The organism is Pseudomonas sp. Root401, from assembly GCF_001425105.1.
Classification (GTDB): Bacteria; Pseudomonadota; Gammaproteobacteria; order Pseudomonadales; family Pseudomonadaceae; genus Aquipseudomonas; species Aquipseudomonas brassicacearum.
The window spans coordinates 1-56567 of sequence record NZ_LMDO01000003.1 but is presented as its reverse complement, the minus strand read 5'-3'; the positions used below and the strand labels follow the sequence as shown (position 1 = coordinate 56567).

Genomic DNA, 56567 nt, shown 5'->3' with positions numbered 1-56567 from the left:
CTTTCTCCTGAGCAAACCGCCGCCAGCCTCAGCGAGGAGGAACTGCTGACCTTCCTGTTCCTGCCCGGTTTCAGTCTGCGCGACAAGGTCACCGAAGTGTCCGGGCGCGGCGTCGGCCTGGACGCGGTCCAGCACATGGTCCGGCAACTGCGCGGTGCGGTGGTGCTGGAGCAGACGGCGGGCGAGGGCAGTCGTTTTCATCTCGAGGTGCCGCTGACGCTGTCGGTGGTGCGCAGCCTGGTGGTGGAAGTCGGCGATGAAGCGTACGCCTTTCCCCTGGCCCACATCGAACGCATGTGCGACCTGGCGCCGGAGGACATCGTCCAGGTCGAAGGCCGCCAGCATTTCTGGCACGAAGGCCGGCATATCGGGCTGGTGGCCGCCAGCCAATTGCTCAATCGCCCGGCGACGCAAGGCAGCGGCCAGACCCTCAAGGTCGTGGTGATCCGCGAGCGCGAGACGATCTACGGCGTGGCGGTGGAGCGCTTCATTGGCGAGCGGACCCTGGTGGTCCTGCCCCTGGACGAACGCCTGGGCAAGGTCCAGGACATTTCCGCCGGGGCCTTGCTCGACGACGGCTCAGTGGTGTTGATTGTCGATGTCGAAGACCTGCTGCGTTCGGTGGACAAGTTGCTCGATACCGGACGCCTGGAGCGCATCGCCCGGCAGAACCAGGCCCAGGCCCCGCGCAAGCGGATCCTGGTGGTGGACGATTCCCTCACCGTGCGCGAGCTGCAACGCAAGTTGTTGCTCAATCGCGGCTACGACGTGGCAGTGGCGGTGGATGGAATGGACGGCTGGAACGCCTTGCGTTCGGAGGATTTCGACCTGCTGATCACCGACATCGACATGCCGCGCATGGACGGCATTGAGCTGGTGTCGCTGTTGCGGCGTGACAACCGCTTGCAATCGCTGCCGGTGATGGTGGTGTCCTACAAGGACCGCGAAGAGGATCGCCGCCGTGGCCTGGACGCTGGTGCCGACTATTATCTGGCCAAGGCGAGTTTCCACGACGACGCCTTGCTCGACGCCGTGGTTGAATTGATCGGAGGGGCACGCGCTTGAAGATCGCCATCGTCAATGACATGCCCCTGGCGGTCGAGGCCCTGCGCCGTGCCCTGGCGTTCGAGCCGGCGCATCAACTGGTCTGGGTGGCCGCCAACGGCGCCGAGGCGGTGCAGCGTTGTGCCGAATACACCCCGGACCTGATCCTCATGGACTTGTTCATGCCCGTCATGGATGGCGTGGAGGCCACCCGGCGGATCATGGCCGACAGCCCCTGCGCTATCGTGATTGTCACGGGTGACAGCCAGCAGAACGTCCACCGGGTGTTCGAGGCCATGGGCCATGGCGCACTGGATGTGGTCGATACCCCGGCCCTGGGCGTCGGTAATCCGGCAGACGCGGCGGCGCCGCTGTTGCGCAAGATCACCAACATCGGCTGGCTGATCGGTGAGCGCAACAAGCGTGAGCGACCCGCGCCGGCGGCGCAGCGTGCGGCAGTGTCGCGCAAGAGCCTGGTGGCTATCGGGTCGTCGGCGGGCGGGCCGGCGGCGCTGGAGGTGCTGCTCAAGGCGCTGCCGCGTAACTTTGCCCCGGCCATCGTGCTGGTCCAGCATGTGGACGAGGTGTTCGCCGCCGGCATGGCCGAGTGGCTGGGCAGTGTCTCGGGCCACACGGTGCGCCTGGCCCGGCAGGGCGAGACGCCACAGAGCGGCACGGTGTTGCTGGCCGGGACCAATCATCATCTGCGTTTGTTGAAGGACGGCACCCTGGCCTACACCGCTGAGCCGGTGAACGAGATCTACCGGCCCTCCATCGATGTGTTTTTTGAAAGTGTCGCCCAGTACTGGAGCGGTGACGCGGTGGGCGTATTGCTCACCGGCATGGGCCGCGACGGTGCGCAAGGGCTTAAACTCATGCGCCAGCAGGGCTATGTAACCATCGCCCAGGACCAGCGCAGCAGTGCGGTGTACGGGATGCCCAAAGCGGCGGCCGCCATCGACGCCGCCGCCCATATTCTCGCCTTGGACGCTATCGCGCCTCGGCTGTTGGAGATTTTTACCCCATGAAGAACCCCGCCAGCGTTGCCCCAGGGCGTACTCAGGTAAGCCACCATGAATGATCTGCAGCTCGACGATTTCAAGCGCGATGAGAACGCCGCCATGGTCTTGCTCATCGACGATCAGGCGATGATCGGCGAGGCGGTGCGGCGCGGGCTAGCGAACGAAGACAACATCGACTTCCATTTCTGCTCCGATCCTCACCAGGCCATCGCCCATGCGGTTCGCATCAAGCCGACGGTGATTCTCCAGGACCTGGTGATGCCCGGCCTGGACGGCCTGAGCCTGGTGCGCGAGTACCGTAACCATCCGGCCACCCGCGATATCCCGATCATTGTCCTGTCCACCAAGGAGGACCCGCTGGTCAAGAGCGCGGCGTTCGCCGCCGGGGCCAACGACTACCTGGTCAAGTTGCCGGACAACATCGAACTGGTGGCGCGCATCCGCTATCACTCGCGTTCCTACATGATGCTGTTGCAACGCGACGCGGCCTATCGGGCACTGCGGGTCAGCCAGCAGCAACTGCTCGACACCAACCTGGTGCTGCAACGCTTGATGAACTCCGACGGCCTGACCGGGTTGTCCAATCGCCGGCACTTCGACGAATACCTGGAGCTGGAATGGCGCAGGGCGATGCGCGACCAGAGCCAGCTGTCGCTGCTGATGATCGATGTGGACTACTTCAAGGCCTACAACGACAACTTCGGCCACTTGGAAGGCGACGAAGCGCTGCGCAAGGTCGCCATGGCGATCCGTGACGCGTGCAGCCGTCCGTCCGACTTGCCGGCTCGCTACGGCGGCGAGGAATTCGCCCTGGTCCTGCCCGGCACCTCGCCGGGCGGCGCGCGGCTGATGGCCGAGAAACTGCGCCAGGGCGTCGCCGCCCTGAAAATCCCCCACACCACGCCCGACGGCGGCGAAAACCTGACTGTCAGCATCGGCGTCTCGACCTTCACCCCCCAGCAGGGTAGCGATTGTCGGCAACTGATCTCGGCGGCGGACAAGGGGCTGTACCTGGCCAAGCACAATGGGCGTAATCGGGTGGGCGTCGAATAAACCAACCTGAACCAGCGGCAAGGTTGCTTTTGTGGCGAGGGATTTTGCTCCCGCTGGGCTTGTAGGAGCGGTATAGGAGCGGTGTAGGAGCTGTCGAGTGCAACGAGGCTGCGATCTTTCCCCAGACAATTGAGTCCCAAGCGAAAGCTCAAGATCAAAAGATCGCAGGCTTCGCCAGCTCCTACCAGGGCCAACGCGAGCTGGCATACAAGGAATTGGTGTTCCTAAAGCCGCCAGGCGGGCTGCCGCTGGCGCTTGATTACGTTATACTCGCCGGCTTTCAAAAGTTCGCCAACGAGTGCTGCCCGCCATGGAAATCAACCCGATCCTGAACACCATCAAGGACCTCTCCGAGCGCTCCGAAACTATTCGGGGGTATCTTTGACTACGATCAAAAGCATGAGCGTCTGACCGAAGTCAATCGCGAGCTTGAAGATCCGAATGTCTGGAACAACCCTTCGTACGCCCAGGAGCTGGGCCGCGAGCGTTCTGCGCTGGCGCAGATCGTCGAGACCCTGGACGAGTTGTCCAGCGGCCTGGCCGATTGCCGCGACCTGCTGGACATGGCTGTCGAAGAGAATGATGAAGGCGCGGTCGGCGATGTCGTCGCCGAGCTGACACGCCTGGACGAGAACCTCGCCAAGCTGGAATTCCGTCGCATGTTCAGCGGCGAGATGGACATGAACAACGCCTACCTGGACATCCAGGCCGGTTCCGGCGGCACCGAGGCCCAGGACTGGGCCAACATCCTGCTGCGCATGTACCTGCGCTGGGCTGACAAACGCGGTTTCGACGCCACCATCATGGAACTGTCGGCCGGTGAAGTCGCCGGGATCAAGGGCGCCACCGTGCACATCAAGGGTGAATACGCCTTTGGCTGGCTGCGGACCGAGATCGGCGTGCACCGCCTGGTGCGCAAGAGCCCGTTCGACTCCGGCAATCGCCGCCACACCTCGTTCTCGGCTGTGTTCGTCTCGCCGGAAATCGATGACAACATCGAGATCGAGATCAACCCGGCGGACTTGCGCATCGACACCTACCGTTCCTCCGGGGCCGGTGGTCAGCACGTTAACACCACCGACTCGGCCGTACGGATTACCCACGTACCGACCAACACCGTGGTCAGTTGCCAGAACGAGCGTTCCCAGCACGCCAACAAAGACACCGCGATGAAGATGCTCCGGGCTCGCCTGTACGAGCAGGAAGTGCAGAAGCGCAACGCGGCGTCCCAGGCGCTGGAAGACACCAAGTCGGACATCGGCTGGGGTCACCAGATCCGTTCGTACGTGCTCGATGCCTCGCGGATCAAGGATCTGCGGACCAGCATCGAACGCAGCGATTGCGACAAGGTGCTCGATGGCGATATCGATGAATACCTGATCGCCAGCCTCAAACAAGGGCTGTAACGCGACACCCATGCGGCGGGCAGGCACGCTTCCATCAAGGAGCATGACTCGCCCGCAAACTCCGGCCCGGGGCCGGGGGCAACGAACCTGTGATGGAATCCTTAAAGACATGAGCGACCTAGAACTCGACCCGCAAGCCCTGCAACAGGAAGAAAACTCCCTGATCGCCCTGCGCAAGGAAAAGCTTGCTGCCGAGCGCGCCAAGGGCCAGGCCTTCCCCAACGACTTCCGCCGCGACGCCTACTGCGACGTCTTGCAGAAGCAGTATGCGGACAAGACCAAGGAAGAGCTGGCCGAGGCGGCGATTCCAGTCAAGGTGGCCGGTCGTATCATGCTCGATCGTGGTTCGTTCATGGTGATCCAGGACATGACCGGGCGTATCCAGGTCTACGTCAACCGCAAGACCCTGCCGGAAGAAACCCTGGCCGCCGTCAAGACCTGGGACCTGGGCGACATCATTGCCGCCGAAGGCACCCTGGCCCGTTCCGGCAAGGGCGACCTGTACGTCGAGATGACCAGCGTGCGCCTGCTGACCAAGTCCCTGCGCCCACTGCCGGACAAGCACCACGGCCTGACCGACACCGAGCAGCGCTATCGCCAGCGCTACGTCGACCTGATCGTCAACGAAGACGTGCGCCAGACGTTCCGCGTGCGCTCGCAAGTCATCGCCCACATCCGCAGCTTCCTGATGAAGCGTGACTTCCTGGAAGTCGAGACGCCGATGCTGCAGACCATCCCTGGCGGTGCGGCGGCCAAGCCGTTCGAAACCCACCACAACGCCCTGGACATGGAAATGTTCCTGCGTATCGCGCCGGAGCTGTACCTCAAGCGTCTGGTTGTGGGTGGCTTCGAAAAGGTCTTCGAGATCAACCGCAACTTCCGTAACGAAGGTGTTTCGACCCGGCACAACCCCGAGTTCACCATGCTCGAGTTCTACCAGGCCTACGCCGACTACGAAGACAACATGGACCTGACCGAGGAACTGTTCCGCGAGCTGGCCCAGCTTGTTCTCGGGACGACCGACGTGCCGTACGGCGACAAGGTGTTCCACTTCGGCGAGCCGTTCGTGCGCCTGTCGGTGTTCGACTCGATCCTCAAGTACAACCCTGAACTGACTGCCGATGACCTGAACGACATCGAAAAGGCCCGCGCCATCGCCAAGAAGGCCGGTGCCAAGGTGCTCGGCTTCGAAGGCCTGGGCAAGCTGCAAGTGATGATTTTCGAAGAGCTGGTCGAGCACAAGCTGGAGCAGCCGCACTTCATCACCCAGTACCCGTTCGAAGTGTCGCCGCTGGCCCGTCGTAACGACGAGAACCCAAGCGTGACCGACCGTTTCGAGCTGTTCATCGGTGGCCGTGAAATCGCCAACGCCTATTCCGAGCTCAACGATGCGGAAGACCAGGCCGAGCGTTTCATGGCCCAGGTGGCTGACAAGGACGCCGGCGACGACGAAGCCATGCACTACGATGCCGACTTCGTGCGTGCCCTGGAGTACGGCATGCCGCCGACCGCTGGCGAAGGCATCGGCATCGATCGCCTGGTGATGTTGTTGACCAACTCACCGTCGATCCGGGACGTGATTCTCTTCCCGCACATGCGGCCACAAGCGTAAGTGTTTCAACTAAAAAGCCGCCTGGAAGGGCGGCTTTTTATTGCCTGTCTGGTACAAACGTATCAATTGGTTACTTTTGAAAAAAAGAGGGAAGACCTGTCGTGAATCGTGCAATGGCTTCAGAGGGTGCAGCGGGCGTCGCCACGGCTGTCGCTGAAAGTGTTCAGTACCAGGGCCGCAAGGCCAGCCGACAGGGCAGTGAGCAGCGTCGCCAGGAGATTCTCGACGCGGCCATGCGCATTGTGGTGCGCGATGGCGTGCGAGCCGTGCGTCACCGCGCCGTGGCCGCCGAAGCCGGCGTGCCGCTGTCGGCCACCACGTATTATTTCAAGGACATCGATGACTTGCTCACCGATACCTTCGCCCAGTATGTGGAACGCAGCGCGGCGTTCATGGGCAAGCTGTGGGCCAACAACGAAGGCCTGCTGCGGGAAATGGTCGCCTATGGTGACGGCAGCGCCCAATCGCGCTCGCAACTGGCGGACGACATTGCCCGGATGACCGCCGACTACGTGCAACATCAATTGGACAGTCGCCGTGAGTACCTGATGGCCGAACAGGCCTTTCGCCAGGAGGCGCTGCTCAACCCGCGCCTGGCGGTGTTGGTGCGTTCCCACCAGCAGATTTTGCTGCACGGCACCTGTCAGTTTTTCCAGGTATTGGGCTCCCGTGAGCCGCAACAGGATGCCAAAGTGTTGACGGCGATTATCGGACGGATGGAATATCAGGGCTTGCTCAATGGCGCCGAGCCGGTAGCCGATGAAGATATGCTCGGCATCCTGACCCGCTACATGCACCTGGTACTGGCGTCGGTGTAACCCCTTATGGGAGTGGGCTATGTGGGAGCAAAGCTTGCTCGCGATGAACGATAACGCGGTCTCTCGATAGACCGAGGTGTCTTCATCGCGAGCAAGCTTTGCTCCCACACACACCTGCTCCCATATGTAAGGACGAGGCGCTGTGCCATAGGGAGTTCAAATGAAAGCCTGGCGTGCCGTTGTACTGGCCGTGTCGTTGCTGCTGCTCAGTGGTTGTCTGGTGTCGTTCAAGGCGCCGTTGCCTGACAGCGAAGCGGCGCCCGCGGGCCTGCTCGGTCACTGGACCAGCACCAATGCCTGGGGCGAACCGTTGAACCTGGAGCTGACGCAGGTCGGCAAGCACCGCTACCAGGCCATCAGCTACTTCAGGGCCAGGCCCCATGAGCGCGAAGCCATCCCGCTGACTGTTTCCCGTCATGGCAGCCGCTGGTACGTGTCGGCCAAGGTGCCGGCCCGGTTTGGCGGCCACTATTTGATCGCCGGTTTCGAGTTGACCGACAAGCAAGAGCTGGTGGTCTACAACCTGGACCTGGATCAGATCAACCAGGCCATCGCCCAGAAACGCCTCAGCGGCCAACCGAACCAGAGCGAGGAAGGTGACGGCGTGCTGGTGGACAGCGACATGAACAAGGTTTTCAGTTACCTCGACGACCCGGCCAATTCCGATGTGTTCTCGGAGGCCGTGCGCTACCAGCGGCTGGTCAAATCCCAATAACAGCAACAAGCGGACGTTTTTTCACAGGAGTTCCGGGTGGACGATTACCAGCAGACGATACGCACCTTGTCCGATCGCATTGTGCTGGCGCAAACGCCGATTCGCATCCTCGACGCGGTGAAGTGGGACGAGAACATCCGCAAGGGCTTTCTCAAGGCCAAGGGCAAGGAAATGCCCGCGGTGGATCGCGACTATTACCTCAACCGGCCACTGTCTTTCGATTCGAGCAAGGTGAAGCTGGAGTTCCAGAACATCGAGCGTGACATCACCCGCCAGCTTGGGCAGTTCAACCCGGTTGGCCAGATCATGCGCCGCATGTGCAAGGAATACCGCATGGTGGTGCGCATGCTCGAGGCGCGTGGCACCGAGGATTTCGGGCTGATCTCCCAGGAGCTCTATGGCGCCGCCTCCGATGCCTTCCACGCCGGCGACCCGACCCTGGCCGACCTGGGCCTGATGCTCTCCGATTACCTGAACAACATCGATGGCCGGGGCGACCTCAAGGACGAGCCGAAAGTCCTCAGCGCCAAGGAAGCCGTCAGCCTGCTGCAACACCGCCTCAACCGGGTGTTCGGCGAAGCCGAGGAAACCATCCGGGTGTTCGAGTCCGATGGCATCGTGGCTGACGCGGCAGCGGGTGCGGACTACATCAAGATCCGCACCGATGCGATGTTCAACGAGCGCGACGTGCGGGCGCTGGAAGTCCACGAAGGATTGGTGCACGTTGGCACCACCCTCAACGGCCTCAACCAGCCGATCTGCACCTTCCTGTCCAAGGGCCCACCCTCGTCCACGGTGACTCAGGAAGGCCTGGCGATCCTGATGGAAATCATCACCTTCGCCTCCTACCCGAGCCGCCTGCGCAAACTGACCAACCGTACCCGGGCCATTCACATGGTGGAGGAGGGCGCCGATTTCCTGCAGGTCTTCGAGTTCTTCCGCGAGCAGGGTTTTGAAATGGCCGAAAGCTACGGCAACGCCAGTCGGGTTTTCCGAGGGTCGGTGCCGACGGGTCTGCCATTCACCAAAGACTTGTCCTACCTCAAGGGCTTCATCATGGTTTACAACTACATTCAGTTGGCCGTGCGCAAAGGCAAGCTGGAACAGGTGCCGCTGCTGTTCTGCGGCAAGACCACCCTCGAGGACATGCGCACGTTGCGGCAACTGGTGGACGAAGGCCTGGTCGTACCGCCCAAGTACCTGCCCGAGCAGTTCCGCGACATGAACGCCCTGTCGGCCTGGATGTGTTTCTCCAACTTCCTGAACCACCTGAGCCTGGACCGGATCGAAGCGGATTATTCCAATATCCTCTGAACACCCACACTGTCCGAAAATGTGGGAGCGAGCCTGCTCGCGAAAGCGATTGAACATTCAACATCAATGTTGACTGCAATGCCGCTTTCGCGAGCAGGCTCGCTCCCACAGGGACGGTGTTCCAACCCTGATTTTTGCGAGGTTTCACCGGATGCGAACCCTCGGCATCATTTGCCTTTTGCTGGCCCTGAGCGGTTGCAGCTCACTGCTGTTCTACCCCGAACGCGGCCTGCCGTTCACCCCGGAGCGGGCCAGGCTCGAGTACCGCGACATCACCCTGACCACCGCCGACGGTCTCAAGCTCAGGGGCTGGTGGCTGCCCGTCAAACCAGGCGTGGAGGTCAAGGGCACGGTCCTGCATTTGCACGGCAACGGCGGCAACCTGGCCTGGCACCTGGGCGGGAGCTGGTGGCTGCCGGAGCAGGGCTACCAGGTGTTGATGGTCGACTACCGGGGTTATGGCCTGTCCGAAGGCGAGCCGAGCCTGCCGGCGATTTACCAGGACATCGACGCGGCGTTCCAATGGCTCGACCAGGCGCCCGAGGTGCAGGGCAAGCCGCTGGTGCTGCTCGGCCAGAGCCTGGGCGGTGCGCTGGCGGTGCATTACCTGGTCGAACACCCGCAGCGTCAACGCCAGCTCAAGGCCCTGGTGCTCGATGGCGTGCCTGCCAGCTATCGTGACGTCGGCCGGTTTGCCCTGAGCACCTCGTGGTTGACCTGGCCGCTCCAGGTGCCATTGTCCTGGCTGGTGCCGGACGGTGACAGCGCGATCAGTTCCGTGGCGCAATTGAATGGCGTGCCGAAATTGATCTACCACAGCCTGGACGACCCCATCGTGCCCCTTTCCAACGGCATCCGCCTGTATCAAGCTGCGCCGCCGCCGCGGGTCCTGCAGTTGACACGCGGCGGCCATGTGCAGACATTCGCCGACCCAACCTGGCGCACCGTGATGCTGCGCTACCTCGACGACCCCCAGCACTTCGACGGCCTGCGCCGCCTGGGCGAGGTCCCGAATTACCCGAAATCACCCGTTGAATCACCAGAGAGTCCGCAATGAGCGAAGAACGTAACGCCATCCCCCTGATCATCACCGGTATCTGCAGCATTCTCGGCACCGTTGCGACGCTGTGGTACTACGGCTACCTGCACTTCGCCAAGCCCGAGGACGCGTTGCTGCTCAACCAGTTCACCATGCTCAAGACCGTACCGGGGGAGGACTACAAGGTTTCCCTGGAACCGGCCCCCCAGGTCGCCCAGTGCATCGATGGTGTGCTGGTGTTGTTCGACACCGAGCAGAAAGGCCTGACCGGCGTGCTGATCAACGAGAAGAAACGCGCGGTGCGCTGCATGGGCCAGGAAACGCCGCAAAAATTGCAGCCATAAGCGAGCCCCCTATGGGAGCGAGCTTGCTCGCGATAGCGGTGGTTCAGCAGCATAAATAGTGCCTGACACTCCGCCATCGCGAGCAAGCTCGCTCCCACAGGGATTGTGTACAGCCAAACCTCTTCGGCCATGAAAAAGCCCCGCCTGATGAAAGTCAGGCGGGGCTTTTTTGTTGCTCTCAGCCGATCAGTTGGCGCTCATGGTCGAGCGCGGGGCCACTGGCTGGTTGTCGTTGGAGATGGTCACTTCCACGCGACGGTTCATGGCACGGCCCGAGACGCTGGTGTTGTCGGCCACCGGGAATTCCTTGCCGTAACCCTGGGTCACGATGCGGGCCGGGTCCACGCCCATTTTCACCAGGGCAGTGCGCACGGAGCTGGCGCGGCGCTCGGACAGCGACTGGTTATAGGAATCCGAACCGGTGCTGTCGGTGTAGCCTTCGATGATCACCTTGCGGTCCGGGTTTTCCTGGAGGAACTGCGCCAGTTTGCTCACATTCGTCATGCCGCTGGCGCGCAGGTCGGACTTGTTGGTGGCGAACAGCACGTCGCCGAAGGTCACCAGCGTACCGCGTTCGGTCTGCTTGGCGTTGAGGCTGTCCTGCAGTTGCTTGATCTGCGCGTTACGCGCATCGAGCAAGGCACGGGCACGTTCGTCACCGGCGTTTTTCAGCTCGGCTTCGGCGTTGCGCAAGGCGATGGTCTGCTTGGCCACTTCGACGCGCTGGTTGGTCAGGTAGGCCAACTGGTCGACCTTGGCTTCGTCTTCCTTGTCCATATAGGCCTTGTCAGCCTTGGCCAGGAAGTCGGCGGCGTCCTTGGTTTCCAATGCTGCCACTTTGGTCGCCGCCGGGTCAGCCTGCAGGCCGTTGTAGTTGGTCCGTGCCTGTTCCAGGTTCGCGTTCGGGTCGTGGGAGCAAGCGGCCAGGGCTACGCAGGCAGCGAGCAGTGCGGGCATCATCAAGTGTTTGTGCATCATAGTCTGTCGTCCTTTTATCAATGAGAAGTACGTCGTGGCGTGAACGGCTTACTGAACCTTGTTCATGCCTTCCTGACGCAGTTCCTGAACCCCTTTCTGAGAATCCTTGAGTGCTTGTTCGGCCTTGGCGGCCTGAGCCTTGCGCTCGGCGACGCGGGCGTCCCACTCGGCCTGTTCGGCCAGACGCTTGGCTTCGTCGTATTTCTTGTCATGCATGGCGATTTCCGCCTGCTTGAGCTTGTCCTGGGCCGATTTCATTTCCACGGCAGCGAATTCGGTACCGCCAGCGCTGACGGCGCTGTTGACCGCCGATTGGGTCACCGCGTACTGCTCCGAAGGTGGATTACCGGCGCAACCGGCGAGAATGAAGCTGCTACCGATCGCCAGGGCAGCCAACTTCAAGCCGCGCAGGCCAGTGGATGAGGGTTTGGCAGTGCAGGTATTCATAGGCTTCAACTCCATTGGAAAACTCCTGAAAAAACGACAAATCCATGCTGGGACCGAAGCCGTGACGTCTGGTTTGGCGCTGGCGCCAAGGCGCGTTTATTTAAACAACCGTTCCAGTATGGTTACTCGGTGTGACCCGAGGCGTTTTTCAAAAGTTCAGCGAAGATGGCCATTCGCCAAAAGAATTACTGACTGATTGGTCAGTCGCAGAAAAGCTGAACTTTCAAGGCGCGCAGCGGTATTCCCGGTGTAGGGAAACCTGCGTTTTTTTGGCGGGCGCGGATGTAGGAGCTGCCGAAGGCTGCGATCTTTTGATCTTTCGCTTGGGACTCAAGCGTCAGGGGAAAGATCGCAGCCTCGCTTCGCTCGTCAGCTCCTACAGGAGTCAGTGCTTGGATTTGTCGTTCTGCGAGGAAAGTTCGTGCAGATGCCGGCGGGACAAGGCGAGGAATCGCGGGGTCGGGCCGACGTCTTCGTACAGCGGGTCGCCTTCTTCATCGGTGGCGACGACTTGCGAGCCCTTGATGTAGGGGAAGCTTGCTTCCAGCTCTTCCAGTGCCGCCCCGATCAACTCGCCGAGCAGCTCCTCGGGCTGGCGCTTGGGGTACATGTCGCAGATCGCCGCCAGCCGTGCGGCGGCTTCCACGTCCAGATGAATCGTGTAGCCAGTCTGGGTCAGGCGGCCCTTGGCGTTTTCTTCCCAATGCTGGGCAAGCTCACGAATTTTCATGATGACCTCAATAAGCCTGCTCGTGGCAGGCGCGGTGAGTGACAAGCCGTTGTGTGGCTTACTCATGAGACTAGCTTTGTCCTGCAAGGTTTAAAGTCCCTTCGTCGCTTGTCAGAAACGGTGGGCATCGGCACTCTCTAATCCAAGAGCTGTCCGGACTTTTTTGCTGGAGAAATGCTGATGACCGATATCGATGCACGCTTGCGCGAAGACGTTCACCTGCTCGGTGAGCTATTGGGCAACACCATCCGTGAACAATACGGGGACACGTTTCTCGACAAGATCGAGCAGATCCGCAAGGGCGCCAAGGCTGATCGACGCGGTTCCGTGGACGCCGAACTCAGCGCCAGCCTCAACCAGTTGAGCGAGGACGAACTGCTGCCGGTGGCGCGGGCGTTCAACCAGTTTCTCAACCTGGCCAACATCGCCGAGCAATACCAACTGATTCATCGCCGCGAAGAGTCGCAACCGGCGCCCTTCGAGGCACGGGTACTGCCCGAGTTGCTCGCCCGGTTGCGGGCCGAGGGCCATGGCGCCGAAGCCCTGGCCAGGCAATTGGGGCGGCTGGAGATCGAACTGGTCCTCACGGCCCACCCCACGGAAGTGGCTCGCCGTACGCTGATCCAGAAATACGACGCCATCGCCGCGCAACTGGCGGCCCAGGATCACCGCGACCTGACCAGCGCCGAGCGCGCGCAGATTCACGAGCGCCTGCAACGCCTGATCGCCGAAGCCTGGCACACCGAAGAAATCCGCCGCACCCGGCCGACCCCGGTGGATGAGGCCAAGTGGGGTTTTGCGGTAATCGAGCACTCGTTGTGGCAGGCCATTCCCAATTACCTGCGCAAGGCCGACCAGGCGCTGCATGCCGCCACCGGCTTGCGCCTGCCGCTGGAGGCCGCGCCGATCCGCTTTGCCTCGTGGATGGGCGGCGACCGTGACGGCAACCCGAATGTCACCGCCGCCGTGACCCGCGAGGTGCTTTTGTTGGCGCGGTGGATGGCAGCGGACCTGTACCTGCGTGATGTCGATCAACTGGCGGCCGAGCTGTCGATGCAACACGCCAGCGAGGCCTTGCGTGCCCAGGCCGGCGACAGCGCCGAACCTTATCGCGCCGTGCTCAAGCAACTGCGTGAACGCCTGCGCGCCACCCGCAACTGGGCCCACGCCTCCTTGAGTGCCGCCACGCCGCCAAGCGCCGAGGTGTTGCAGCACAACCGCGAGCTGCTGGACCCTCTGGAGCTGTGCTACCACTCGTTGCACGAATGCGGCATGGGCGTGATTGCCGACGGGCCGCTGCTCGATTGCCTGCGCCGGGCGGTGACCTTTGGCCTGTTCCTGGTGCGCCTCGACGTGCGCCAGGACTCGACGCGCCATACCGCCGCCATGACGGAAATAACCGACTACCTGGGCCTGGGCCGCTATGAGGATTGGAACGAGGAGCAGCGCATCAGCTTCTTGCTGGCGGAACTGAGCAACCGGCGTCCGCTGCTGCCGGCCCATTTCAAGCCATCGGCCGATACGGCGGAAGTGTTGGCGACGTGCCGGGAAGTGGCTGCGGCGCCAGCGGCGTCCCTGGGTTCCTACGTGATCTCCATGGCCGGTGCGGCTTCCGATGTCCTCGCGGTGCAGCTGTTGCTCAAGGACGCCGGCGTGTTGCGGCCAATGCGCGTGGTGCCGCTGTTCGAGACCCTGGCCGACCTGGACAATGCCGGGCCGGTGATCGAGCGGCTGTTGCTGCTGCCCGGCTATCGCTCGCGGCTGCAAGGCCCCCAGGAAGTGATGATCGGCTATTCCGATTCGGCCAAGGACGCCGGGACCACCGCGGCGGCCTGGGCGCAGTATCGGGCCCAGGAGCGGCTGGTGGACATCTGCCGTGAGCAGCAAGTCGAACTGCTGTTGTTCCATGGTCGCGGCGGCACCGTTGGCCGTGGTGGCGGTCCGGCGCACGCGGCGATCCTGTCCCAGCCCCCGGGTTCGGTGGCCGGGCGTTTCCGCACCACTGAGCAAGGCGAAATGATTCGTTTCAAATTCGGCCTGCCGGACATCGCCGAACAGAACCTCAATCTTTATCTCGCTGCGGTGCTTGAAGCGACGCTGCTGCCACCGCCGCCGCCCACGCCGCAGTGGCGGCACCTGATGGACGAACTGGCGGCAGACGGCGTCAAGGCCTACCGCGCCGTGGTGCGGGAAAACCCGCAATTTGTCGAGTACTTCCGCCAGTCCACCCCCGAGCAGGAACTGGGGCGCCTGCCCCTGGGCAGCCGCCCGGCCAAGCGTCGGGCCGGTGGCATCGAAAGCCTGCGGGCGATCCCGTGGATCTTCGGCTGGACCCAGACCCGCCTGATGCTGCCGGCCTGGCTCGGCTGGGAAACCGCACTGAGCAAGGCCCTGGAGCGCGGCGAAGGTGAGTTGCTGGGGCAGATGCGCGAGCAATGGCCGTTCTTCCGGACCCGCATCGACATGCTGGAGATGGTGCTGGCCAAGGCCGATGCCGATATTGCCCGCTCCTACGATGAGCGTTTGGTGGAACCTGGGCTGCTGCCTTTGGGTGCGCATTTACGCGACCTATTGTCGCAGGCCTGCTCGGTGGTCCTTGGGTTGACCGGTCAGTCGCAGCTACTGGCACATAGCCCTGCCACGCTGGAATTCATTCGCCTGCGCAACACTTACCTCGACCCGCTGCACCTGTTGCAGGCCGAACTGTTGGCGCGCTCGCGGCAGCAGGATGTGGCCCAGGGCAGCCCCGTGGAACAGGCGTTGCTGGTGTCTGTGGCGGGTATTGCCGCCGGTTTGCGTAATACCGGCTAAGGTTAGGCAGCGCACCGAAACGGCTCGCCCGGCGTTCCCGGGCGTTGTCCGCCGGGGGAGGAAACAGGTTGGCCAGGCGACAGTTCATTGCCCGGTTGCGACTCTCGCCACCCCCTCCGAAGGTCGTATCGGGCACGGGTTCCTCCGACTTTCGGCGGCTTGTGTGGGTCGGGCCTGCTGTGTATCTTGATCAGCCTTTGGCCGTTTGGGCGGTCACGATCCTGTTTTTCGAAGATTGGCCCCACGAGGCGAATCCGAGCGTTTTACATAAAAAAATTGAGGAGCACATCGATGCGCGTCATTCTGCTGGGAGCTCCCGGGGCCGGTAAAGGTACTCAGGCAAAGTTCATCACCGAAAAATTCGGTATCCCGCAAATTTCCACTGGCGACATGCTGCGTGCCGCGGTCAAGGCGGGCACCGAGCTGGGCGTCAAGGCCAAGAGCATCATGGATGCCGGCGGCCTGGTGTCGGATGACCTGATCATCGCCCTGGTCAAGGATCGTATCGCTCAAGCCGATTGCGCCAACGGCTTCCTGTTCGACGGCTTCCCGCGCACCATTCCCCAGGCCGAAGCCCTGGTGACTGCCGGTGTTGAGCTCGATCATGTGGTCGAAATCGCGGTCGACGACGAAGAGATCGTCCAGCGCATTGCCGGTCGTCGTGTCCACGAGCCGTCCGGCCGTGTCTACCACACCGTCTACAACCCGCCGAAAGTCGCGGGCAAGGACGATGTCACCGGTGAAGAGCTGGTGCAGCGCAAGGACGACACCGAAGAAACCGTGCGTCATCGCCTGTCGGTCTACCATTCCCAGACCAAGCCGCTGGTGGCGTTCTACCAGAATCTGTCGGCTGCCCAGGGCAAGCCGAAGTACAGCCACATCCCGGGCGTTGGCACGGTCGATGCGATCACCGGCAAGGTGCTCGAAGCGCTGAGCTGAAAAGTCTGATCAGTTGCATCAACTACGGCCCGCTTGCGGGCCGTAGTTGTTTATACTGGCGCACTTTTTTCCACCTGATTTACGGACACATCGATGAGCACCTTGCTGGCCCTGGACACCGCGACTGAAGCTTGCTCCGTTGCCTTGCTGCACGACGGCAAGGTCACGAGCCATTACGAGGTGATCCCGCGCCTGCATGCGCAGAAACTGTTGCCGATGATCCAGAAACTGCTGAGCGATGCCGGGACGACCTTGCAGGCAGTGGACGCGATTGCCTTCGGTCGCGGGCCGGGCGCTTTTACCGGTGTGCGCATTGCCATCGGTGTGGTGCAAGGATTGGCGTTTGCCCTGGAGCGACCGGTGTTGCCGGTGTCGAACCTGGCGGTGCTGGCCCAGCGCGCCTTGCGCGAACAGGGCGCCCGCCAAGTCGCAGCGGCCATCGATGCGCGCATGGACGAGGTGTACTGGGGCTGCTATCGCGAAACCGACGGCGAGATGCGCCTGGTCGGTGCTGAAGCGGTATTGCCACCCGAAGCGGCGGCGTTGCCGAGCGGGGCCGACGGTGAGTGGTTCGGTGCCGGTACCGGCTGGGGCTACGGCGAGCGCATCGCCGTCAGCCTGACCGGCCAGGACGCCACATTGCTGCCTCACGCCGAAGACCTGCTGGCCCTGGCGCGCTTCGCCTGGGCCCGTGGTGAAGCCATCCCGGCCGATGATGCGCAACCCGTTTACTTGCGGGACAAAGTCGCAACCCCCAAGTCCGAGCGATAAAAAAGCTTCACCCCCTTCTCAAGCGAGCACCGTTGTAGGAGCTGCCGAAGGCTGCGATCTTTCCAGCGACACTTGAATCTCAAGTGAACAAGTCAAAGATCAAAAGATCGCAGGCTTCGCCAGCTCCTACATCCAGCGGGGATAAATCCCCTCGCCACAAAATCACAGCACAAAGACATTCCCCCACCCAAAAGTCACACCCAATATTGCCAGTCGTCACTTTTTCAGCCCGTTTTTAAACCTTTTAAGCTTTATGTGTTCTAGTTATCACTTGCGCATTTGCGCGGCTGCGAAAGTGCCGCTAAATTGCCATCATTGATACCGAGCATTCTGTTATGCGTATAGACGGCGTTTCATCCCAGTCCTATCCCATCAAGCGCAAGCCTCATGCAGGCAAAATCGCTGAGCAAGAGTCCTTCGATGATGATATCGATGGCGAACTGGAGTTCCCGTCTGAAGAGCAATTGGCCGCCCGCGCCGCCAAAGCCTCCGCGCAACGCCTGAGCAATCTTCCCGCCCGCCAGCAAGACATGCTCTATCACCGTGCAATGAGTCGCAGTGTCGCCACGGCCCTGGCGAGCTACCTGAGCACCGCCGGTTTCGTCGATTGGGATATGGAAGTGCTGGGACTCGATCTCTACATCTGATGGTCTTGCCTTACTACCTGGGCTGCCCCTCCTGGAGCGAAAACGCCTGGCGCGATTACCTTTATCCCCAGGACGCGAAAAGCACCGACTTCCTGAATCTCTATTCCCAAGTGTTCAACGCCGTGGAAGGCAATACGACCTTCTACGCCAGCCCATCTGCGGCCACGGTCCAGCGCTGGGCCGAAATCATGCCCGAGCACTTTCGCTTCACCGCCAAGTTCCCCGGTGACATCAGCCACAATGGCGACTTGCGCGAGCGCCTGGCGGCCACCGAGACCTTCCTGCAACTGCTCAGCCCCTTGGGTGAGCGCGTCTCGCCGTACTGGCTGCAACTGTCCAAGGCCTTCACCCCGAATCGGTTGCCGGAACTGGCGGGGTTCATCGACGCCTTGCAGCGCCCGTTGGCCGTGGAGGTCCGTCACGATGAGTTCTTTGCCAAGGGCGACGCTGAACGGCGCCTCAATCGCCTGTTGCTCGATCGTGGTGTCGAACGTATCTGTCTCGATCCCCGAGCCTTGTTCAGTTGCACCTCCCTTGATCCTGCGGTGCTTCACGCGCAATCGAAAAAGCCCCGCGTGCCGCCCCGGCCTGCGGCGTTCACCCAATGTCCGCAAGTGCGCTTCATCGGCCATCCGGTGCTGGAAGCCAATGAACCGTTCCTGACGCCCTGGGTCGAGAAAATCGCCGGATGGATCGAAGAGGGGCGCACGCCCTATATCTTCCTGCACACCGCCGACAACCTGCTGGCAGCCAAACTCGCGCAACGCTTCCACACTCGCCTGATGAGTCGTTTGCCTGGCTTGCCGGCCCTGCCTGAGCTATATAGAGAGCCCGCCGCCGAGCAACTGGGTTTGCTCTGAGGCCAACCTTCTCAGCTCAGGAGCGAACTACATGGATGCGCAAACTCGTCGAGCCCAGGCGTTCAAGGCCTTGCACGAACGTGAAGGGGCTTTTGTCATTCCCAATCCGTGGGATGCCGGTTCGGCCAAGATGCTGGCCAGCCTCGGTTTTGAAGCCCTAGCGACCACCAGTGCCGGCCACGCCTTTTCCTTGGGCCGGCCCGATGGCGCCCTGGGCCTGGAGGACACGCTGGCCAATGTGCGGGCGATTGTGGCAGCCACCGACTTGCCGGTGGCCGTGGACCTGGAGAACGGTTTTGCCGATGCCCCCGACGATTGCGCGCGTAACCTGCTCCGTGCGGCGCAGGCCGGTGCGGTGGGTGGTTCGATCGAAGATGCCACGGGGCGCGAAGACAGCCCGATCTATTGCTTCGACCATGCCGTGGCGCGGGTCAAGGCCGCCGCCGAGGCCGTGCGCAGCTTGCCGTATCCCTTCCTGCTGACGGCCCGGGCGGAGAACTTCCTGCACGGCAATCCGGACCTGGACGACACCATTCGCCGCTTGAAGGCCTTCGCAGACGCAGGTGCCGACGTGTTGTACGCCCCGGGGCTGAGCAGCGCCGAGCAAGTGCTTGCAGTGGTGCGGGCCGTGGCGCCGAAACCGGTGAATGTGCTGATGTCCGGGGCGCTGGACCTGACCGTCGCGCAGTTGAGCGAGTTGGGCGTCAAGCGCATCAGCGTCGGATCGGCGTTGGCCCTGGCCGCGCTTGGCGAGTTCTTCCGCGCCGCCGAGGAAATCCAGCAGCAGGGCACGTTCACCTTCACGCGCCGCTCGATGCCGTTCAAGCAGGCCAACCAATTATTCAAGGGTTGAGGCCCGAGGCAACATCGTGCGGTTTTTGAAAGTTCTTGCAGTCGTGGCACTGCTCGTTGGCGTCGCAGTGCTGGGGGTATGGCGCGGCTGGGTGACGCTGCCGCCCCAATGGAATCCCTGGGCACCCCTGGACGTCAACCTTGCGCCGAACCTGCTGACCCGCTTCAAGCTCATGGCCCTGCGCAACGACCCGCAGCTGTGCGACCAGGCCCTCGCCACGTCGGGGCTGCGCACCGCCCGCCAGGCGGACAGTGGCGCCAATTCGACGTGCCCGCTGACCAATGTGCTGAGGGTGCAGGGTGGTGAGGTGGCGCTGAGCAGCAGTTTCCTCGCCAGTTGCCCACTGGCCGTGGCCTTCGCGCTGTTCGAGCGTCATGGGTTGCAGCCGGCGGCAATGGCGGTCTACGGGCAGAAAGTGACGCGGGTCGATCACCTCGGCAGTTTCGCCTGTCGCAACATGTATGGCCGTGAGAGTGGGGCGCGCAGCCAGCACGCCACCGCCAGTGCGTTGGACATCGCCGGGTTTCGCCTGGCCGATGGGCGCACGGTCAGTGTGCTCAAGGACTGGCCCAAGGACGATGCCGATGCGCGCTTTCTACGTCAGGCTCGCGACGGCGCCTGCGATATGTTCAGTGTGGTCTTGAGCCCGGATTACAACGCGGCGCACCGCAACCATTTTCATCTGGACGTGGGGCCATGGTGGATCTGTCGTTGAGGATCAGGCGGCGATGCGCAGGTTCTGCAGCACGATCGGACGTGCCCAGCGGATGTCGAAATCCAGTTGTTTCTGTTGCGCCACCAATTCCTCTTCCGGGAAGGGCGGGAACGGTTTGTCCAACAGGTCGAGTTCGAACTCGGCGATTGGCAGGTGCAGTGGCCGCGGTTGCGGTGCCGGGCCGGGCTCCGGCAGCGGTTGGCCGGCGGTGAGGACGAGTGGGCGAACCCAGTTGCTCTCGAAGGTCTGCTGCTTCTGCTGGGCGGCGATTTCTTCGGCTGGGAAGGGCGGGAAGGGCTTGTCCAGCAGGTCGAGTTCGAATTCGGCGATGGGCAGGAACAGCGGCTCAGGCGGCTTGACCGGTGTTTCAGTCACTTCGCAGGTGCGCTGGCTGACGATGTGTTCCAGCAGTTCGGCGCCGAGGGTCGGTTCAACCGCTTCATCGAGGGCCACTGGCTGGTAGCTGCCAGGTGCCGGTGCGTTATCACCCAGTTGATCGGCCAGGGCCCGGGCAAAAAAATCCTGCCACAGGTGACTGACGCCGCTCAGCGCTTGGGTGTTACGCAGGCTGTAATCGCCGTAAGGGGAGATAACGCCTATCGATGTGGATTGAATGTCTGACATTTTTCTCGGTCGACGCTCAGCTCTGGCAAAATGCCGTTCACCGTTGTTATCGGCCGTTTTTGCCGATCCTTAATTTTTTGAGCATGTTTCCATGAGTGAGCAACCCGCGGCCTGCCGCATCCATGTCGAGGCCCTGGCCCCGGCCTTCCAACCGCAGGCCGAGCACTGGGCCGAGCGGCTTGGCCTGCCTTTGCAAGTGGACGATGGCGAGTTTGCCTTGCAGATCGGCGAGCAGGGATTGCAGTTGCAGCAACTGGGCCCGGACGCGCCAGGGCCGGTGCGGGTGGACTTCGTCGAAGGCGGAGCAGCCCATCGGCGTTTGTACGGTGGCGGCAGCGGCCAGATGATCGCCAAGGCGGTCGGTATCGCCCAAGGTGTGCGTCCGCGGGTGCTGGATGCCACGGCCGGGTTGGGCAAGGATGCGTTTGTGCTGGCCAGCCTGGGCTGCGAAATGAGCCTGATCGAGCGTCAACCGCTGATTGGCGCCCTGCTGGAGGATGGCCTGGCCCGCGCGGCGGAGGACTTCGACGTGGCGCCGATCGTGGCGCGCATGCGTTTGCTCAAGGGCAATTCCATCGAAGTAATGCGCGACTGGGAAGGCGAACCGCCCCAGGTGATCTACCTGGACCCGATGTTTCCCCATCGGGAGAAAACCGCCCTGGTGAAGAAGGAAATGCGCCTGTTCCGCCCTCTGGTGGGCGACGACCCGGACGCCCCGGCGCTGCTCGCTGCCGCGCTGGCCCTGGCGACCCACCGGGTGGTGGTCAAGCGCCCGCGCAAGGCCCCGTGCATCGACGGGCCGAAGCCGAGTCATGGGCTCGATGGCAAATCCAGTCGCTACGACATCTACCCCAAGAAAGCGCTCAAGCCCTGATCTGTGGGGGAAGGTGTTCTGTCGGAGAAGAATGATCTGTGGGAGCAAAGCTTGCTCGCGATGAACGATGACGCGGTGTTCTGATAGATCGCAGCGCCGCCATCGCGAGCAAGCTTTGCTCCCACAGGTCAACCTCTGTCAGGGAAAGCTTTGCTCCCACAGGTCAACCTCTGTCAGGGAAAGCTTTGCTCCCACAGGTCAACCTCTGTCAGGGAAAGCTTTGCTCCCACAGGTCCGCCTCAGTCAGGGAAAGCTTTGCTCCCACAGGTCCGCCTCAGTCAGGGAAACCTTTGCTCCCCCAGGTCCACCTCAGTCAGAAAAAACTGTGGCAGGCCTAAGGCCGATAAGCCCGCACAAACAACCCCACCACTTCCTGCACATGAGCCTCGGCGGCTTCCGGTTCCGGGGCCGGGCCGCAGCCAGACAACAACCGAAAATTCGCTGCGCCCTTGATCAGGCAGAAGAAATGCTCGGCGGCATTGCGCGGTTTATCGATGCTCAGGGCGCCGCTCTGATTGACCTTGATCAGCAGCCGCTCCATGCCTGAGAGCATCCGCTGTGGGCCTGCTTCGTAGAAAATCGTCGACAGCTTCGGATCCTGGCTGCCCAAGGCCATGATCAGCCGATGCAGGTTCAACGATTCATCGCTGTTGATCAGTTGGTTGAACCCACGGGCAATGTTCAGCAGCACGTTTTCGATCGGAACGCCGTCAGGCCATTCGTAAAACAGCGACGGTACCTGCTCTTCACATTTGGCCATCACGGCAGCGGAAAACAGCGTCTCCTTGTCGTTGAAATGGCTGTAGACCGTCAGCTTCGAAACCCCCGCCTCGGTGGCGACGGCGTCCATGCTGGTATTGGCATACCCCATGCTCAGGAACAGACGTTTCGCCGCGTCGAGAATGGCCTGGCGCTTGGCCAAGTCCTTGGGACGGCCGGGGCCGGAGGGGATTGGAGGATTGTTCGACATTTCTTCGCTTTAATACTGGACTGGTGAGTTTGCTATTAATAACATACTCGCCAGTATAATTATTCCAAGCACCATTAGCGAAAGGTCACTCGCCATGTTCCGCTATGCCTTGCCCCTCGCCGTGCCAGTCACCCTGGCTTTTTTATTGTCTGCGTGCGGTCATGACGAGCCGGTGCCCGTCGCCGTGCGCCCGGTCATGGTGGTCAATCCAGAGCCTTCGGCCCAGGCGATGGACAGCTATCCCGGCGAAGTACGAGCCCGGTTCGAGCCCGACCTGGCCTTTCGCATTGGCGGCAAGGTGAGCCGACGGCTGGTCGAAGAGGGCCAGCGGGTCAAGGCCAATCAACCGCTGGCTGAACTCGATCCCGAAGATGTGCGCCTGCAGTTGGAAGCAACCCGTGCCCAGGTTGCCGCCGCCGAGGCCAACCTGAACCTGGTCCGCGCCGAGCGTGACCGCTACAAGACCTTGATGGAACGGCAGATGGTCAGCCGCTCCCAGTACGACAATGCCGAAAACCTTTACCGCTCCGGCACCGCGCGGCTCAAGCAGATCAAGGCCGAGTTCGATGTCGCCAACAACCAGGCCAGCTATTCGGTGTTGCGTGCGCCCCAGGATGGTGTGGTTGCGCGGCGTGCGGTGGAGGTCGGGCAGGTGGTATCGGCCGGTCAAACGGTGTTCACCCTGGCGACCGACGGCGAGCGTGAAGTGCTGATCAGCCTGCCGGAACAGGGTTTTGGCCGGTTCAAGATCGGCCAGCCGGTTTCGGTCGAACTGTGGAGCCAACCTGACCAGCGTTTCAGCGGGCGCATTCGCGAACTATCGCCGGCCGCCGACCCCAAGTCCCGTACCTTCGCCGCCCGTGTGGCCTTCACCGCCGGCAGTGTTCCAGCCGAGCTGGGCCAGAGTGCCCGGGTGTTTATCCAGACCGCTGACAAGGTGCCGCTGTCGGTGCCGTTGTCGGCCCTGACGGCTGAAAACGGCGCGACGTACGTCTGGGTGGTCAACGCCAACAACACCCTGAAGAAAGTCCCGGTGCGGGTCGGCGCCTTCGGCGAAAAGACCGTTCCGGTGCTGGAAGGCCTCAGCCCCGATGACTGGGTGGTGGCGGCCGGCGTGCATGTGCTCCTCGACGGCCAGCAGGTGCGGCCGGTGGATCGCTCCAACCGCGTGGTCAACCTGACGGCCAAGGAGTAATCCCCGATGGGTTTCAATCTTTCCGAATGGGCGTTGCGCAACCGCCAGATCGTACTGTTCCTGATGCTGTTGCTGGCCATCGTTGGCGCGCTTTCCTACACCAAGCTTGGCCAGAGCGAAGACCCGCCGTTCACCTTCAAGGCCATGGTCATCCGCACCACCTGGCCGGGCGCCACGGCCGAGGAAGTCTCGCGGCAGGTCACTGAGCGCATCGAAAAGAAGCTCATGGAAACCGGCGATTACGAACGGATCGTCTCGTTCTCCCGGCCGGGCGAGTCCCAGGTGACCTTCATGGCACGCGACTCCCTGCATTCGGCGCAGATTCCCGAGCTGTGGTACCAGATCCGCAAGAAGATCAGCGACATTCGCCACACCTTGCCGCCGGGTATCCAAGGGCCATTTTTCAACGATGAATTCGGCACCACCTTCGGCAACATCTATGCGCTGACCGGTGACGGCTTCGACTACGCCGTGCTCAAGGACTACGCCGACCGCGTCCAGATCCAGCTGCAACGGGTCAAGGACGTGGGCAAGGTCGAACTGCTCGGTTTGCAGGACGAGAAGATCTGGATCGAGCTGTCGAACGTGAAGCTGGCGACCCTCGGCCTGCCCTTGGCGGCGGTCCAGCAGGCCCTGGAAGAGCAGAACGCCGTATCGACCGCCGGCTTCTTTGAAACCGGCAGCGAGCGATTGCAGCTACGGGTTTCCGGGAATTTCCAGACCGTGGAAGAGATCCGCAACTTCCCGATCCGGGTTGCCGATCGTACGTTCCGCATCAGCGATCTGGCCGATGTGCGCCGGGGGTTCAACGATCCACCGGCGCCACGCATGCGTTTCATGGGTGAAGATGCCATCGGTCTGGCCGTGGCCATGAAGGAAGGTGGTGACATCCTGGTGTTGGGCAAGGCCCTCGAGGTCGATTTTGCCCGGATCCAGAACACGCTCCCGGCCGGCATGCAATTGCGCAAGGTGTCGGACCAGCCGGCAGCGGTGAAGACCGGGGTCGGTGAGTTCGTCCAGGTGTTGGTGGAAGCGCTGACGATTGTGTTGCTGGTGAGCTTCTTCTCCCTGGGACTGCGCACCGGGATGGTGGTGGCCCTGGCGATCCCGCTGGTGCTGGCAATGACTTTCGCCGCGATGTATTACCTGGGCATCGGCCTGCACAAGATTTCCCTCGGCGCGCTGGTATTGGCGCTGGGGCTGCTGGTGGACGACGCGATCATCGCGGTGGAGATGATGGCGATCAAGATGGAGCAGGGCTTCGACCGGATCAAGGCCGCCAGTTTTGCGTGGACCAGCACGGCATTCCCGATGCTCACCGGTACGTTGATCACCGCGGCCGGCTTCCTGCCAATCGCTACCGCGCAATCGGGCACCGGCGAATACACCCGTTCGATTTTCCAGGTCGTGACCCTGGCATTGCTGGCGTCCTGGGTGGCGGCCGTAGTGTTCGTGCCGTACCTGGGGGAAAAGCTCCTGCCGGATCTGGCGAAAATTCACGCGGCCAAACATGGCACGGCTGACGGCCAGACCGACCCTTACGGCACGCCGTTCTATCAGCGTGTCCGGCGGATGGTGGAGTGGTGCGTGCGTCGTCGCAAAACCGTCATCATCCTGACCGTGCTGTTGTTCGTCGGCTCGGTGGTGTTGTTCCGTTTCGTGCCGCAGCAGTTCTTCCCGGCGTCGGGGCGGCTGGAGCTGATGGTCGACCTGAAACTGCAGGAAGGCGCGTCCCTGAGCAACACCGCCGAGCAGGTCAAGCGCCTTGAAGCGCTGCTCAAGGACCACGCGGGCATCGACAATTACGTGGCCTACGTCGGCACCGGTTCGCCGCGTTTCTACCTGCCGCTGGATCAACAACTGCCGGCGTCCAGCTTCGCCCAGTTCGTGGTGCTGGCCAAGACCATCGAAGACCGCGAGCCTTTGCGCAGTTGGTTGATCTCGACCCTGAACGAACAATTCCCGACCCTGCGCTCGCGGGTCACCCGTCTGGAAAACGGCCCTCCAGTCGGCTACCCGGTGCAGTTCCGCGTCACCGGCGAACACATCGAAAAGGTTCGCGCCCTGGCGCGCAAAGTGGCGGCGAAAGTTCGCGAAAACCCTTACGTGACCAATGTGCACCTGGACTGGGAAGAGCCGAGCAAGGTGGTGTACCTGAACGTCGACCAGGACCGGGCCCGAGCCCTGGGCGTGAGCACGGCCAACCTGGCGAGTTTCCTGCGCAGCTCCCTCACTGGCTCCAGCGTCAGCCAGTATCGGGAAGACAACGAACTGATCGAAATCCTGCTGCGTGGCACGGTGCATGAGCGCACCGAACTGTCGTTGCTGCCGAGCCTGGCGGTGCCGACCGACAACGGCAAGAGCGTTGCCCTGTCGCAGATTGCGACCTTGGAATACGGTTTCGAAGAAGGCGTGATCTGGCACCGCAACCGCTTGCCGAGCGTGACCGTACGGGCCGATATCTACGGCAAGGAACAACCGGCGACCCTGGTGCAGCAGATTTTCCCGACCCTGGAGCCGATTCGTGCAGAACTGCCGGACGGATACCTGCTGGAGGTGGGCGGTACGGTAGAGGATTCGGCCCGCGGCCAGAAATCGGTGAACGCCGGGGTACCGCTGTTCATCGTGGTGGTGTTGACCTTGCTGATGCTGCAACTGCGCAGTTTCTCGCGCACGGCCATGGTGTTTCTCACCGCGCCGCTGGGGTTGATCGGTGTCACGCTGTTCCTGTTGATGTTCCGCCAGCCGTTTGGTTTCGTCGCCATGCTCGGCACGATCGCGCTGTCGGGGATGATCATGCGCAACTCGGTGATCCTGGTGGACCAGATCGAACAGGACATCAAGGCGGGGCTGGCGCCCTGGCAGGCGATCATCGAAGCGACAGTGCGTCGCTTCCGCCCGATTGTGCTCACCGCACTGGCGGCGGTGCTGGCGATGATCCCGCTGTCACGCAGCCTGTTCTTCGGACCGATGGCCGTAGCGATCATGGGCGGCCTGATCGTGGCGACGGCGTTGACGCTGTTGTTCCTGCCGGCATTGTATGCGGCGTGGTTCAGGGTCAAGAAAACCTGAGGCGATTCTGATAGCACTGAAGATCAAGTGTGGGAGCGAGCCTGCTCGCGATAGCGGTGCAACAGCCAATAGAGATGTTATGGCTGATACTGCTATCGCGAGCAGGCTCGCTCCCACAGTGTTTTGCGCTTGGCTTAAAGAGTACCGAATACCTTCTTCGCCAAACTGGTCGCCGCAGCCGCCGGGTTCTGGCGAATGGTGGCTTCCTGCTTGCCGATCATCTCGAACAACCCGTCCAGCGCCTGCTCGGTCACGTAGTTTTCGATGTTGGCGCTCTTGGCGTCCAGCACGCCGAAGGTCGCGGCCTGGCCGGCGAAGGCATTGTATTTCTGCGCCAGGCCGACCTTGTCGGTGGCTTGCTTGACGATGGGCAGGAACTTGGCGCGGATCTGCTCGCGGCTGCTCTTGTTCAGGTATTGCGTGGCGGAGTCCTGGCCGCCGCTGAGAATGCCCTTGGCATCGTCCACGCTCATGTTCTTCACGGCATTGACCAGGATCGGCTGGGCCTGGACCACCGCAGCTTCGGCGGCCTGGTTCATGCTGGTTTCCAGTTGATCGACCTGATCACCCATGCCGAAGGCTTTCATCTTGCTGGCGACTTTGCCGAGCTTGCCTGGCAGTTCGATCTTCACATCCGGGTTGTTGCTGAAGCCGCCGGGGGTGCCCAGTTGCTTGACCGCCACCTGCGCACCTTGGGTCAAGGCGTCCTTGAGACCGCCCGTGGCGTCTTTTTGCGACAGGTCGCTCAAGGACAAGGCCATGGCATTGGCGCAAATCAGCAGGCCTGCGCACAGGCCGGTAAAACGGAGGGTTGAGCGAAACATGATGGCGTCCTTGATGAAAGTTTGAAAAAGGAATCAGCGTGCGGCGTTGACGCGGATCTTCAACGGCTGCGGATCCTTGCCATCGAGTTGCACGGCGTGTTGTTCAGTGGTGATGAACATCAACTGGCCGTCCACTTCGATGCGGGCGCTCACGGCATAACGATGGCCGGGCTTGACCTGGGCCGGATCATAACTGAGGTGGAACGGCAGCGGGACCTGGCCTTTGACCGGGCCGCTCTGCTCATCGAGTACCACCGCAGGGGCGTCGGCCAGGGAAACGTCCTGCAGGCTCACGCTCAAGGTCGCGTTGGGCGGCAGGGCAATGCGTTGCAGATAGAACACTTCGCCATCAAGGGAGGCAACGGTCTTGGAGGGGGGCGTTGCCGATTGGCAGGCGGCCAGTAATGCCATGGATGCAAGCAGAGCGAGTTTTTTCATTGGAAGCACCTGGCTCATTGACGCCAGCCACGCGGGCGTCAATGAGCATTTAGCGGATTTGCGTCCAAGCATCCATTCGTAACGTCGCGGTTCAGGAACCGAACGCGGGCGCTTGAACAGTTTCAGCCAGCGATGCTGGCGCCAGGCTCAGCAGGATGTCAACGTGTTGATTGCCGCCATCCCAGGTGAAGGCCTGTTCGGTTTCAAGAAAAAGCGCGGTGTCACCTTCGTACGCTTGTGCCTTGACCGAGAGTTCCTCCCCTACGGGCGTCGTCTTGGGGTCGAGGAGAAAGCGATATTGCCAAGGCTGCTGGGCCACTGGCTCCTTAGGCGCCATGTTGGAACCCTGGCCGCCGCTGGCGCTGATCTGGGCGCCGGCAGCATTTTGCACACTGACTTCGGTGCGAGCGGCTTCCGGGAGTTGAAAGCCTTCGGGCAGTTGCAGGGTTAACGTGATGATGTTCATGCTGAATTCCTTTTCAGTACGTCGACATTGACGTGAGCCCATCCTAAAGGCCTGCTCCAAAGTTCTCTGTAGGTCTTTTCTTGGTTTCACGTCGCCTTAGCCGCTGCGCAGCGTCGGAGTAAGCTGGTTGACTGCCCCATCAACTCACCGCAAGCGTTCCATGCTTCTCGGTGAGTGATCGACAACCTTCAACTGTCGGCGGTGATCGCGACGTCCGCGGCGTCTTCACTGCGATGCAGCGCCACCTGGCGGATCGACAGGCGAATTTCCGCCGGCAGCACCCGCTTGGCCGCGCCTTCGGCCAGTTCGCCCAGCAGTTCGTGGTAGCTGAGTTTACCGGCTTCGTCGCGGCGCAGTACGTCGAGGTCGAGCATGGTCTGGATGAAGTGGCGGAACAGGCTCTTGTCGAAGAACTCCGGCGCATTCAGTCCATGCAGGATCGACAGGCGCTGGGCCATGACGGTGCAGAGGTCTTCCAGTTCTTCGGCGCTGATGGTGTTCTGGCCGCTGTTGAGCAGCAGCGAAACGGTCATATAGAAGCGCTGCAAGGTCTGGGCGATGCTTTTTGACAGCAGGGTCAGCAGCACGAAGTGCCGCGAACTCGGCGCCGGACGCAGGTACAGGTCATTTTCGAAACGCAGCAGGCCCTGTTCGACGAATGCTTCGAGCCACTGGTCGACCACGCCGTCCAATTCTTCCAGCGACCAGCGAATGAACAGCTCCGATTGCAGGTACGGGTACAACGCGTGGGTGTAGCGCAGGATCTGCTCGCGGCTCATGCGCGAGCTGCTCTGGAAGAAGCTCGCCAGCAACGCCGGCAGGGCGAAGATGTGCAGGACGTTGTTGCGGTAGTAGGTCATCAGTACCGCGTTCTGCTCATCCAGGTACAGAATCTTGCCCAGGGCATCGCTCTGTTCCGACAGCAGGTCCATGCCTTTCACATGTTCGATCAGCGCCCGGCCATCGCCTTCGGGCAGGGTGGTGTGGGGCGAGTACGGGACCTTGCGCAGCAACGCCAGGTACAGGTCGAGCACTCGCGCCATGGCGCGGTCGTCCAGGGCCAGGCGGCTGGTGGACAGCAGCGCCAGGGCGACGAGGTTGACCGGGTTGATCGCTGCCGCTTCGTTCAGGTGCCGGGCCACGCGCTCGCCGAGGCGGTTGGTGGTCGCGTTGAGCCAGGCCGGTTTGAATTGCGGGCCCAGTTCCTGTTGGCGCCAATCCGGCTGTTCGCCGTCGAGGAATTCCGCCAGCTTGATCGGTTCGCCGAAGTTCACCGCCACCTGGCCGAAGCGTTGCTTGAGGGCGCCGATGACCTTGAAGATGTCGAAGATAGATTCTTTTTTCTTGCTGGCCCCACGTAGTTCTCCCAGGTAGGTGCGGCCTTCCAGTACGCGCTCATAACCGATGTAGACCGGCACGAACACGATGGGCATGCGCGACGAGCGCAGGAAGCTGCGCAGGGTGATGGCGAGCATGCCGGTCTTGGGTTGCAGCATGCGCCCGGTGCGCGAACGCCCGCCCTCGACGAAGTACTCCACCGGAAAACCTTTGGTGAACAGCGTGTGCAGGTATTCGTTGAACACGGCGGTGTAGAGCGGGTTGCCCTTGAAGGTGCGGCGCATGAAAAACGCCCCGCCACGGCGCAGCAGGCCGCCGATCACCGGCATGTTGAGGTTGATGCCGGCGGCAATGTGCGGTGGCGTCAGGCCGTTGCGAAACAGCAGGTACGACAGCAGCAAGTAGTCGATGTGGCTGCGGTGGCAGGGTACGTAGATGACTTCGTGGCCTTGGGCGACGTTCTGCACGCCTTCGATGTGGTTGACCTTGATGCCGTCATAGATCTTGTTCCAGAACCAGCTCAGCACCACTTCCAGGAAACGGATCGCGGTGTAGGTGTAGTCCGAGGCGATCTCGTTGCCATAGCGCAGGGCCTGGGCCTTGGCTTTTTCGGCGGAGATATTTTCCCGCTCGGCTTGCTCGGCAATCGCCTGCTTGACCAGCGGCTGGTTCAACAGGCCCTTGACCAGGTTGCGTCGGTGGGAAATGTCGGGGCCGATGACCGCTGCTTTCAGATTGCGGAAGTGCACCCGCAGGATCCGCTGGGCCATGCGCACGGTGCGCTCGTGGCCCTTGTCGTGTTCGATCAGCTCGCGCAGGTGGATCGGCGCGGAGAATTGCACGCGGGTCTTGCGCCCCAGAATCATGATGCTCAACAGGCGGCGCAGGCGCCCGGTGACGGCCCAACTGTCGGCGAACAACAGCTTCCAGGGGCTGGATTCGCTGTCGGGCGACTGCCCCCAGAACACGCTGACCGGGATGATCTGGGCGTCTTCGGCGGCATTGTGGGTCAGGGCGTTGACCAGCCGCGTCAGGGTGGGCGGCGCACCGCGCTTGTCCTGGCGACCGATCCAGTCCGGCGCTGGCGTCAGGTAGAAAAACGCCGCCGGTTCCAGCAGGTTGCCCACCGAGACCGGCAGCACCGGACGGGGCAGGCCGGCCTTGGTGCATTCGGTGTCGAGCACCGCCAGGTCGGTGAGTGAAGGATCTTGCAGGACGTAGAACACCGGGCGACTGCGGTCGAGGTTGAGGGTGAAGGACGACTGGTTGATCGTCTCTGAGCGAACCCAGAGGTACAACAGTCGGCGCAGGGTGCCAAACACAAGACGGCGGAACGGGGAACGGGTCATACGGCTTCTGCATGAGTGAATGGGATGGGGCGGGCGCCAGTGTGCCGGATTCGCCGAAAATCGGCAAAAAAGCGCCGAAGTAAAGTCAGTTGAGAGTTTTTGTGTCTGTCATATACTCGGCCAGTGACTGCCATGGCCTCCCTTATGGAGGGCCGGACGGTGGCTAAAGTTCGTACGGCTTTGCCTTTATGCGGTTGGGCGGGAAAAGCCGACTTAAAAATAAGAAGTGGGAGTGAGCATCATGGCAGCACGGGAAACCGGCAGTGTGAAGTGGTTCAACGACGCCAAAGGCTACGGCTTCATCCAGCGTGAAGGCGGGGCGGATGTGTTCGTGCATTACCGCGCCATCCGCGGCGAAGGCCACCGTTCACTGACCGAAGGCCAGCAGGTCGAGTATGCGGTCGTGGAAGGGCAGAAAGGCTTGCAGGCTGAGGATGTGGTGGGGTTGTAACCCCACTCTAGAAGCCGTGGTAGATCCCTGTGGGAGCAAAGCTTGCTCGCGACAGTGGTAGGTCAGCTTGCATCGATGTTGAATGTACCTCCGCCATCGCGAGCAAGCTTTGCTCCCACAGTGCTCCCACATTTGGAGCTAGGCTGCACCTGAGACTGGCGTCACGCCGTCTTCCAGGTAATCTCTTCTTCCCCATCGGCGCTGATGCGAATCCAGCGATCCGCCGATTCCTCGCCTTCTTCCTCGACCCAAGAGCCAGGCGCGCAGCGCACTTCGACGTTCAGTGCGGCGAAGGCAGCGCGGGCGCAGGCGATGTCGTCTTCCCACGGCGTCTGGTCACTTTCCAGGTACAGGCTGTTCCATTTGCCCACGGCCTTGGGCAGCCAGGTCACCGGGATGTTGCCGGCCTTGCACTTGTAGGTCTGGCCTTTCTGGGCCCAGTCGCTGCACGGGCCCAGGGCCTGGCCGAGCCAGGCGGCGATGGCCTTGTGGTCGACGTCGGCGTCTTTGAGGTAAATCTCGATATCGGGTTGGCGCATGGATGTCCTCGCTGCGGTCTTGAAAAATCCATTCGCGGATTTAACGGGGCCCGAGCGGTTGCCCGGGACCGGAATCAAAAGGTTATTGAAGAACGAAATAATCGTAGCGCATCGACACTGTGACCTGGAACGGCTCGGCCTGCTCGATTACGCTGGCACGGCGTTCGGCACTGGCGCGCCAGCCGTGGGGCGTCATGGCGAGCAGGTTGGCGCGGTCCTGGCCACTGTCGAGGGTCAGCTTGAATTCGAGGGTTTCGCTGTGATCCAGCACCATGCCCGGCGGCACCAGGGCCAGGTGCTTGTCATCGGTGTATTCGCGCACTTCGTCGTACAGGCGCTCGCGCAATTCCATCAAGTGGCCGGCGGTGGGACCGACTTTCATCAGGCCGCCGCCGGGGCTGAGCAAGCGCTTGGCCTCCTGCCAGTCCAGCGGGCTGAACACGCTGGCCAGGAACTGGCAGCAGCCGTCCGCCAGCGGCACCCGGGCCATGCTGGCGATCAACCAGGTCAGCTGCGGGTTGCGTTTGCAGGCGCGCTTGACCGCCTCGCGGGAAATATCCAGGGCATAACCATCGGCGTTGGGCAACGCTTCGGCGATCTGCGCGGTGTAGTAGCCTTCGCCACAGCCGATGTCCAGCCAGCGCCCGGGCGCGCGTTCGGCGGCCAGTTCGGCCAGGCGCCGGGCGACCGGGGCATAGTGCCCGGCGTTGAGGAAGTCGCGGCGGGCTTCGACCATCGCCTGGTTGTCGCCGGGGTCGCGGCTGTTCTTGTGCTGCACCGGCAGCAGGTTCAGGTAACCCTGCCGCGCGCGGTCGAAGCGGTGGCCGGCCGGGCACACCACGCCGTTGTCCACCGCGTTCAGCGGTTCACTGCAGATCGGGCAGGCGAGCATCAGGCGAGCAACTTGATCAGCGTCTTGTAGTAGATCTCGGTCAGCACATCGAGATCGGCGGCCAGCACGCGTTCGTTGACCTGGTGGATGGTCGCGTTGACCGGCCCCAGCTCCACCACTTGCGTGCCCATGGTGGCGATGAAGCGACCGTCGGACGTGCCGCCGCTGGTGGACGCTTGGGTCTCGCGGCCGGTGACGTCCTTGATGCTCGACGACACGGCGTCGAGCAGCGCACCGGGTTCGGTGAGGAACGGCAGGCCGGACAGCGCCCAGTCGATGTGCCAGTCCAGCTGATGCTTGTCGAGGATATCGGCAACGCGCTGTTGCAGGCCTTCGACGGTGGATTCGGTGGAAAAGCGGAAGTTGAACACCGCCACCAGATCACCGGGGATCACGTTGGTCGCGCCGGTGCCGGAATTGAGGTTGGAGATCTGGAAACTGGTCGGCGGGAAGAAGTCGTTGCCGTGGTCCCAATGCTCGGCGGCCAGCTCAGCCAAGGCGGGCGCGGCCAGGTGGATCGGGTTCTTCGCCAGGTGTGGATAAGCCACGTGGCCTTGCTTGCCGCGCACGGTCAACTTCGCGCCGAGGGAACCGCGCCGGCCATTCTTGACCACGTCGCCCACCAGCGTGGTGCTCGACGGCTCGCCGACGATGCACCAGTCCAGTCGTTCCTGACGGGCCTTGAGGCGTTCGACCACGGCTTTGGTGCCGTGGTGGGCCGGGCCTTCTTCATCGCTGGTGATCAGGAAGGTCAGCGAGCCCTTGTGGTCCGGGTAGTCGGCGACGAACCGTTCGGCCGCCACCACCATCGCCGCCAGGCTGCCTTTCATGTCCGCCGCGCCACGGCCGCAGAGCATGCCCTGTTCATCGATGACCGCATCGAACGGGTCGAGCTGCCAGGCCTGCACCGGACCGGTCGGCACCACATCGGTGTGCCCGGCGAAGCACAGCACCGGACCGTCATGCTTGCCATGGCTGGCCCAGAAGTTATCCACATCCTCGATACGCATCGGTTCGAGCGTAAAGCCCGAGTTGCCCAGGCGCTGCATCATCAGTTTCTGGCAATCGGCATCCACCGGCGTCACGGACGGACGGCGGATCAGGTCGCAGGCGAGTTGCAGGGTCGGCGAGAGGTCGGCGTAGGCCGTCATGAAAGCTCCGGGAATATAGTGTGAACGCAAGGCTTATGCAGGCGCGGGCTGGCTCGCGCAAAATGGCGGTTATCTTATAGCAAAACGACCACCATGGGCCCCTGGTGCGGGACAGGTGGAGCACAAAACCTGTGGGAGCAAGCTCGCTCCCACAGAGGTTTTGCTTAAATTGCCGAGACAAAGCCCTATAATGCGCGCCGGTTTTTGGGGTAATGGTCATGAGTACAGAAGATCCACGGTTTGCCGGTATCGCCCGTTTGTATGGCATCGAAGGCCTGGAGCGCCTGCGGGCGGCCCATGTGGCGATTGTCGGGGTTGGCGGTGTCGGCTCCTGGGCGGCGGAAGCCATTGCCCGTTGCGGCGTGGGCGAGATCTCGCTGTTTGACCTGGACGATGTCTGCGTCAGCAACGCCAACCGTCAGTTGCACGCCCTGGACAGTACCGTCGGCAAACCCAAGGTGGAGGTGATGGCCGAGCGGCTGCGCGGGATCAACCCCGACTGCACCGTGCACGCGGTGGCCGACTTCGTCACCCGCGACACCATGGCCGAATACATCACGCCGAACATCGATTGCGTGATCGACTGCATCGACAGCGTCAACGCCAAGGCTGCGCTGATCGCCTGGTGCAAGCGCCGCAAGATCCAGATCATCACTACCGGCGGCGCGGGCGGGCAGATCGACCCGACGCTGATCCAGGTCTGCGACTTGAACCGTACGTTCAACGATCCGCTGGCCTCCAAGGTGCGCTCCACCTTGCGCCGCGACTACGGCTTTTCCCGCACCGTGACCCGTCACTACAGCGTGCCTTGCGTGTTCTCCACCGAACAACTGCGCTACCCGAAACCGGACGGCAGCATTTGCTTGCAGAAGAGTTTTGTCGGCGACGGCGTCAAGCTCGACTGCGCCGGCGGGTTCGGCGCGGTGATGATGGTGACGGCGACGTTCGGCATGGTCGCGGCGACCAAGGCTGTGGATAAGATCGTGGCGGGTGTGCGGCGGCCGGCGGACAGAGTTTGACTGAAGATCGTTCCCACGCTCTGCGTGGGAATGCAGCCCGGGACGCTCTGCGTCCCTAATACAGCCGAACGCGGAGCGTCCGTAGAGGCATTCCCACGCGGAGCATGGGAACGATCATTGGCGGGTCAACTCAAACATCCGCTTCAACACCGCATTCAAGCCATTGCTGCGCGACGGCGACAACTGCCGCGACAATCCCAACTGATTGAACCAGTCCGGCAAGTCCACCTGTTGTAGCTCAACGGCGGACAATCCATTGACCCGCGCCAACAGCAACGCCACCAGCCCACGGATCAACCGCGCATCGCTGCTGGCGCAAAACTGCCAATGCCCGTCGTGCAACTGACCCACCAGCCACACCTGGCTTTCACAGCCGTGGACGAGGTTGGCCTCGCACTTGTCTTCGTCGCTCAGGGGCGGCAGGCGCTCACCCCATTGCATCAGCAGCCGGGCGCGTTGTTCCCAACCTGACGCGTCCTGGAAAATCTGCAGCGCGGTGGCGGCCTCGGCGGGCAGGTTCATCGCAGCATCTCCAGGGCCTGGTCCAGGGCCTCGAAGAAACGCTCGAGATCGGCGGAGTCGTTGTACAGCGCCAGCGACACCCGGATCGCCCCGGACAGCTTCAAATGCTTGAACAACGGCATCGCGCAGTGATGCCCGGCGCGCACGGCGATACCTTGCTCGGTCAGCAGGTGGGCCAGGTCGGCGTTGTGGATGCCTTCGACCACGAAGCTGACCAGGGCCAGGCGCGGGTTGCCCACCAGGCGAACGCCGTTGCGGGCCAACAGGCCATGGAGCAGGTAGTCATGCAGCGCCGCCTCATGCTCGATGACCGCCTGCGGGTCGAGGTCGGACAGGTAATCCAGGGTCGCCCCCAGGCCGATCACGCTGGCAATCGGCGGCGTGCCCGCTTCGAAACCCAACGGCGCCGGGCGGAAGCTGGCGCTGTGGTAATCGGCCTGTTGCACCATTTCGCCGCCGAACTGCCAATGACGCAGGTTGCCAAGGGCTTCGGTACGGCCAAACAGCACGCCCAGCCCATCGGGGCCGTAGAGTTTGTGGCTGGAAAACACATAAAAGTCGCAGCCCAATGCCTCGACGTCGTGGCGGCCATGGACCACGCCTTGGGCGCCGTCGATCACCGTCAGCGCGCCCTGGGCCTTGGCCAGCGCCAGCAGCGCCGGCACCGGCTGCCAGGCCCCGAGCACATTGGATAACTGGCTCACCGCCAGCAAGCGCGTACGTGGGCCGATCAGCTCGGCGGCAGCGCCAGGGTCGATCACCCCGTCGGCATCCAGTGGCAACACCACCAGGGTCAACGAACGGCGCTCGGCCAGTTGCTGCCACGGCAGCAGGTTGGCGTGGTGTTCCAGGGCGCTGATGACGATCTCATCGCCCGGGTTGAATAGATGTTCCAGCCCATAGGCCAGTAGGTTCAGGGCCGAAGTGGCGCCGTGGGTGAAGACTACTTGTCCGCAGTTTCCGCCATTGAGCCACTGCGAGACCTTGAGGCGGCTGTCCTCGAACGCCTGGGTGGCATGGGCGCCCGGCAAATGTTGCGCACGGTGCACGTTGGCCGCGCCATTGGCGTAGTAATGCGTCAGGGCATCCAGCAGTGCTTGGGGTTTTTGCGTGGTGGCGGCGCTGTCCAGGTAGGTCTGGCCTTGCCGTTGCAGGGCGGCGATGGCCGGGAAATCGGCACGCCAGGGGGATTGGATCAACATGCTTTCGGGCCCTGCTGGAATGACGCCGGACCCTGTGGGAGCAAAGCTGCTCCCACAGGTGAGGGTGTGAAGCGGCTTAGTTGTGGGCGTGCAGTGCTTCGTTCAGCTCGATGGCCGATTTGTGCGTCTTGCATTCCACCGCACCGGTTTCGGAGTTGCGGCGGAACAACAGGTCAGGCTGGCCGGCCAGGTCGCGGGCCTTGACCACTTTGACCAGTTGGTTGTTTTCGTCCAGCAGTTTCACCTTGGTACCAGCGGTCACGTACAGGCCCGACTCCACGGTGTTGCGGTCGCCCAGCGGGATACCGATGCCGGCGTTGGCGCCGATCAGGCAGCCTTCGCCAACCTTGATCACGATGTTGCCGCCGCCCGACAGGGTGCCCATGGTCGAGCAACCGCCGCCCAGGTCCGAACCCTTGCCGACGAATACGCCCGCCGAAACACGGCCTTCGATCATGCCCGGGCCTTCAGTGCCGGCGTTGAAGTTGACGAAACCTTCGTGCATCACGGTGGTGCCTTCGCCCACGTAGGCGCCCAGGCGGACCCGCGCGGCATCGGCGATACGCACGCCGGCCGGGACCACGTAGTCGGTCATTTTCGGGAACTTGTCCACCGAGAACACTTCCAGCAGCTCGCCACGCAGGCGGGCTTCGAGCTGGTGCTCGGCCAGTTCGCTCAAGTCGATCGCGCCCTGGCTGGTCCAGGCCACGTTCGGCAGCAGCGGGAAGATGCCGGCCAGGTTCAGGCCATGAGGCTTGACCAGGCGATGGGACAGCAGGTGCAGCTTGAGGTAGGCCTCAGGCGTGGAAGACAGTTGGGCATCTTCGGCCAGCAGCGTGGCGACCAGCGGCTTGTGGCTTTCGGCCAGGCGAGTCAGCAGCGCGGCTTGCGCGGCATCGACACCCTTGAGCGCTTCTGCCAGTTGCGAGGCCTGGGTGGTGGTGAAGGTGATGGCCTGGTTGCCTTCGCTGTAGCCGAGAATCGGCGCGATGGCTGCGACGACGTCAGCCGACGGGTTGAGCAGCGGCTGTGCGTAGAACACTTCCAGCCAGGCGCCTTGACGGTTTTGTGTGCCGACACCGAAGGCCAGGCTGAACAGGGTAGTGGACATGAAATTACCTCTACAAAATGGACTGGGCAGGCTTACTTGATCTCTGCCGCATAAATATCTGGCTTGAAGCCAATCAGGGTTCGGTCACCGAGGTCAAGCACCGGGCGCTTGATCATCGAGGGTTGGGCGAGCATCAGTTCGATGGCTTTCGGCTGGTCGAGATCGGCTTTGCGTTCGTCGTCGAGTTTGCGAAAGGTCGTACCGGCACGGTTCAACACCACTTGCCAGCCATGCTCGTTGCACCATTGGGTCAGGTGCTCACGGTCGATGCCGGCAGTTTTGTAGTCGTGAAAGTCGTAGTGCACCGCGTGCTCATCGAGCCAGGTACGCGCTTTTTTCATCGTGTCACAGGCTTTGATGCCGAAAAGGTGCAACGTTTTGCTTGAATCGGTCAAGGAACTGCCCCCTTTGCAGGTGCTGAAAGTAAAAGGTGAAGGATTATGCCATGACCGGACGGTTTCGCGACGGCCAGATCGGTATGCACTCAAACCTCTGGGCGAGCTTTGCTCCCACAGGCTCCTTGCCACAGGGCAGGGCTGCGACATAGGTACAACGGCCAGACCCATGCTAAGCGGCTAATATGGCACTTCAACGGCAAGCTGTTGCCGGATGTGTGTTGCTGTCATTGGAAAACCGTCATGCAAAGCGCCTATACCGTCCTGATCCTGTTAATGCTGGTGGGCGTGTCGCGCCTGATCGGGCGGTTGATCCCCCTGCCGTTGCCCCTGGTGCAGATCGGCGCCGGTGCCTTGTTGGCCTGGCCGTCCCTGGGTCTGCACGTAGCTCTCGATCCCGAACTGTTCCTGTTTCTCTTCTTGCCTCCGCTGCTGTTTTCCGATGGCTGGCGCATGCCCAAGCGCGAGCTGTGGCGCCTGCGAGGGCCGATCCTGACGCTGGCGGTGGGGCTGGTGTTGTTCACGGTGGTGGGTGCCGGTTATTTCATTCATTGGCTGCTGCCGAGCATCCCGCTGCCGGTGGCCTTCGCCCTGGCTGCCGTGCTGTCGCCGACCGACGCGGTGGCGGTGTCGGCGATTGCCCGTGACCGCCTGCCTGCGCCGTTGATGCACATGCTCCAGGGCGAGGCGCTGATGAACGATGCGTCGGGCCTGGTGACCTTCAAGTTCGCCCTGGCGGCCGCCATCACTGGGGTGTTTTCCCTGGCCAACGCGAGTCTGACCTTTGTTTTAGTGGCGGTTGGCGGGCTATTGGTTGGCGTGGCCCTGAGTTGGCTAGTAGGCCGCTTGCGGGCCTGGATGATTGCCCGGGGCTGGGACGATCCGGCCACCCACGTAGTATTCATGTTGTTGCTGCCGTTCGCGGCCTATGTGCTGGCTGAACGCTTAGGGGCCTCGGGGATTCTTTCGGCGGTGGCGGCGGGGATGATGCAGAGCTGGCTTGACCTGCTGCCGCGCCAGACCGGCACGCGGCTGCTCAATCGCAGTGTCTGGTCGCTGTTGGAATTCGCCTTCAACGGCTTGATCTTCCTGCTGCTGGGCTTGCAATTGCCGGACATCATCAAGGCGGTGACCAGCCACGAAACCACGTTGTGGCCGACGTTGCTCTACCGCTGCCTGGACTTGGTGGCGATTTTCCTGGTGTTGCTGGTGCTGCGGTTTGTCTGGGTGCAAAGCATCTGGCGCTTGTCCGGACTGCTGCGGCGCTGGCGCGGCAAAGGCGAGTTGACCTTGGTGCCGGACGCGCGCTCCTGCTGGCTGCTGACCTTTGGCGGCGTGCGTGGGGCGGTGACACTGGCGGGCGTGCTGTCGGTGCCGTTGCTGCTGGGGGCGGGCGAGCCGTTTCCCGAGCGAGATCTGCTGATCTTCATTGCCGCCGGGGTGATTCTGCTGTCGCTCATTGCTGCCTGCATCGCCTTGCCACTGCTGCTGCGTGGCATCGAGAAAAGCCCCGACGACAAGCGCCGTAACGAAGTGCGCGAGGCCTGGCGCAAAACCGCTGAAGCGGCGATTCATGCACTGGAAGTGGAAGAGCCGACCGAAGCGAGCAGTACGCCGGATGCGGCCCAGGCGGCGCTGGCGACCGAGGTCAAGGCGCGGCTGATGTCTGAGTATCGCCATCAGTTGGAGGTGTTCAACGACTCCGCCGAAGCCCAGGCGCTGGCGTTCGAAATGGACCTGCTGGAACGCCGGCTGCGCTTGAAGGCCTATCGGGCGCAGCGGCTGGAGTTGTATCGTCTCAGCCGTCATCACCAGATTGGGGATGATGTGCTGCGTGAGGTGCTGGGGGAGTTGGATTTGGCGGAGGCGAATTTGGGGTTGGGTAAGTAGCAGCCATGGCGCAAAGCTAAGTGTGGCGAGGGAGCTTGCTCCCGCTGGGGCGCGAAGCGGCCCTGAAACTAGACAATCCGGTATATCAGGCAAATTGAGTTGACTGCTTTGGGGCTGCTGCGCAGCCCAGCGGGAGCAAGCTCCCTCGCCACAGGAATGGTGGTCTGTCAGACGCGCCGAAGTTTCCGACAAGTTTTTAAGGTTGTCCGTCGGAAGCGAGGGCTCTAGCCTCTGGGTGTCGCTGCCAATTCAGCGACCGGACGTGAGAATCCGATCCTCCCTAGTAGGCGCGTAGGCGCCGACCATATAAAGTGCAGGCGCTTTTCGTCTGGGCACTATGTTATGGCGGCTGTGCGCGGGCATGCTTCGGCATGGCCGGGCTTCCTAGGGGCTTGGATTCTCACCCCGCGTACGGCTGCCACCCTCCGGTCCGTGAGAAGACTCGGTGGCGGCTCCCAATTTCCCTAGGAGCAATAGCATGACTAAAGAAACGCCTAATCCTCCAAAACCGGCCTCCACTTTCCCCTACGGCGACTACGCCCCCGAAAAGCTGCAAGAAGCCGCTGATCGTGCGCTGGACCATTACCTCAAACCTGACGACAGCGAGCCAGAACCCAAGCCCCCAGTGCAGTTATTCACTGTGGCTGACGGTATCGACACCGAAGTGTTGCTGGCCAATCTCAGCGAAACCCTGGCTTCGGCCAATGCAATGCTCAATGACCTTGCCTTCGATCAGGACGGCTCGCGACGACATGTAGCATTGGGGGTGGCCCAGATGATTGAGTTGGGGATGTTGTTGGCGAACAAGTGCCTGGACCGGGTAGAGCTTCGGACTTGATGCAATAAGTGCCTGCCTCATCGCGAGCAAGCTTTGCTCCCACAGGGGATTTGTGGTGTTTGAACGTTCCCACGCAGAGCGGGGGAACGTTCAAACGGAATACGTCAGGCAGATTGAGTTGACTGCTTCAGGGGCCGCTACGCAGCCCAGCGGGGATAAATCCCCTCGCCACAGCAGCGCTTAGGCGTGGGCCTCTTCCTGCTCGGGCACCAACCGTACTTCCACCCTCTGACCCAACGCACGCGCTGCGCTGGCAAGTGTTGCCAGCGTCATTCCCGCATCGTTCTGATCCAGCGCTCGATCAACAGCAGTGCGACTGGTGTGCATCCGCTGTGCCAAGGCTTTTTTGGTCACTTTCTGAAGCTTCATTGCTTCGGCAATCTGCCAGGCAATAACGCGTTTGAGCGCAGCTGCGGAAACTTCTTCGGCGATACCTTGCTCGGCGAGGAAGTCGTCAAAATCAGATCCGATGTGCTTGTTCATTTGCTGTGCCTCATAGTCTTGCTTTGCGCTGCTTGGCGGTTGCCATGTCGGTGGTTGGCGTTTTTTGACTTTTCTTTATGAAAGCGTGGAGTAGAACCATGTCAGAGCCCACCACAGTGAAGAGAACGCGGGCGATGGTATCTCCAAGGTCAATTCTGACCTCCCATAGCCCAGTGTCCAGCTTGCGAACCACCGGCATACCTATAGGCCAACCAATCTGAACGGTCTTGATGTCAGTTCCGATCATCCGTCTATGCTCGCGAGGCAGGTCAGTCAGCCATTCGCGAACAGGCTCATTCCCGGCGTCTGTGCGGAAGAAACGTACGTTCAGTATGGGGGCGATATCAACCATGAGTGGAGTGTACCGAAATAGGTGCATTGCGCAACCTGGGCGTTACTGAAGATTTGTACAGGGGAGGCGGTGTTATGGATCGTTCCCACGCTCCGCGTGGGAATGCCGCCAGGGACGCTCCGCGTTCCGCTTCGGGGAGGTGACGCAGAGCGTGGGAACGATCGATGGGGTGATTAACCCCGACGTTGGATGAACGCGCGAATCCGCTCGGCCGCTTCCACGCATTCAGCCAATGGCGCAACCAAGGCCATGCGCACGCGTCCGGCGCCTGGGTTGACGCCATCCACATCGCGGGACAGATAGGAACCCGGCACGACCGTCACGTGTTCCTGTTCGAACAGGTCCCGGCAGAACGCCGCGTCGTCGCCCGCCACGTTCGGCCACAGGTAGAAGCTGCCATCGGGGCGTTGCACGTCCAGCACCGGGCTGAGAATCTCCAGCACCGCGTCGAATTTCTCCCGGTAAAGCGCGCGGTTGGCGCGCACGTGCACTTCGTCGTTCCATGCCGCAATGCTCGCCAGTTGGGTCTGAACCGGCATCGCGCAGCCATGGTAGGTACGGTACAGCAGGAAACCCTTGAGGATGTCCGCGTCGCCAGCGACGAAACCGGAACGCAGGCCTGGCAGGTTGGAGCGTTTGGACAGGCTGTGGAACACCACGCAGCGCTTGAAGTCCTTGCGGCCGAGTTCGACGCAGGCGCTGAGCAGCCCCGGCGGCGGGGTTTGTTCGTCGAAGTACAGTTCGCTGTAGCACTCGTCCGCGGCGATGACGAAGTCATATTCGTCAGCCAGGGCGATGAGTTTCTTCAGCACGTCCACCGGAATCAGCGCGCCGGTCGGGTTGCCAGGGGAGCACAGGAACAGGATCTGGCAGCGTTTCCAGATGTCCGGCGAGACCGCATCGAAATCCGGGTTGAAGCCGTTCGCGTCCAGGCACGGCAGGTAGTGCGGCTTGGCCCCGGCCAGGAACGCCGCGCCTTCGTAGATCTGATAGAACGGGTTCGGGCTGACCACCAGGGCGTCGTCGCCACGGTTGACCACGGTCTGGGTGAAAGCGAACAGGGCTTCACGGGTGCCATTGACCGGCAACACATGGCGCGCCGGGTCCAGCCAGCCGTTTGGCACGTTGAAGCGGCGCTCGCACCAACCGGTGATGGCCTCACGCAACTCCGGGATGCCGAGGGTGGTCGGGTACACCGCCATCTTTTCCAGATTGCTGGCCAGGGCCTCAGCCACGAAGCTGGGCGAGCGATGCTTGGGTTCGCCGATGGACAGGGCGATCGGGCGTTTGTCGGGGTTGGGCGTGACGCTGCCAAGCAAGGCGCGGAGCTTTTCGAACGGGTAGGGCTGGAGCTGGTTCAGAGCGTTGTTCATCGAGGGCCTCGTCAATGTGGGCGCGGTCCTTGTGGGAGCGAGCTTGCTCGCGATAGCGGTGAGTCAGGCAGCATCAATGCTGGATGCTCCGTCGCTATCGCGAGCAAGCTCGCTCCCACAGAGGGAGATTGTTCGTTTAGATGCTGATGCGTGTCATGTGAGCATCGGGTTCCTGGTTGACGCTCAAATGCTGCACGATCGCTTCCTGCAGGCGGCTGCACAGCTGCGGATCGGACAGCGGCTGGTTATGCGCGTCGGTGATGAAGAAGACGTCCTCCACCCGTTCGCCGAGGGTGGCGATCTTGGCGTTTTGCAGCGACAGATCGAACTCCAGGAAGATATGGCCGATCCGTGCCAGCAGGCCCGGGCGGTCCGGGGCGCTGAGCTCCAGCACGGTGACCTGGCGCTGGGCGTCGTTGTGGATCGTCACCTGGGGCGCGAAGGCGAAGTGCTTGAGCTGGCGCGGCACCCGGCGCTGGATGATGGTCGGGTAGTCCGCCGGGTTGCGCAGGGCTTCGGTCAGGCCGTCGCGGATCTGCTTGACCCGCGCCGGGTTGTCGCCAATCGAGTCGCCGTCGGTGTCGAGCACGATGTAGGTGTCGAGGGTGAACTGGCTGCTGGAGGTAATGACCCGGGCGTCATGGATGTTGAGGTTGAGCTGGTCCATCGCCGCCACGGTCACGGCGAAGAAGTCGTGCTGGTCCGGGGCGTAGATGAAGATCTGCGTGCCACCTTCGAACTCGCGCTGGGTGGTTTCCTTGATCAGCACCAGCGGCCCGCCATCGGCCGGTTGCTGCAGGATCGCGTCGCTGTGCCAGGCCACGTCGCCGGCGGTATGGCGCAGGAAATAGTCATCGCCCAGTTGCGACCAGAGCTGCTCGACGTCGTCCGGATCGGTGCCGCCGCGCACCAGGATGTCCAGGGCTGCGCTTTGGGTGCGACGGATCTGCTCTTCGCGGTCCACCGGGTTTTCCAGGCCGCGGCGCAAGGCGCGCTTGGTCTCGGTGTAGAGCTGGCGCAACAGGCTGGCGCGCCAGGAATTCCACAGGGTCGGGTTGGTGGCGTTGATGTCGGCCACGGTCAGCACGTAGAGGTAATCCAGACGTGTTTCATCGCCAACGTTCTGGGCGAAGTCGTGGATCACCTGCGGGTCGGACAAATCCTTGCGCTGGGCGGTGGTGGACATCATCAGGTGGTTCTGCACCAGCCAGACGATCAGCCGGCTGTCCCACAAGGGCAGTTGATGGCGCTGGCAGAACGCCTCGGCATCCACCGCACCAATCTCGGAGTGATCGCCTTGGCGACCCTTGCCGATGTCGTGATACAGCCCTGCCATGTAGATCAGCTCGGGCTTGGGCAACTTGGCCATGAGCTTGCTGGCCAGCGGGAATTTCTCCGACACCTGGGTGTACTGCAGCTTACGCAGGTGCTTGATCAGGTTCAGGGTGTGGGCATCGACCGTATAGATGTGGAACAGGTCGTGTTGCATCTGCCCGACGATGAAGCCGAACTCCGGCAGATAACGCCCGAGGATCCCGTAGCGGTTCATCCGGCGCAGGTTGCGGTGCACGCCGATCTTGCACTTGAACAACTCGATGAACAGGCTGGTGTTGCGGATGTCGTGGCGGAAATCTTCATCGATCAGGTGACGGTTTTCCCGCAGCAGGCGAATGGTGTCGGCGCGTACACCCTTGATTTCCGGCTGCTGGGCCATGAGCACGAAAATTTCCAGCATGGCGAACGGCGTGCGGCGGAATACATTGGCGTTGCGCGCCTCGATGTAGCCGTCGTGCAGTTGGAAACGTGAGTTGATCGGCTGCGGCGGTTCTTCGTCTTCGGGGGCGAGGATGACTTCCTCGAAGTGCTGGATGATCAGTTCGCTGAGCTGGGCGATGCTCATCACCACGCGGTAGTACTGCTGCATGAAGTTTTCGATGGATTGCTTGGCATCCTGCCCTTCGAAACCCAACAGGCTGGCGATGGAGCGCTGGTGGTCGAACAGCAGGCGGTCCTCGGAGCGCCCGGCCAGCATGTGCAGGGCGTAGCGGACCTTCCACAGAAATTCCTGGGACGAGGCCAGCAGGGCGTTCTCGCTTTCCACCAGGAACCCTTCACCGGCCAGGGCGCGCAGATTCAGCGTGCCGTACTGGCGCCGGGCGACCCACAGGATCGTCTGGATGTCTCGCAGCCCGCCGGGCGAGCCCTTGACGTTGGGCTCCAGGTTGTATTCGGTGTCGTTGTACTTGTGGTGGCGGGCCTTCTGCTCGGCGCGCTTGGCCAGGAAAAAGTCCTTGCTGGGCCACATGTGCGCCGTGCTGGTGACATCGAGCATGCGCTGGCGCAGGTGCTCGGGGCCGGCAATGGTGCGGCTTTCCATCAGGTTGGTGATCACCGTCAGGTCGGCGCGGGCCTCGTCGGCGCATTCCTGCACCGAACGCACGCTCTGGCCGACTTCCAGGCCGATGTCCCACAGCAGCGTCAGGAACCGCTCGATGGAGTCACGGAAAACTTCATGATCGGCGCTGTCGAGCAGGATCAGCAGATCGATGTCGGAGTAGGGGTGCAGTTCGCCGCGCCCGTAGCCGCCCACCGCCACCAGGGCGATGTCGGCATCTTCGCTCCAGTTGAACTGCTCCCAGGCCTTTTGCAGGATGTTATCGACGAACCAGGCGCGGTCCTCGATCAGCCGCCGAATATCCCGGCCACTGCGAAAGCGCTGGTCGAGCACTTCGTGGGCCTGGCGGATCGCCTTCTTGAATGCCGAGATGGGGCTTGCCTTCAGGGCCAGTTCTGCCTGGAACTGGCCGCGGTCGAAGAGTTCGGGATCCACCTGCGGCATTGAATGACTTTCCTTTCTATCTATATCTATAGGCTGGGTTCGGATCAGGCGGAAACGCGAGGGATGGTGTCATCGCTGCGCAGAGTGAAGATCTCGTATCCGGTCTCGGTGACCAGCAAGGTGTGTTCCCACTGGGCCGACAGCTTGCGATCCTTGGTGATGGCAGTCCAGCCGTCGCCCAGCACCTTGGTGTCGGCGCGACCCTGGTTGATCATCGGCTCGATGGTGAAGGTCATGCCCGCCTGCAGTTCCATGCCCGTGCCGGCACGGCCGTAGTGCAGGATCTGCGGTTCTTCGTGGAACACCTTGCCGATGCCATGGCCGCAGAACTCGCGTACCACCGAGAAGCCGTTCTTTTGCGCGTGCTTCTGGATCACTTCGCCGATGTCCCCCAGGCGGCAGCCCGGTTTCACCAGTTCGATGGCCATGTACATGCATTCCTGGGTGACCTTGGACAGGCGCTCGGCCCACTCCGGTACGTTGCCGACGTGGAACATGCGGCTGGTGTCGCCGTGAAAGCCGTCCTTGATGACGGTGACGTCGATGTTCAGGGTGTCGCCATCCTTCAACGGTTTTTCGTTGGGGATGCCGTGGCAGACCACGTGGTTGATCGAGGTGCAGATCGACTTCGGGAAGCCTTTGTAGTTGAGCGGGGCCGGGATGGCTTTCTGCTCGTTGACGATGTAGTCATGGCAGATGCGGTCCAGCTCTTCGGTGGTCACGCCAGGTTTGACGTAGTCGGCAATCATCTCCAGCACATCGGCGGCGAGTTTGCCGGCGACACGCATTTTGGCGATGTCCTCGGGAGTCTTGAGGGTAACGGTCATACAGGCTCTCTTTGCGCCTGACGGCGCTGTTCAAAACGAAATGGGCGGCGGATGATGATTCACGTGGCCCTGAAAGAGGCGATTCTAACAGACGATCAGTACAAAGAACTCCCCAGCCCGAACTCTGTGGCGAGGGGAGCTCCGCTAGCGCTCGCCCGTAGGAGCTGTCGAGTGCAACGAGGCTGCGATCTTTCCCCAGGCACTTGAGTCCCAAGCGAAAGATCAAAAGATCGCAGGCTTCGCCAGCTCCTACAAAGTCCGACGGGGCGGTGCGACATCTCGCTAAATCCCCTCACCGCAGAGGATTTCAGAATCCATGTTCCGTTTTCGCCCTTGCTGTGGTATAAAATGCGCCGCTTTCCGGGGATGACCCCGTAAGCTTAAATCCACACACGTGTCGACACGATGACCTGGGTGCCTTTGGCTTTTATAGCCGCTGGTTGGTCATTGGGATACGTGGAGGCCAAACCCGACTTATCAAGGAACTATCATGTCCCAAGTCAACATGCGCGATATGCTGAAGGCCGGTGTGCACTTCGGTCACCAGACCCGTTACTGGAACCCGAAAATGGGCAAGTACATTTTCGGCGCGCGTAACAAGATCCACATCATCAACCTTGAAAAAACCCTGCCGATGTTCAACGAAGCACTGACCTTCGTAGAGCGCCTGGCCCAGGGCAAAAACAAGATTCTGTTCGTCGGCACCAAGCGTTCCGCTGGCAAGATCGTTGCTGAAGAAGCAGCACGTTGCGGTTCGCCGTACGTCGATCACCGCTGGTTGGGCGGCATGCTGACCAACTTCAAGACCATTCGCGCTTCCATCAAGCGTCTGCGTGACCTTGAAGTCCAGTCCGAAGACGGTACTTTCGCCAAGCTGACCAAGAAAGAAGCGCTGATGCGCACTCGCGATCTTGAGAAGCTGGACCGCTCCCTGGGCGGTATCAAGGACATGGGCGGTCTGCCTGACGCGCTGTTCGTGATCGACGTTGATCACGAGCGTATCGCGATCACCGAAGCCAACAAGCTGGGTATCCCGGTCATCGGCGTTGTCGACACCAACAGCAGCCCGGAAGGCGTTGACTACATCATCCCAGGCAACGATGACGCCATCCGCGCCATCCAGCTGTACATGGGTTCGATGGCTGACGCTGTTATCCGTGGTCGCAACAACGTGAATGGCGGCACCGAAGTCTTCGCTGAAGAAGCTCCGGCAGCAGCCGCTGAGTAATAGACGCCCTGGCGTTGACTCAGTAAGCAAAAAGGGGGCTTGGCCCCCTTTTTGCCACCTCGAAAACCATTTGCCGCCAGCGCAGTGACCTGTTTGTAACCTGCCGCGGCCTATAAGCAGTGGTTTTCCAGGAAGAATTGATCGCCCGTTCGATCGGGTGGAATGGTTGAAAACCTATCCAAGAGGATTTTGAAATGGCAGAGATTACTGCAGCGTTGGTCAAAGAACTGCGCGAGCGTACCGGCGAAGGCATGATGGACTGCAAGAAAGCCTTGACCAAGGCTGGCGGCGACATCGAAAAAGCCATTGATGACATGCGTGCTTCGGGCGCCATCAAGGCTGCCAAGAAAGCGGGCAACGTTGCCGCTGAAGGCGCCATCGCCATCAAGGACGACGGCAAGGCTGCCGTTCTGCTGGAAGTTAACTCCCAGACCGACTTCCTGGCTCTGCAGGATGACTTCAAGGCATTCGTCGCTGCCAGCGTCGAAAAAGCCTTCGCTGACAAACTGACCGACGCAGCTCCGCTGATCGAAGCTCAGGAAGAAGCGCGCCTGGTCCTGGTTGGCAAGACCGGCGAGAACGTCAACATCCGCCGTCTGGTTCGCGTTGAAGGTGACGTGGTCGGTACCTACCTGCACGGCAACAAGATCGGTGTTGCGGTTGTCCTGAAGGGCGGCGATACCGAGCTGGCGAAAGACATCGCCATGCACGTTGCTGCAACCAACCCTGAGTTCCTGCTGCCTTCGGACGTTTCGGCTGAAGCGATCGAGCGCGAGAAGGGCGTTTTCCTGCAGTTGAACGAAGAAAAGCTGAAAGGCAAGCCTGCTGAAATCGCAGAAAAAATGGTCAGCGGCCGTATCTCCAAGTTCCTGGCTGAAGCCAGCCTGGTTGAGCAGGCTTTCGTCAAGAACCCGGAAGTCAAAGTCGGCGACCTGGCGAAGAAAGCCGGTGCTGAAATCGTTTCCTTCACCTACTTCAAAGTGGGCGACGGCATCGAGAAGCCGGTTGACGACTTCGCTGCTGAAGTTGCTGCCCAGGTAGCTGCTGCCAGCAAGCAATAAGACGGTTTTTATAACTGTCGCCCTGAAGAGGCTGCCCGCTCACGCGCGCAGCCTCTTTTCGGATGGGGATGCCGATTTTTATTGGTTTCCTGTCGGAACTGGCTTACAAAGCCGTGTTCCGATGGCGCTGTGTCAGCGTCAAGCTAGAGTGAACGCAGGCTGAAAACAGCTTGCAAAGAATTTTCGAAAATACGCCGCAGGAGAGATTCGCAATGGCTCAGCAGGGCAGTGGTTATCAGGCTCGCTATAAACGCATTCTACTCAAGCTTAGCGGCGAGGCCCTGATGGGCTCGGAAGAGTTCGGGATCGATCCGAAAGTGCTGGATCGCATGGCCCTGGAAGTCGGCCAGCTGGTCGGGATCGGCGTTCAGGTCGGCCTGGTCATCGGCGGCGGCAACCTGTTCCGCGGCGCGGCGCTGAGCGCGGCCGGCATGGATCGGGTCACGGGCGACCACATGGGCATGCTGGCCACTGTGATGAACGCCCTGGCTATGCGTGACGCGCTGGAGCGTGCCAATATCTCGGCCATCGTGATGTCGGCCATTTCCATGGTTGGCGTGACCGATCACTACGACCGCCGCAAAGCCATGCGCCACCTCAATTCCAAGGAAGTGGTGATTTTTGCCGCCGGCACCGGTAATCCGTTCTTTACCACGGATTCGGCCGCCTGCCTGCGAGCGATCGAGATCGATGCCGATGTCGTGCTCAAGGCAACCAAGGTCGATGGCGTGTATACCGCTGACCCGTTCAAGGACCCGCATGCCGAGAAGTTCGATCATCTGACCTACGATGAAGTGCTGGATCGCAAGCTGGGTGTAATGGATCTGACGGCTATCTGCCTGTGCCGCGACCACAAGATGCCGCTGCGCGTCTTTAACATGAACAAGCCCGGTGCCCTGCTGAATATCGTCCATGGCGGCGCCGAAGGAACACTGATCGAGGAAGTTCAACAATGATCAACGAAATCAAGAAAGACGCTGAACAGCGCATGCAGAAATCCCTGGAGTCCCTGGCGCACAACTTCGGTCGTATCCGCACCGGCCAGGCGCACCCGAGCATTCTTGAAGGCGTGATGGTGCCGTACTACGGCTCCGACACCCCGATCAAGCAAGTGGCCAACATCACCGTCAAGGACGCGCGTACCCTGCAGGTCGTGGCCTTTGAGCGCAACATGCTGGGTGCGGTCGACAAGGCCATCGGCAGTGCCGGTCTGAACCTGAACCCGACCAACCTGGGTGAGCTGCTGCTGATCTCCATGCCGGCCCTGACCGAGGAGACCCGCAAGGGCTTCACCAAGCAGGCCCGTGATGTGGCTGAAGACGCCCGTGTTGCCGTGCGCAACATCCGTCGTGATGCCAACAGCCAGCTCAAGGACCTGGTCAAGGAAAAGGAAATCAGCGAAGACGAAGAGCGTCGTGCCACTGGCGAGATCGACGACCTGACCAAGAAGTACGTGGCTAAGATCGACGCGGATTTGGCGCAGAAAGAAAAAGACCTGATGGCCGTATAAGGGTCTCGTTTTCATGGAAAAGACCAAACAGGCCGTGCCGTTCGCGGTGCCGCGCCACGTGGCGATCATCATGGACGGCAACAACCGCTGGGCCAAGAAACGCTTTATGCCTGGCGTTGCCGGGCACAAGGCGGGGGTTGACGCGGTTCGTGCGGTCATCGAGGTGTGCGCCGAGGCAGGGGTCGAGGTGCTGACCCTGTTCGCCTTCTCCAGTGAGAACTGGCAGCGTCCGGCCGATGAAGTCAGTGCCTTGATGGACCTGTTCCTCAAGGCCCTGCGTCGTGAGGCCAAGCGCCTCAACGATAACAAGATCAGCCTGCGGATCATCGGTGATCGCTCGCGCTTCCATCCTGAATTGCAGGCTGCGATGCGCGACGCCGAATCCGCGACGGCGGGCCCTGATCGGTTTGTCCTGCAGATCGCCGCCAACTATGGCGGTCAGTGGGACATTGCCCAGGCTGCCCAGCGGCTGGCGCGGGAAGTCCAGGCCGGGCACTTGCGCCCGGAAGACATCACACCGGAACTGTTGCAGACCTGCCTGGCGACCGGCGACCTGCCGTTGCCGGACCTGTGCATCCGTACCGGTGGCGAGCATCGCATCAGCAACTTCCTGCTCTGGCAGTTGGCGTATGCCGAGCTGTACTTCTCCGACCTGTTCTGGCCGGACTTCAAACACGAAGCCATGCGCACCGCACTGGCCGATTTCGCTTCCCGTCAGCGTCGCTTCGGTAAAACGAGTGAGCAGATCGAAGCTGGAGCCCGGGTTTAATGCTTAAACAACGAATCATCACTGCCTTGATCCTGTTGCCCATCGCCCTGGGTGGTTTCTTCCTGCTCGAAGGCGCCAGTTTTGCGCTGTTCATCGGGCTGGTCGTGACCTTGGGGGCGTGGGAATGGGCGCGGCTGGCGGGTTTTCCTGCGCAGTCGGCGCGCATGGCCTACGCAGCGGCCGTGGCGGCCATGCTGTTCATCATGTACGTGGTGCCCGGGCTCGCACCTTGGGTGCTGGGCGCCGCGGTGCTGTGGTGGGCGACAGCGACCTTCCTGGTCCTGACCTATCCGCAGACTACCCATCATTGGGCCAATGCGGCGACCAAGCTGGTGATCGGCCTGTTGATCCTGCTGCCGGCCTGGCAGGGGCTGATCTGGATCAAGCAAGGCCCGTTGGGCAACTGGCAGATCATGGCCGTGATGGTGCTGGTGTGGGGCGCCGATGTCGGCGCCTACTTCTCCGGCAAGGCTTTCGGCAAGCGCAAGCTGGCGCCGAAGGTCAGCCCTGGCAAGAGCTGGGAAGGGGTCTATGGTGGCCTGGCCTTGAGCCTGGTGATCACCACTGTGGTCGGTTTCGTGCGGGACTGGACGGTCGCGCAGTTGCTGATGGGCCTTATTGGCGCCGCCTTGATCGTATTTGTGTCCGTGGTCGGCGACCTGACCGAAAGCATGTTCAAGCGTCAATCGGGGATCAAGGACAGCAGTAACCTGTTGCCCGGTCATGGTGGCGTGCTGGATCGCATCGACAGCCTTACCGCCGCGATCCCGATCTTTGCCGTGCTGTTGTGGATGGCGGCATCGTGAGTCGCCCCCAGCAGATCACGGTCCTTGGTGCGACCGGTTCGATCGGCCTGAGTACGCTTGACGTCATTGGTCGGCATCCGGAGCGTTACCAGGTGTTCGCCCTCAGTGGTTTCACGCGCATGAGTGAACTGCTGGCCTTGTGCATACGCCACACGCCGCGGTTTGCCGTGGTGCCTGAGGCCGGTGTGGCGCGAGCGTTGCAGGACGACCTGCGCGCCGCTGGCTTGCAAACCCGTGTGCTGATGGGGGAGGAGGGCCTCTGCCAAGTGGCGTCCGACCCCGAAGTCGACGCCGTGATGGCGGCAATTGTCGGTGCGGCGGGCTTGCGTCCGACGCTGGCGGCGGTGGAAGCCGGCAAGAAAATCCTGCTGGCCAACAAGGAAGCGCTGGTGATGTCCGGCGCGCTGTTCATGCAGGCTGTGCGCAAAAGCGGTTCGGTGTTGCTGCCTATCGACAGCGAGCACAATGCGATTTTTCAATGCATGCCACTGGATTTTTCCCGTGGCCTCGGAGCGGTGGGTGTCCGGCGGATTTTACTGACAGCCTCTGGTGGTCCGTTCCGGCAGACACCGCTGGAAGAATTGGTGCATGTTTCACCCGAGCAGGCTTGTGCGCACCCGAACTGGTCCATGGGGCGCAAGATTTCCGTGGATTCGGCCAGCATGATGAACAAGGGGCTGGAGTTGATCGAGGCCTGCTGGCTGTTCGATGCCAAGCCGTCCCAGGTCGAGGTGGTGATTCATCCCCAGAGCGTGATTCACTCCCTGGTGGACTATGTCGACGGTTCGGTGCTGGCCCAGTTGGGCAATCCGGACATGCGCACCCCCATCGCCAACGCCCTGGCCTGGCCGGAGCGCATCGATTCGGGTGTTGCGCCGCTGGACCTGTTCGCCATCGCTCGCCTGGACTTCCAGGCGCCCGATGAGCAGCGTTTTCCCTGCCTGCGCCTGGCGCGCCAGGCGGCCGAGGCGGGCAACAGTGCACCGGCCATGCTTAACGCCGCCAATGAAGTGGCGGTAGCAGCGTTTCTCGATGGACGTGTCCGTTACCTCGAGATCGCGAGTATCATCGAGGAAGTCTTGAATCTCGAGGCCGTGGTTTCGGTCGATGACCTCGATACGGTATTTACGGCGGATGCCAGGGCTCGTGAATTGGCGGGCCAATGGCTGCGGCGCCACGGGCGTTGAAGCTGCGATACGTTAGCCAGGGTTGCCCTGGACAGGATTGCGGAGAAAACAGATGAGCGCGCTCTATATGATTGTCGGCACCCTGGTGGCTTTGGGGGTGTTGGTCACATTTCACGAATTCGGTCATTTCTGGGTCGCGCGGCGCTGTGGCGTCAAGGTCCTGCGTTTTTCCGTGGGCTTTGGCATGCCTTTGCTGCGCTGGCACGACAAGAAAGGCACCGAGTTCGTCGTAGCGGCCATCCCGCTGGGCGGCTACGTCAAGATGCTCGATGAGCGCGAAGGCGAGGTTCCGACCGACCAGCTCGATCAATCCTTCAATCGCAAGACCGTCCGTCAGCGTATAGCCATCGTCGCCGCGGGGCCGATCGCCAACTTCCTGCTGGCCATGGTGTTTTTCTGGGGCCTGGCCATGCTGGGCAGCGAGCAGGTGCGTCCGGTCATCGGTGCGGTGGAGTCGGGTAGCGTTGCCGCCCGTGCCGGGTTGGGCGCCGGGCAGGAAATCGTCGCTATCGATGGCGAGCCGACCTCGGGCTGGGCGGCGGTCAATCTGCAACTGGTGCGTCGCCTGGGTGAGAGCGGCTCGTTGCAATTGATGGTGCGCGAGCAGGGCTCCACGGTGGATTCGCCTCGCGAACTGGCCTTGGACAACTGGCTCAAGGGCGCTGAGGAGCCGGATCCTATCCGGTCCCTGGGGATCCGGCCATGGCGTCCGGCGATGCCGCCGATACTCGCTGAACTTGATCCGAAAGGCCCGGCCCAGGCCGCTGGCTTGAAGACCGGCGATCGGTTGCTGGCGCTCGACGGCCAGCCGGTCAGCGACTGGCAGCAGGTGGTCGATTCGGTTCGCGTACGTCCTGATAGCAAGATTGTGCTGCGCATCGAGCGCGACGGTGCTCCAATCGATGTTCCGGTAACCCTGGCCGCCCGTGGCGAGAGCAAGGCGCCGACCGGTTACCTGGGCGCCGGCGTCAAGGCTGTGGACTGGCCGCCGGAAATGATTCGCGAGGTCAGTTTCGGCCCTGTGGCGGCGATTGGCGAGGGTGCGCGTCGTACCTGGACCATGAGTGTCCTGACGCTGGACTCGCTCAAGAAAATGTTGTTCGGCGAGCTCTCGGTAAAAAACTTGAGTGGACCGATAACCATTGCTAAAGTGGCGGGCGCTTCTGCCCAGTCGGGCGTCGCTGATTTCCTGAATTTCCTTGCTTATCTGAGCATTAGCCTGGGGGTTCTGAATTTGCTGCCCATCCCGGTACTGGATGGGGGGCATTTGCTGTTTTATCTGATCGAGTGGGCGCGTGGTCGTCCCTTGTCGGATCGGGTGCAGGGTTGGGGGATACAGATCGGTATCAGCTTGGTGGTCGGGGTCATGTTGCTTGCCCTCGTCAACGATCTGGGTCGTCTGTAACGCTTCGCTGAATTGCGAATCTGCCGCATTTTGCGGCAGTTTGTTTATTGCCAGTTGGAATAAGAAAGGACTTCATGAAACGTCTGCTGCTAACTGCGGTTCTCACCGTATTGATGATCGCCGAAGTTCACGCCGAGTCCTTCACTATCTCTGATATTCGCGTCAATGGCCTCCAGCGGGTCTCCGCGGGTAGCGTCTTTGGTGCCTTGCCGTTGAACGTCGGCGAGCAGGCGGATGATCGGCGCCTGGTGGAATCCACGCGTGCGCTGTTCAAGACCGGCTTCTTTCAAGATATCCAACTGGGCCGTGACGGCAATGTCCTGGTCATCACCGTTGTCGAGCGTCCGTCGGTCGCCAGTATCGAGATCGAAGGCAACAAGGCGATCTCCACTGAAGACCTGATGAAGGGCCTCAAGCANCTGGTCATCACCGTTGTCGAGCGTCCGTCGGTCGCCAGTATCGAGATCGAAGGCAACAAGGCGATCTCCACTGAAGACCTGATGAAGGGCCTCAAGCAATCCGGCCTGGCCGAAGGCGAGATCTTCCAGCGCGCCACCCTCGAAGGTGTACGTAACGAGCTGCAACGCCAGTACGTTGCCCAGGGCCGCTACTCGGCCACCGTCGACACTGAAGTGGTGCCGCAGCCGCGCAACCGCGTCGGCCTGAAGGTCAACATCAACGAAGGCACCGTGGCGGCCATCCAGCACATCAACGTGGTGGGCAACACGGTTTTCCCTGATGAAGACCTGATCGACCTGTTCGARCTCAAGACCACCAACTGGCTGTCGTTCTTCAAGAACGACGACAAGTACGCCCGTGAAAAACTCTCCGGTGACCTGGAGCGCCTGCGTTCCTACTACCTGGACCGCGGCTACATCAACATGGACATCGCGTCGACCCAGGTGTCCATCACCCCGGACAAGAAGCACGTCTACATCACCGTCAACGTCAACGAAGGCGAGAAGTACACCGTTCGTGACGTCAAGCTCAGCGGCGACCTGAAAGTGCCTGAAGACCAGGTCAAGTCGCTGCTGCTGGTGCAGAAGGGCCAGGTGTTCTCGCGCAAGCTGATGACCACCACGTCCGAGCTGATCACCCGTCGCCTGGGTAACGAGGGCTACACCTTCGCCAACGTCAACGGCGTGCCACAGCCGCACGATGAAGACCACACCGTCGACATCACCTTCGCCGTGGATCCGGGCAAGCGTGCCTACGTCAACCGCATCAACTTCCGTGGCAACACCAAGTCCGAAGACGAAGTGCTGCGCCGTGAAATGCGCCAGATGGAAGGTGGCTGGGCCTCGACCTACCTGATCGACCAGTCCAAGACCCGCCTGGAGCGCCTGGGCTTCTTCAAGGAAGTCAACGTCGAGACCCCGGCCGTACCGGGCGTCGATGACCAGGTCGATGTGAACTACAGCGTCGAAGAGCAGGCTTCCGGCTCGATCA

The 56567-nt window shown here is 61.8% G+C and carries 54 protein-coding genes and 1 pseudogene (1 of these 55 running past the window's edge); 34 read left to right on the top strand and 21 right to left on the bottom strand.

Annotated features, from left to right (window positions below):
* The 10 genes from ASC85_RS04140 to ASC85_RS04095 form a co-directional block, all read left to right on the top strand.
* Positions 1-1065, top strand: partial view of a hybrid sensor histidine kinase/response regulator gene (locus ASC85_RS04140; RefSeq protein WP_057448381.1) — the final stretch only. It extends 1200 nt beyond the left edge of the window; 1065 of the gene's 2265 nt are visible here — the last part of the coding sequence; its start codon lies off the left edge, out of view; its stop codon occupies positions 1063-1065.
* Entirely contained in the window at positions 1062-2072 is a 1011-nt protein-coding gene (locus ASC85_RS04135; protein ID WP_057448380.1) for a chemotaxis response regulator protein-glutamate methylesterase, read from the top strand. The genes ASC85_RS04140 and ASC85_RS04135 overlap by 4 nt, the downstream gene beginning before the upstream one ends.
* A 45-nt stretch (positions 2073-2117) precedes the next feature.
* Positions 2118-3119 (top strand): diguanylate cyclase domain-containing protein, encoded by a 1002-nt coding sequence (locus ASC85_RS04130; protein WP_057448379.1) that lies wholly within the window; start codon positions 2118-2120, stop codon positions 3117-3119.
* A gap of 310 nt (positions 3120-3429) precedes the next feature.
* Positions 3430-4525 (top strand): peptide chain release factor 2 gene (gene prfB / locus ASC85_RS32050; protein ID WP_095963568.1). Its coding sequence is split into 2 segments (ribosomal slippage): positions 3430-3501 and positions 3503-4525, totalling 1095 coding nucleotides; the frame shifts between segments, so codons are not numbered across the junction.
* 109 nt (positions 4526-4634) lie between these two features.
* Positions 4635-6137 (top strand): lysine--tRNA ligase, encoded by a 1503-nt coding sequence (gene lysS, locus ASC85_RS04120; RefSeq protein ID WP_057448378.1) that lies wholly within the window; start codon positions 4635-4637, stop codon positions 6135-6137.
* A 101-nt stretch (positions 6138-6238) separates the two neighbouring features.
* Positions 6239-6955: a TetR/AcrR family transcriptional regulator gene (locus ASC85_RS04115; RefSeq protein WP_014336755.1), complete on the top strand. Its 717-nt coding sequence runs from the start codon at positions 6239-6241 to the stop codon at positions 6953-6955.
* 160 nt (positions 6956-7115) lie between these two features.
* A complete protein-coding gene (locus tag ASC85_RS04110) occupies positions 7116-7670 on the top strand; it encodes a hypothetical protein (protein WP_057448377.1) in 555 nt (184 codons plus the stop codon).
* Positions 7671-7706: 36 nt separating this feature from the next.
* The gene (locus tag ASC85_RS04105) at positions 7707-8984 is read left to right on the top strand and encodes a flavohemoglobin expression-modulating QEGLA motif protein (protein ID WP_003185001.1); all 1278 of its coding nucleotides are present in this window, start codon (positions 7707-7709) and stop codon (positions 8982-8984) included.
* A 151-nt stretch (positions 8985-9135) separates the two neighbouring features.
* Positions 9136-10041: an alpha/beta hydrolase gene (locus ASC85_RS04100; protein WP_057448376.1), complete on the top strand. Its 906-nt coding sequence runs from the start codon at positions 9136-9138 to the stop codon at positions 10039-10041.
* Complete coding sequence (locus ASC85_RS04095) at positions 10038-10367, top strand: hypothetical protein (RefSeq protein ID WP_003198160.1); 330 nt, start codon at positions 10038-10040, stop codon at positions 10365-10367. Before ASC85_RS04100 ends, ASC85_RS04095 begins: the two co-directional genes overlap by 4 nt.
* Positions 10368-10553: 186 nt before the next feature.
* On the opposite strand, the gene ASC85_RS04090 is transcribed toward ASC85_RS04095, so the two are convergent.
* The 3 genes from ASC85_RS04090 to ASC85_RS04080 form a co-directional block, all read right to left on the bottom strand.
* Positions 10554-11342 carry an OmpA family protein gene (locus tag ASC85_RS04090; RefSeq protein WP_057448439.1) on the bottom strand — a complete coding sequence of 263 codons (789 nt, stop codon included), beginning with the start codon at positions 11340-11342 and terminating at the stop codon, positions 10554-10556.
* A 51-nt stretch (positions 11343-11393) separates the two neighbouring features.
* On the bottom strand, positions 11394-11807 hold the full coding sequence (locus tag ASC85_RS04085) for a DUF4398 domain-containing protein (protein WP_003198164.1): 414 nt from the start codon (positions 11805-11807) through the stop codon (positions 11394-11396).
* A gap of 370 nt (positions 11808-12177) precedes the next feature.
* Positions 12178-12522: a hypothetical protein gene (locus ASC85_RS04080; protein WP_003198166.1), complete on the bottom strand. Its 345-nt coding sequence runs from the start codon at positions 12520-12522 to the stop codon at positions 12178-12180.
* 180 nt (positions 12523-12702) lie between these two features.
* Between ASC85_RS04080 and ppc the strand changes: the two genes are divergently transcribed.
* The 7 genes from ppc to ASC85_RS04045 all read left to right on the top strand — a co-directional run bounded on the left by ppc (position 12703) and on the right by ASC85_RS04045 (position 20118).
* The gene (gene ppc, locus ASC85_RS04075) at positions 12703-15333 is read left to right on the top strand and encodes a phosphoenolpyruvate carboxylase (protein WP_057448375.1); all 2631 of its coding nucleotides are present in this window, start codon (positions 12703-12705) and stop codon (positions 15331-15333) included.
* A gap of 291 nt (positions 15334-15624) precedes the next feature.
* Positions 15625-16272, top strand: coding sequence for an adenylate kinase (gene adk / locus ASC85_RS04070; RefSeq protein WP_003198170.1), 648 nt, complete (start codon positions 15625-15627; stop codon positions 16270-16272).
* Between the two features lie 93 nt (positions 16273-16365).
* Positions 16366-17043, top strand: coding sequence for a tRNA (adenosine(37)-N6)-threonylcarbamoyltransferase complex dimerization subunit type 1 TsaB (gene tsaB, locus ASC85_RS04065; RefSeq protein ID WP_057448374.1), 678 nt, complete (start codon positions 16366-16368; stop codon positions 17041-17043).
* Positions 17044-17378: 335 nt separating this feature from the next.
* The gene (locus tag ASC85_RS04060; protein WP_057448373.1) at positions 17379-17690 is read left to right on the top strand and encodes a hypothetical protein; all 312 of its coding nucleotides are present in this window, start codon (positions 17379-17381) and stop codon (positions 17688-17690) included.
* Positions 17690-18550: a DUF72 domain-containing protein gene (locus ASC85_RS04055; protein ID WP_057448372.1), complete on the top strand. Its 861-nt coding sequence runs from the start codon at positions 17690-17692 to the stop codon at positions 18548-18550. The genes ASC85_RS04060 and ASC85_RS04055 overlap by 1 nt, the downstream gene beginning before the upstream one ends.
* 31 nt (positions 18551-18581) lie before the next feature.
* Positions 18582-19403 carry an isocitrate lyase/PEP mutase family protein gene (locus ASC85_RS04050; protein ID WP_057448371.1) on the top strand — a complete coding sequence of 274 codons (822 nt, stop codon included), beginning with the start codon at positions 18582-18584 and terminating at the stop codon, positions 19401-19403.
* Between the two features lie 16 nt (positions 19404-19419).
* Complete coding sequence (locus tag ASC85_RS04045) at positions 19420-20118, top strand: extensin-like domain-containing protein (protein WP_057448370.1); 699 nt, start codon at positions 19420-19422, stop codon at positions 20116-20118.
* Between the two features lie 3 nt (positions 20119-20121).
* On the opposite strand, the gene ASC85_RS04040 is transcribed toward ASC85_RS04045, so the two are convergent.
* On the bottom strand, positions 20122-20742 hold the full coding sequence (locus ASC85_RS04040; protein WP_057448369.1) for a hypothetical protein: 621 nt from the start codon (positions 20740-20742) through the stop codon (positions 20122-20124).
* A 91-nt stretch (positions 20743-20833) separates the two neighbouring features.
* On the opposite strand from ASC85_RS04040, the gene ASC85_RS04035 reads away from it, so the two are divergent.
* The gene (locus ASC85_RS04035) at positions 20834-21616 is read left to right on the top strand and encodes a class I SAM-dependent methyltransferase (RefSeq protein WP_057448368.1); all 783 of its coding nucleotides are present in this window, start codon (positions 20834-20836) and stop codon (positions 21614-21616) included.
* A 334-nt stretch (positions 21617-21950) separates the two neighbouring features.
* Here ASC85_RS04035 and ASC85_RS04030 read toward each other — a convergent pair whose 3' ends face one another.
* Entirely contained in the window at positions 21951-22586 is a 636-nt protein-coding gene (locus tag ASC85_RS04030; RefSeq protein WP_057448367.1) for a TetR/AcrR family transcriptional regulator, read from the bottom strand.
* Between the two features lie 94 nt (positions 22587-22680).
* Here ASC85_RS04030 and ASC85_RS04025 point away from each other — a divergent pair, with 94 nt between their 5' ends.
* Both ASC85_RS04025 and ASC85_RS04020 read left to right on the top strand, forming a co-directional pair.
* A complete protein-coding gene (locus ASC85_RS04025) occupies positions 22681-23781 on the top strand; it encodes an efflux RND transporter periplasmic adaptor subunit (protein WP_057448366.1) in 1101 nt (366 codons plus the stop codon).
* A gap of 6 nt (positions 23782-23787) precedes the next feature.
* Entirely contained in the window at positions 23788-26853 is a 3066-nt protein-coding gene (locus ASC85_RS04020; RefSeq protein WP_057448365.1) for an efflux RND transporter permease subunit, read from the top strand.
* A gap of 134 nt (positions 26854-26987) precedes the next feature.
* Here ASC85_RS04020 and ASC85_RS04015 read toward each other — a convergent pair whose 3' ends face one another.
* The 4 genes from ASC85_RS04015 to plsB form a co-directional block, all read right to left on the bottom strand.
* Positions 26988-27677, bottom strand: a complete 690-nt coding sequence (locus ASC85_RS04015) for a DUF4197 domain-containing protein (protein WP_057448364.1) — start codon at positions 27675-27677, stop codon at positions 26988-26990.
* 33 nt (positions 27678-27710) lie between these two features.
* Positions 27711-28115: a YbaY family lipoprotein gene (locus ASC85_RS04010; RefSeq protein ID WP_057448363.1), complete on the bottom strand. Its 405-nt coding sequence runs from the start codon at positions 28113-28115 to the stop codon at positions 27711-27713.
* A gap of 91 nt (positions 28116-28206) precedes the next feature.
* Positions 28207-28581, bottom strand: a complete 375-nt coding sequence (locus tag ASC85_RS04005; protein WP_013692378.1) for a hypothetical protein — start codon at positions 28579-28581, stop codon at positions 28207-28209.
* 188 nt (positions 28582-28769) lie between these two features.
* Positions 28770-31268, bottom strand: coding sequence for a glycerol-3-phosphate 1-O-acyltransferase PlsB (plsB, locus tag ASC85_RS04000; protein ID WP_057448362.1), 2499 nt, complete (start codon positions 31266-31268; stop codon positions 28770-28772).
* A gap of 241 nt (positions 31269-31509) precedes the next feature.
* On the opposite strand from plsB, the gene ASC85_RS03995 reads away from it, so the two are divergent.
* On the top strand, positions 31510-31719 hold the full coding sequence (locus ASC85_RS03995; protein ID WP_003198198.1) for a cold shock domain-containing protein: 210 nt from the start codon (positions 31510-31512) through the stop codon (positions 31717-31719).
* 161 nt (positions 31720-31880) lie between these two features.
* Here ASC85_RS03995 and ASC85_RS03990 read toward each other — a convergent pair whose 3' ends face one another.
* The 3 genes from ASC85_RS03990 to dapE all read right to left on the bottom strand — a co-directional run bounded on the left by ASC85_RS03990 (position 31881) and on the right by dapE (position 34301).
* On the bottom strand, positions 31881-32258 hold the full coding sequence (locus ASC85_RS03990; RefSeq protein WP_057448361.1) for a hypothetical protein: 378 nt from the start codon (positions 32256-32258) through the stop codon (positions 31881-31883).
* A gap of 82 nt (positions 32259-32340) precedes the next feature.
* A complete protein-coding gene (locus tag ASC85_RS03985; RefSeq protein ID WP_003198202.1) occupies positions 32341-33150 on the bottom strand; it encodes a putative RNA methyltransferase in 810 nt (269 codons plus the stop codon).
* Positions 33150-34301, bottom strand: coding sequence for a succinyl-diaminopimelate desuccinylase (gene dapE / locus ASC85_RS03980; protein WP_057448360.1), 1152 nt, complete (start codon positions 34299-34301; stop codon positions 33150-33152). The genes ASC85_RS03985 and dapE overlap by 1 nt, the downstream gene beginning before the upstream one ends.
* Before the next feature lie 218 nt (positions 34302-34519).
* On the opposite strand from dapE, the gene tcdA reads away from it, so the two are divergent.
* On the top strand, positions 34520-35320 hold the full coding sequence (gene tcdA / locus ASC85_RS03975; RefSeq protein ID WP_373685101.1) for a tRNA cyclic N6-threonylcarbamoyladenosine(37) synthase TcdA: 801 nt from the start codon (positions 34520-34522) through the stop codon (positions 35318-35320).
* Between the two features lie 114 nt (positions 35321-35434).
* Here tcdA and ASC85_RS03970 read toward each other — a convergent pair whose 3' ends face one another.
* From ASC85_RS03970 to ASC85_RS03955, 4 genes are all read right to left on the bottom strand, one after another.
* Positions 35435-35842 carry a SufE family protein gene (locus ASC85_RS03970; RefSeq protein ID WP_057448358.1) on the bottom strand — a complete coding sequence of 136 codons (408 nt, stop codon included), beginning with the start codon at positions 35840-35842 and terminating at the stop codon, positions 35435-35437.
* Entirely contained in the window at positions 35839-37044 is a 1206-nt protein-coding gene (locus ASC85_RS03965; RefSeq protein WP_057448357.1) for an aminotransferase class V-fold PLP-dependent enzyme, read from the bottom strand. Before ASC85_RS03965 ends, ASC85_RS03970 begins: the two co-directional genes overlap by 4 nt.
* A 76-nt stretch (positions 37045-37120) precedes the next feature.
* Complete coding sequence (gene dapD / locus ASC85_RS03960) at positions 37121-38155, bottom strand: 2,3,4,5-tetrahydropyridine-2,6-dicarboxylate N-succinyltransferase (protein WP_057448356.1); 1035 nt, start codon at positions 38153-38155, stop codon at positions 37121-37123.
* Positions 38156-38187: 32 nt separating this feature from the next.
* Entirely contained in the window at positions 38188-38550 is a 363-nt protein-coding gene (locus ASC85_RS03955; protein ID WP_057448355.1) for an ArsC family reductase, read from the bottom strand.
* A 243-nt stretch (positions 38551-38793) separates the two neighbouring features.
* On the opposite strand from ASC85_RS03955, the gene ASC85_RS03950 reads away from it, so the two are divergent.
* Together ASC85_RS03950 and ASC85_RS03945 are read left to right on the top strand one after the other, a co-directional pair.
* Positions 38794-40440 carry a Na+/H+ antiporter gene (locus ASC85_RS03950; RefSeq protein ID WP_057448354.1) on the top strand — a complete coding sequence of 549 codons (1647 nt, stop codon included), beginning with the start codon at positions 38794-38796 and terminating at the stop codon, positions 40438-40440.
* 478 nt (positions 40441-40918) lie between these two features.
* Positions 40919-41278, top strand: coding sequence for a DUF6124 family protein (locus ASC85_RS03945; protein WP_057448353.1), 360 nt, complete (start codon positions 40919-40921; stop codon positions 41276-41278).
* Positions 41279-41458: 180 nt separating this feature from the next.
* Here ASC85_RS03945 and ASC85_RS03940 read toward each other — a convergent pair whose 3' ends face one another.
* The 5 genes from ASC85_RS03940 to map form a co-directional block, all read right to left on the bottom strand.
* On the bottom strand, positions 41459-41761 hold the full coding sequence (locus ASC85_RS03940) for an XRE family transcriptional regulator (RefSeq protein WP_057448352.1): 303 nt from the start codon (positions 41759-41761) through the stop codon (positions 41459-41461).
* Positions 41762-41771: 10 nt separating this feature from the next.
* Positions 41772-42113, bottom strand: a complete 342-nt coding sequence (locus ASC85_RS03935; protein WP_028237030.1) for a type II toxin-antitoxin system RelE/ParE family toxin — start codon at positions 42111-42113, stop codon at positions 41772-41774.
* Between the two features lie 173 nt (positions 42114-42286).
* Positions 42287-43486: a succinyldiaminopimelate transaminase gene (gene dapC / locus ASC85_RS03930; protein ID WP_003198225.1), complete on the bottom strand. Its 1200-nt coding sequence runs from the start codon at positions 43484-43486 to the stop codon at positions 42287-42289.
* A 136-nt stretch (positions 43487-43622) separates the two neighbouring features.
* Entirely contained in the window at positions 43623-46325 is a 2703-nt protein-coding gene (locus tag ASC85_RS03925) for a [protein-PII] uridylyltransferase (protein WP_057448351.1), read from the bottom strand.
* A 44-nt stretch (positions 46326-46369) separates the two neighbouring features.
* A complete protein-coding gene (gene map, locus ASC85_RS03920) occupies positions 46370-47152 on the bottom strand; it encodes a type I methionyl aminopeptidase (protein ID WP_057448350.1) in 783 nt (260 codons plus the stop codon).
* Positions 47153-47642: 490 nt separating this feature from the next.
* On the opposite strand from map, the gene rpsB reads away from it, so the two are divergent.
* The 10 genes and pseudogenes from rpsB to bamA form a co-directional block, all read left to right on the top strand.
* Positions 47643-48380 carry a 30S ribosomal protein S2 gene (gene rpsB, locus ASC85_RS03915; RefSeq protein ID WP_003198231.1) on the top strand — a complete coding sequence of 246 codons (738 nt, stop codon included), beginning with the start codon at positions 47643-47645 and terminating at the stop codon, positions 48378-48380.
* Between the two features lie 194 nt (positions 48381-48574).
* Positions 48575-49441: a translation elongation factor Ts gene (tsf, locus tag ASC85_RS03910; protein ID WP_057448349.1), complete on the top strand. Its 867-nt coding sequence runs from the start codon at positions 48575-48577 to the stop codon at positions 49439-49441.
* 212 nt (positions 49442-49653) lie between these two features.
* Positions 49654-50397 carry a UMP kinase gene (gene pyrH, locus ASC85_RS03905; protein WP_003198235.1) on the top strand — a complete coding sequence of 248 codons (744 nt, stop codon included), beginning with the start codon at positions 49654-49656 and terminating at the stop codon, positions 50395-50397.
* Positions 50394-50951 carry a ribosome recycling factor gene (gene frr / locus ASC85_RS03900; protein ID WP_003198238.1) on the top strand — a complete coding sequence of 186 codons (558 nt, stop codon included), beginning with the start codon at positions 50394-50396 and terminating at the stop codon, positions 50949-50951. Before pyrH ends, frr begins: the two co-directional genes overlap by 4 nt.
* A gap of 13 nt (positions 50952-50964) precedes the next feature.
* Positions 50965-51720 (top strand): polyprenyl diphosphate synthase, encoded by a 756-nt coding sequence (gene uppS / locus ASC85_RS03895; protein WP_057448348.1) that lies wholly within the window; start codon positions 50965-50967, stop codon positions 51718-51720.
* The gene (locus tag ASC85_RS03890; RefSeq protein ID WP_057448347.1) at positions 51720-52526 is read left to right on the top strand and encodes a phosphatidate cytidylyltransferase; all 807 of its coding nucleotides are present in this window, start codon (positions 51720-51722) and stop codon (positions 52524-52526) included. Before uppS ends, ASC85_RS03890 begins: the two co-directional genes overlap by 1 nt.
* The gene (gene ispC / locus ASC85_RS03885) at positions 52523-53713 is read left to right on the top strand and encodes a 1-deoxy-D-xylulose-5-phosphate reductoisomerase (RefSeq protein WP_057448346.1); all 1191 of its coding nucleotides are present in this window, start codon (positions 52523-52525) and stop codon (positions 53711-53713) included. The genes ASC85_RS03890 and ispC overlap by 4 nt, the downstream gene beginning before the upstream one ends.
* A 52-nt stretch (positions 53714-53765) precedes the next feature.
* Entirely contained in the window at positions 53766-55118 is a 1353-nt protein-coding gene (gene rseP, locus ASC85_RS03880; protein WP_057448345.1) for an RIP metalloprotease RseP, read from the top strand.
* Between the two features lie 74 nt (positions 55119-55192).
* Positions 55193-55536 (top strand): annotated as a pseudogene (locus tag ASC85_RS32915) (outer membrane protein assembly factor BamA); the annotation flags it as partial.
* Between the two features lies 1 nt (position 55537).
* The coding region (gene bamA, locus ASC85_RS03875; RefSeq protein ID WP_236712322.1) for an outer membrane protein assembly factor BamA at positions 55538-56567 on the top strand (1030 nt) is incomplete at both ends.

Excerpts from the sequence above, each read along its gene's own strand:
- ASC85_RS03970 (WP_057448358.1), bottom strand. The coding sequence starts at position 35,842 with ATGAACCTGCCCGCCGAGGCCGCCACCGCGCTGCAGATTTTCCAGGAC.
- ASC85_RS04040 (WP_057448369.1), bottom strand. The coding sequence starts at position 20,742 with ATGTCAGACATTCAATCCACATCGATAGGCGTTATCTCCCCTTACGGC.
- ASC85_RS03945 (WP_057448353.1), top strand. The coding sequence starts at position 40,919 with ATGACTAAAGAAACGCCTAATCCTCCAAAACCGGCCTCCACTTTCCCC.
- ASC85_RS04030 (WP_057448367.1), bottom strand. The coding sequence starts at position 22,586 with ATGTCGAACAATCCTCCAATCCCCTCCGGCCCCGGCCGTCCCAAGGAC.
- ASC85_RS04005 (WP_013692378.1), bottom strand. The coding sequence starts at position 28,581 with ATGAACATCATCACGTTAACCCTGCAACTGCCCGAAGGCTTTCAACTC.
- ASC85_RS04060 (WP_057448373.1), top strand. The coding sequence starts at position 17,379 with ATGCGTATAGACGGCGTTTCATCCCAGTCCTATCCCATCAAGCGCAAG.
- adk (WP_003198170.1), top strand. The coding sequence starts at position 15,625 with ATGCGCGTCATTCTGCTGGGAGCTCCCGGGGCCGGTAAAGGTACTCAG.
- ASC85_RS03985 (WP_003198202.1), bottom strand. The coding sequence starts at position 33,150 with ATGCTCGCCTGCCCGATCTGCAGTGAACCGCTGAACGCGGTGGACAAC.
- uppS (WP_057448348.1), top strand. The coding sequence starts at position 50,965 with ATGGAAAAGACCAAACAGGCCGTGCCGTTCGCGGTGCCGCGCCACGTG.
- ASC85_RS04015 (WP_057448364.1), bottom strand. The coding sequence starts at position 27,677 with ATGTTTCGCTCAACCCTCCGTTTTACCGGCCTGTGCGCAGGCCTGCTG.
- map (WP_057448350.1), bottom strand. The coding sequence starts at position 47,152 with ATGACCGTTACCCTCAAGACTCCCGAGGACATCGCCAAAATGCGTGTC.
- ASC85_RS04130 (WP_057448379.1), top strand. The coding sequence starts at position 2,118 with ATGAATGATCTGCAGCTCGACGATTTCAAGCGCGATGAGAACGCCGCC.
- tsf (WP_057448349.1), top strand. The coding sequence starts at position 48,575 with ATGGCAGAGATTACTGCAGCGTTGGTCAAAGAACTGCGCGAGCGTACC.
- ASC85_RS03995 (WP_003198198.1), top strand. The coding sequence starts at position 31,510 with ATGGCAGCACGGGAAACCGGCAGTGTGAAGTGGTTCAACGACGCCAAA.
- ASC85_RS04050 (WP_057448371.1), top strand. The coding sequence starts at position 18,582 with ATGGATGCGCAAACTCGTCGAGCCCAGGCGTTCAAGGCCTTGCACGAA.
- ASC85_RS04020 (WP_057448365.1), top strand. The coding sequence starts at position 23,788 with ATGGGTTTCAATCTTTCCGAATGGGCGTTGCGCAACCGCCAGATCGTA.
- ASC85_RS03990 (WP_057448361.1), bottom strand. The coding sequence starts at position 32,258 with ATGCGCCAACCCGATATCGAGATTTACCTCAAAGACGCCGACGTCGAC.
- ppc (WP_057448375.1), top strand. The coding sequence starts at position 12,703 with ATGACCGATATCGATGCACGCTTGCGCGAAGACGTTCACCTGCTCGGT.
- lysS (WP_057448378.1), top strand. The coding sequence starts at position 4,635 with ATGAGCGACCTAGAACTCGACCCGCAAGCCCTGCAACAGGAAGAAAAC.
- ASC85_RS04085 (WP_003198164.1), bottom strand. The coding sequence starts at position 11,807 with ATGGAGTTGAAGCCTATGAATACCTGCACTGCCAAACCCTCATCCACT.
- dapC (WP_003198225.1), bottom strand. The coding sequence starts at position 43,486 with ATGAACAACGCTCTGAACCAGCTCCAGCCCTACCCGTTCGAAAAGCTC.
- ASC85_RS03890 (WP_057448347.1), top strand. The coding sequence starts at position 51,720 with ATGCTTAAACAACGAATCATCACTGCCTTGATCCTGTTGCCCATCGCC.
- ASC85_RS03965 (WP_057448357.1), bottom strand. The coding sequence starts at position 37,044 with ATGTTGATCCAATCCCCCTGGCGTGCCGATTTCCCGGCCATCGCCGCC.
- ASC85_RS04025 (WP_057448366.1), top strand. The coding sequence starts at position 22,681 with ATGTTCCGCTATGCCTTGCCCCTCGCCGTGCCAGTCACCCTGGCTTTT.
- ASC85_RS04035 (WP_057448368.1), top strand. The coding sequence starts at position 20,834 with ATGAGTGAGCAACCCGCGGCCTGCCGCATCCATGTCGAGGCCCTGGCC.
- ASC85_RS03925 (WP_057448351.1), bottom strand. The coding sequence starts at position 46,325 with ATGCCGCAGGTGGATCCCGAACTCTTCGACCGCGGCCAGTTCCAGGCA.
- ASC85_RS04080 (WP_003198166.1), bottom strand. The coding sequence starts at position 12,522 with ATGAAAATTCGTGAGCTTGCCCAGCATTGGGAAGAAAACGCCAAGGGC.
- dapD (WP_057448356.1), bottom strand. The coding sequence starts at position 38,155 with ATGTCCACTACCCTGTTCAGCCTGGCCTTCGGTGTCGGCACACAAAAC.
- dapE (WP_057448360.1), bottom strand. The coding sequence starts at position 34,301 with ATGACGGCCTACGCCGACCTCTCGCCGACCCTGCAACTCGCCTGCGAC.
- ASC85_RS04010 (WP_057448363.1), bottom strand. The coding sequence starts at position 28,115 with ATGAAAAAACTCGCTCTGCTTGCATCCATGGCATTACTGGCCGCCTGC.
- ASC85_RS04055 (WP_057448372.1), top strand. The coding sequence starts at position 17,690 with ATGGTCTTGCCTTACTACCTGGGCTGCCCCTCCTGGAGCGAAAACGCC.
- tcdA (WP_373685101.1), top strand. The coding sequence starts at position 34,520 with ATGAGTACAGAAGATCCACGGTTTGCCGGTATCGCCCGTTTGTATGGC.
- pyrH (WP_003198235.1), top strand. The coding sequence starts at position 49,654 with ATGGCTCAGCAGGGCAGTGGTTATCAGGCTCGCTATAAACGCATTCTA.
- ASC85_RS03940 (WP_057448352.1), bottom strand. The coding sequence starts at position 41,761 with ATGAACAAGCACATCGGATCTGATTTTGACGACTTCCTCGCCGAGCAA.
- ASC85_RS04110 (WP_057448377.1), top strand. The coding sequence starts at position 7,116 with ATGAAAGCCTGGCGTGCCGTTGTACTGGCCGTGTCGTTGCTGCTGCTC.
- ASC85_RS03950 (WP_057448354.1), top strand. The coding sequence starts at position 38,794 with ATGCAAAGCGCCTATACCGTCCTGATCCTGTTAATGCTGGTGGGCGTG.
- rseP (WP_057448345.1), top strand. The coding sequence starts at position 53,766 with ATGAGCGCGCTCTATATGATTGTCGGCACCCTGGTGGCTTTGGGGGTG.
- ASC85_RS04095 (WP_003198160.1), top strand. The coding sequence starts at position 10,038 with ATGAGCGAAGAACGTAACGCCATCCCCCTGATCATCACCGGTATCTGC.
- tsaB (WP_057448374.1), top strand. The coding sequence starts at position 16,366 with ATGAGCACCTTGCTGGCCCTGGACACCGCGACTGAAGCTTGCTCCGTT.
- frr (WP_003198238.1), top strand. The coding sequence starts at position 50,394 with ATGATCAACGAAATCAAGAAAGACGCTGAACAGCGCATGCAGAAATCC.
- rpsB (WP_003198231.1), top strand. The coding sequence starts at position 47,643 with ATGTCCCAAGTCAACATGCGCGATATGCTGAAGGCCGGTGTGCACTTC.
- ASC85_RS04100 (WP_057448376.1), top strand. The coding sequence starts at position 9,136 with ATGCGAACCCTCGGCATCATTTGCCTTTTGCTGGCCCTGAGCGGTTGC.
- plsB (WP_057448362.1), bottom strand. The coding sequence starts at position 31,268 with ATGACCCGTTCCCCGTTCCGCCGTCTTGTGTTTGGCACCCTGCGCCGA.
- ASC85_RS04090 (WP_057448439.1), bottom strand. The coding sequence starts at position 11,342 with ATGCACAAACACTTGATGATGCCCGCACTGCTCGCTGCCTGCGTAGCC.
- ASC85_RS03935 (WP_028237030.1), bottom strand. The coding sequence starts at position 42,113 with ATGGTTGATATCGCCCCCATACTGAACGTACGTTTCTTCCGCACAGAC.